General features: G+C 46.3%; 47 protein-coding genes and 1 pseudogene (1 of these 48 running past the window's edge). 23 read left to right on the top strand and 25 right to left on the bottom strand.

The window, feature by feature from the left end; translation table 11 throughout:
- Positions 1 to 131: 131 nt before the first annotated feature.
- On the bottom strand, positions 132 to 1,697 hold the full coding sequence (locus tag JGK39_RS03245) for an NAD(P)/FAD-dependent oxidoreductase (RefSeq protein ID WP_293246285.1): 1,566 nt from the start codon (positions 1,695 to 1,697) through the stop codon (positions 132 to 134).
- Positions 1,698 to 1,836: 139 nt separating this feature from the next.
- Between JGK39_RS03245 and JGK39_RS03250 the strand changes: the two genes are divergently transcribed.
- On the top strand, positions 1,837 to 2,424 hold the full coding sequence (locus JGK39_RS03250; RefSeq protein ID WP_293246270.1) for a hypothetical protein: 588 nt from the start codon (positions 1,837 to 1,839) through the stop codon (positions 2,422 to 2,424).
- Positions 2,425 to 2,466: 42 nt separating this feature from the next.
- Here the strand turns inward: JGK39_RS03250 and JGK39_RS03255 are convergent, their stop codons facing one another.
- The 3 genes from JGK39_RS03255 to treZ form a co-directional block, all read right to left on the bottom strand.
- The gene (locus JGK39_RS03255) at positions 2,467 to 2,958 is read right to left on the bottom strand and encodes a tetratricopeptide repeat protein (RefSeq protein ID WP_293246308.1); all 492 of its coding nucleotides are present in this window, start codon (positions 2,956 to 2,958) and stop codon (positions 2,467 to 2,469) included.
- A 146-nt stretch (positions 2,959 to 3,104) separates the two neighbouring features.
- Positions 3,105 to 5,897, bottom strand: coding sequence for a malto-oligosyltrehalose synthase (gene treY, locus JGK39_RS03260; protein WP_293246305.1), 2,793 nt, complete (start codon positions 5,895 to 5,897; stop codon positions 3,105 to 3,107).
- Positions 5,898 to 6,209: 312 nt separating this feature from the next.
- Positions 6,210 to 8,036: a malto-oligosyltrehalose trehalohydrolase gene (gene treZ / locus JGK39_RS03265; protein WP_293246267.1), complete on the bottom strand. Its 1,827-nt coding sequence runs from the start codon at positions 8,034 to 8,036 to the stop codon at positions 6,210 to 6,212.
- Between the two features lie 320 nt (positions 8,037 to 8,356).
- Here treZ and JGK39_RS03270 point away from each other — a divergent pair, with 320 nt between their 5' ends.
- Positions 8,357 to 10,417 carry an amylo-alpha-1,6-glucosidase gene (locus tag JGK39_RS03270; RefSeq protein ID WP_293246264.1) on the top strand — a complete coding sequence of 687 codons (2,061 nt, stop codon included), beginning with the start codon at positions 8,357 to 8,359 and terminating at the stop codon, positions 10,415 to 10,417.
- Between the two features lie 35 nt (positions 10,418 to 10,452).
- Entirely contained in the window at positions 10,453 to 11,493 is a 1,041-nt protein-coding gene (locus JGK39_RS03275) for a glucokinase (protein ID WP_293246261.1), read from the top strand.
- A 242-nt stretch (positions 11,494 to 11,735) separates the two neighbouring features.
- Here the strand turns inward: JGK39_RS03275 and JGK39_RS03280 are convergent, their stop codons facing one another.
- The 5 genes from JGK39_RS03280 to JGK39_RS03300 all read right to left on the bottom strand — a co-directional run bounded on the left by JGK39_RS03280 (position 11,736) and on the right by JGK39_RS03300 (position 19,239).
- Positions 11,736 to 12,239: an EVE domain-containing protein gene (locus JGK39_RS03280; RefSeq protein WP_293246258.1), complete on the bottom strand. Its 504-nt coding sequence runs from the start codon at positions 12,237 to 12,239 to the stop codon at positions 11,736 to 11,738.
- Between the two features lie 200 nt (positions 12,240 to 12,439).
- Positions 12,440 to 14,797 carry an FHA domain-containing protein gene (locus JGK39_RS03285; protein ID WP_293246255.1) on the bottom strand — a complete coding sequence of 786 codons (2,358 nt, stop codon included), beginning with the start codon at positions 14,795 to 14,797 and terminating at the stop codon, positions 12,440 to 12,442.
- A gap of 193 nt (positions 14,798 to 14,990) precedes the next feature.
- Entirely contained in the window at positions 14,991 to 16,892 is a 1,902-nt protein-coding gene (locus JGK39_RS03290; RefSeq protein ID WP_293246252.1) for an ABC-ATPase domain-containing protein, read from the bottom strand.
- 225 nt (positions 16,893 to 17,117) lie between these two features.
- Positions 17,118 to 18,155, bottom strand: a complete 1,038-nt coding sequence (locus JGK39_RS03295) for a M20/M25/M40 family metallo-hydrolase (RefSeq protein ID WP_293246249.1) — start codon at positions 18,153 to 18,155, stop codon at positions 17,118 to 17,120.
- Between the two features lie 505 nt (positions 18,156 to 18,660).
- Entirely contained in the window at positions 18,661 to 19,239 is a 579-nt protein-coding gene (locus JGK39_RS03300; RefSeq protein ID WP_293246246.1) for a hypothetical protein, read from the bottom strand.
- 341 nt (positions 19,240 to 19,580) lie between these two features.
- On the opposite strand from JGK39_RS03300, the gene JGK39_RS03305 reads away from it, so the two are divergent.
- Positions 19,581 to 22,922 (top strand): EAL domain-containing protein, encoded by a 3,342-nt coding sequence (locus tag JGK39_RS03305; protein WP_293295761.1) that lies wholly within the window; start codon positions 19,581 to 19,583, stop codon positions 22,920 to 22,922.
- A 293-nt stretch (positions 22,923 to 23,215) separates the two neighbouring features.
- On the opposite strand, the gene JGK39_RS03310 is transcribed toward JGK39_RS03305, so the two are convergent.
- Together JGK39_RS03310 and JGK39_RS03315 are read right to left on the bottom strand one after the other, a co-directional pair.
- Positions 23,216 to 24,301, bottom strand: coding sequence for an alpha-amylase family glycosyl hydrolase (locus JGK39_RS03310; RefSeq protein WP_366048615.1), 1,086 nt, complete (start codon positions 24,299 to 24,301; stop codon positions 23,216 to 23,218).
- 70 nt (positions 24,302 to 24,371) lie between these two features.
- A pseudogene (locus JGK39_RS03315) lies at positions 24,372 to 25,676 on the bottom strand (ISAs1 family transposase).
- A gap of 204 nt (positions 25,677 to 25,880) precedes the next feature.
- On the opposite strand from JGK39_RS03315, the gene JGK39_RS03320 reads away from it, so the two are divergent.
- A complete protein-coding gene (locus tag JGK39_RS03320) occupies positions 25,881 to 26,027 on the top strand; it encodes a hypothetical protein (RefSeq protein WP_293246240.1) in 147 nt (48 codons plus the stop codon).
- A gap of 86 nt (positions 26,028 to 26,113) precedes the next feature.
- Here JGK39_RS03320 and JGK39_RS03325 read toward each other — a convergent pair whose 3' ends face one another.
- Positions 26,114 to 26,968 carry a DUF4231 domain-containing protein gene (locus JGK39_RS03325; protein ID WP_293302183.1) on the bottom strand — a complete coding sequence of 285 codons (855 nt, stop codon included), beginning with the start codon at positions 26,966 to 26,968 and terminating at the stop codon, positions 26,114 to 26,116.
- Positions 26,969 to 27,479: 511 nt separating this feature from the next.
- Here JGK39_RS03325 and glgP point away from each other — a divergent pair.
- Positions 27,480 to 30,038 (top strand): alpha-glucan family phosphorylase, encoded by a 2,559-nt coding sequence (gene glgP / locus JGK39_RS03330; protein WP_293295789.1) that lies wholly within the window; start codon positions 27,480 to 27,482, stop codon positions 30,036 to 30,038.
- Between the two features lie 287 nt (positions 30,039 to 30,325).
- On the opposite strand, the gene JGK39_RS03335 is transcribed toward glgP, so the two are convergent.
- Together JGK39_RS03335 and JGK39_RS03340 are read right to left on the bottom strand one after the other, a co-directional pair.
- Complete coding sequence (locus JGK39_RS03335; protein ID WP_293246224.1) at positions 30,326 to 31,078, bottom strand: DUF429 domain-containing protein; 753 nt, start codon at positions 31,076 to 31,078, stop codon at positions 30,326 to 30,328.
- A 32-nt stretch (positions 31,079 to 31,110) separates the two neighbouring features.
- A complete protein-coding gene (locus tag JGK39_RS03340) occupies positions 31,111 to 31,296 on the bottom strand; it encodes a hypothetical protein (protein ID WP_293246221.1) in 186 nt (61 codons plus the stop codon).
- 194 nt (positions 31,297 to 31,490) lie between these two features.
- Between JGK39_RS03340 and JGK39_RS03345 the strand changes: the two genes are divergently transcribed.
- Both JGK39_RS03345 and JGK39_RS03350 read left to right on the top strand, forming a co-directional pair.
- Positions 31,491 to 31,703: a hypothetical protein gene (locus JGK39_RS03345; RefSeq protein ID WP_293295763.1), complete on the top strand. Its 213-nt coding sequence runs from the start codon at positions 31,491 to 31,493 to the stop codon at positions 31,701 to 31,703.
- Positions 31,704 to 31,751: 48 nt separating this feature from the next.
- On the top strand, positions 31,752 to 31,940 hold the full coding sequence (locus JGK39_RS03350; protein WP_293295765.1) for a hypothetical protein: 189 nt from the start codon (positions 31,752 to 31,754) through the stop codon (positions 31,938 to 31,940).
- Between the two features lie 208 nt (positions 31,941 to 32,148).
- On the opposite strand, the gene JGK39_RS03355 is transcribed toward JGK39_RS03350, so the two are convergent.
- Complete coding sequence (locus JGK39_RS03355) at positions 32,149 to 33,039, bottom strand: hypothetical protein (RefSeq protein ID WP_293295767.1); 891 nt, start codon at positions 33,037 to 33,039, stop codon at positions 32,149 to 32,151.
- An 83-nt stretch (positions 33,040 to 33,122) separates the two neighbouring features.
- Here JGK39_RS03355 and JGK39_RS03360 point away from each other — a divergent pair, with 83 nt between their 5' ends.
- From JGK39_RS03360 to JGK39_RS03380, 5 genes are all read left to right on the top strand, one after another.
- Positions 33,123 to 33,713 carry a hypothetical protein gene (locus JGK39_RS03360; RefSeq protein ID WP_293295769.1) on the top strand — a complete coding sequence of 197 codons (591 nt, stop codon included), beginning with the start codon at positions 33,123 to 33,125 and terminating at the stop codon, positions 33,711 to 33,713.
- 140 nt (positions 33,714 to 33,853) lie between these two features.
- Positions 33,854 to 34,354 carry a hypothetical protein gene (locus tag JGK39_RS03365; protein ID WP_293295771.1) on the top strand — a complete coding sequence of 167 codons (501 nt, stop codon included), beginning with the start codon at positions 33,854 to 33,856 and terminating at the stop codon, positions 34,352 to 34,354.
- A gap of 70 nt (positions 34,355 to 34,424) precedes the next feature.
- A complete protein-coding gene (locus JGK39_RS03370) occupies positions 34,425 to 37,286 on the top strand; it encodes a tetratricopeptide repeat protein (protein ID WP_293295773.1) in 2,862 nt (953 codons plus the stop codon).
- Positions 37,287 to 37,859: 573 nt separating this feature from the next.
- Positions 37,860 to 39,767, top strand: a complete 1,908-nt coding sequence (dnaK, locus tag JGK39_RS03375; RefSeq protein ID WP_293295776.1) for a molecular chaperone DnaK — start codon at positions 37,860 to 37,862, stop codon at positions 39,765 to 39,767.
- A 345-nt stretch (positions 39,768 to 40,112) separates the two neighbouring features.
- The gene (locus JGK39_RS03380; protein WP_293295778.1) at positions 40,113 to 40,628 is read left to right on the top strand and encodes a DUF4112 domain-containing protein; all 516 of its coding nucleotides are present in this window, start codon (positions 40,113 to 40,115) and stop codon (positions 40,626 to 40,628) included.
- 168 nt (positions 40,629 to 40,796) lie between these two features.
- Here the strand turns inward: JGK39_RS03380 and JGK39_RS03385 are convergent, their stop codons facing one another.
- From JGK39_RS03385 to JGK39_RS03410, 6 genes are all read right to left on the bottom strand, one after another.
- Positions 40,797 to 41,438 (bottom strand): hypothetical protein, encoded by a 642-nt coding sequence (locus tag JGK39_RS03385; protein WP_293295780.1) that lies wholly within the window; start codon positions 41,436 to 41,438, stop codon positions 40,797 to 40,799.
- Positions 41,439 to 41,459: 21 nt separating this feature from the next.
- Complete coding sequence (locus JGK39_RS03390) at positions 41,460 to 41,990, bottom strand: hypothetical protein (RefSeq protein ID WP_293295782.1); 531 nt, start codon at positions 41,988 to 41,990, stop codon at positions 41,460 to 41,462.
- A 57-nt stretch (positions 41,991 to 42,047) separates the two neighbouring features.
- Positions 42,048 to 43,856, bottom strand: coding sequence for a pentapeptide repeat-containing protein (locus JGK39_RS03395; protein WP_293295784.1), 1,809 nt, complete (start codon positions 43,854 to 43,856; stop codon positions 42,048 to 42,050).
- A 133-nt stretch (positions 43,857 to 43,989) separates the two neighbouring features.
- Positions 43,990 to 44,361: a DUF5615 family PIN-like protein gene (locus tag JGK39_RS03400; RefSeq protein ID WP_293295786.1), complete on the bottom strand. Its 372-nt coding sequence runs from the start codon at positions 44,359 to 44,361 to the stop codon at positions 43,990 to 43,992.
- A complete protein-coding gene (locus tag JGK39_RS03405; protein WP_293198449.1) occupies positions 44,361 to 44,654 on the bottom strand; it encodes a DUF433 domain-containing protein in 294 nt (97 codons plus the stop codon). The genes JGK39_RS03400 and JGK39_RS03405 overlap by 1 nt, the downstream gene beginning before the upstream one ends.
- Positions 44,655 to 44,663: 9 nt before the next feature.
- Positions 44,664 to 44,861, bottom strand: coding sequence for a DUF433 domain-containing protein (locus tag JGK39_RS03410; RefSeq protein WP_293295791.1), 198 nt, complete (start codon positions 44,859 to 44,861; stop codon positions 44,664 to 44,666).
- A gap of 349 nt (positions 44,862 to 45,210) precedes the next feature.
- Here JGK39_RS03410 and JGK39_RS03415 point away from each other — a divergent pair, with 349 nt between their 5' ends.
- A complete protein-coding gene (locus JGK39_RS03415; protein WP_293207686.1) occupies positions 45,211 to 46,239 on the top strand; it encodes a hypothetical protein in 1,029 nt (342 codons plus the stop codon).
- 93 nt (positions 46,240 to 46,332) lie between these two features.
- On the opposite strand, the gene JGK39_RS03420 is transcribed toward JGK39_RS03415, so the two are convergent.
- Together JGK39_RS03420 and JGK39_RS03425 are read right to left on the bottom strand one after the other, a co-directional pair.
- Complete coding sequence (locus JGK39_RS03420; RefSeq protein WP_293207684.1) at positions 46,333 to 46,581, bottom strand: transporter suffix domain-containing protein; 249 nt, start codon at positions 46,579 to 46,581, stop codon at positions 46,333 to 46,335.
- A 123-nt stretch (positions 46,582 to 46,704) separates the two neighbouring features.
- Positions 46,705 to 47,523 (bottom strand): carbohydrate ABC transporter permease, encoded by an 819-nt coding sequence (locus tag JGK39_RS03425; RefSeq protein ID WP_293246294.1) that lies wholly within the window; start codon positions 47,521 to 47,523, stop codon positions 46,705 to 46,707.
- A gap of 179 nt (positions 47,524 to 47,702) precedes the next feature.
- On the opposite strand from JGK39_RS03425, the gene JGK39_RS03430 reads away from it, so the two are divergent.
- Both JGK39_RS03430 and JGK39_RS03435 read left to right on the top strand, forming a co-directional pair.
- Positions 47,703 to 48,395 carry an aldehyde oxygenase (deformylating) gene (locus tag JGK39_RS03430; RefSeq protein ID WP_293246200.1) on the top strand — a complete coding sequence of 231 codons (693 nt, stop codon included), beginning with the start codon at positions 47,703 to 47,705 and terminating at the stop codon, positions 48,393 to 48,395.
- Between the two features lie 159 nt (positions 48,396 to 48,554).
- Positions 48,555 to 49,577: a long-chain acyl-[acyl-carrier-protein] reductase gene (locus tag JGK39_RS03435; RefSeq protein ID WP_293132515.1), complete on the top strand. Its 1,023-nt coding sequence runs from the start codon at positions 48,555 to 48,557 to the stop codon at positions 49,575 to 49,577.
- A gap of 267 nt (positions 49,578 to 49,844) precedes the next feature.
- Here the strand turns inward: JGK39_RS03435 and JGK39_RS03440 are convergent, their stop codons facing one another.
- Positions 49,845 to 50,354 (bottom strand): tellurite resistance TerB family protein, encoded by a 510-nt coding sequence (locus tag JGK39_RS03440; RefSeq protein ID WP_293246197.1) that lies wholly within the window; start codon positions 50,352 to 50,354, stop codon positions 49,845 to 49,847.
- An 84-nt stretch (positions 50,355 to 50,438) separates the two neighbouring features.
- Between JGK39_RS03440 and JGK39_RS03445 the strand changes: the two genes are divergently transcribed.
- From JGK39_RS03445 to rdgB, 6 genes are all read left to right on the top strand, one after another.
- Complete coding sequence (locus tag JGK39_RS03445; protein ID WP_293246194.1) at positions 50,439 to 50,588, top strand: hypothetical protein; 150 nt, start codon at positions 50,439 to 50,441, stop codon at positions 50,586 to 50,588.
- Positions 50,589 to 50,699: 111 nt separating this feature from the next.
- Positions 50,700 to 51,680 (top strand): acetyl-CoA carboxylase carboxyl transferase subunit alpha, encoded by a 981-nt coding sequence (gene accA, locus JGK39_RS03450; RefSeq protein ID WP_293246191.1) that lies wholly within the window; start codon positions 50,700 to 50,702, stop codon positions 51,678 to 51,680.
- A 366-nt stretch (positions 51,681 to 52,046) separates the two neighbouring features.
- A complete protein-coding gene (locus JGK39_RS03455; protein ID WP_293246188.1) occupies positions 52,047 to 52,772 on the top strand; it encodes an SDR family oxidoreductase in 726 nt (241 codons plus the stop codon).
- A gap of 152 nt (positions 52,773 to 52,924) precedes the next feature.
- Positions 52,925 to 53,659, top strand: coding sequence for a GTP cyclohydrolase I FolE (folE, locus tag JGK39_RS03460; protein WP_293246179.1), 735 nt, complete (start codon positions 52,925 to 52,927; stop codon positions 53,657 to 53,659).
- Positions 53,660 to 54,006: 347 nt separating this feature from the next.
- Positions 54,007 to 55,434: a phosphoglucomutase/phosphomannomutase family protein gene (locus JGK39_RS03465; protein WP_293246172.1), complete on the top strand. Its 1,428-nt coding sequence runs from the start codon at positions 54,007 to 54,009 to the stop codon at positions 55,432 to 55,434.
- A gap of 212 nt (positions 55,435 to 55,646) precedes the next feature.
- Positions 55,647 to 56,237 (top strand): RdgB/HAM1 family non-canonical purine NTP pyrophosphatase, encoded by a 591-nt coding sequence (gene rdgB / locus JGK39_RS03470; RefSeq protein WP_293246169.1) that lies wholly within the window; start codon positions 55,647 to 55,649, stop codon positions 56,235 to 56,237.
- A 201-nt stretch (positions 56,238 to 56,438) separates the two neighbouring features.
- Here rdgB and JGK39_RS03475 read toward each other — a convergent pair whose 3' ends face one another.
- Positions 56,439 to 56,777, bottom strand: coding sequence for a P-II family nitrogen regulator (locus JGK39_RS03475; protein ID WP_006633346.1), 339 nt, complete (start codon positions 56,775 to 56,777; stop codon positions 56,439 to 56,441).
- A 349-nt stretch (positions 56,778 to 57,126) separates the two neighbouring features.
- Here JGK39_RS03475 and JGK39_RS03480 point away from each other — a divergent pair, with 349 nt between their 5' ends.
- Positions 57,127 to 57,671: the beginning of an MFS transporter gene (locus JGK39_RS03480; RefSeq protein ID WP_293246166.1), read on the top strand. The gene runs 748 nt beyond the window's last position; 545 of the gene's 1,293 nt are visible here — the first part of the coding sequence; its start codon is at positions 57,127 to 57,129; its stop codon lies beyond the right edge, outside the window.

Below are 57,671 nucleotides of genomic sequence, written 5' to 3' on the forward strand. Positions count from 1 at the left end.
AACCTATCTGATGGGGACTAAAGTCCTCACTGCGAACCTATCTGATGGGGACTAAAGTCCTCACTGCGAACCTATCTGATGGGGACTAAAGTCCTCACTACGAACCTGTCTGATGCGGACTAAAGTCCTCACTACGAACCTATTTTTAGACCGAGATTCCGCAGCATTTCTAAATGTTTGTGCAGGGGTGCGATTGTATTGGCTGCGATCGCCCCGCTAGCAGCAACCGCCGGCAAACCAATCCCCGGAAACGTGGAATCTCCGCAGCAAAACAGCCCATTCAAAGGGGTTCTCGGCCCGGGAAACAAGCCGGTACCGGCGCGAATTCCCGGCCCGTAGGAACCCCGATTTCTCCGCAAAAACCGTTCGTGGGTTAGGGGCGTCCCGACTAAGGTGACTTCGCAGCGCCATCGAATATCGGGGATAATTCTCTCTAATGCTTGCCACATTACCTCGGCGCGCGCTTGCTTTTGCTGTTTGTATTCTTCGCTGGTGCGATCGAGCTTTTGCCACAAATCGTAGGGTTCGTTACCGGGCGTGTAGGCGTGAATGACGTGCTTCCCGTCCGGTGCGAGGTGGGGGTCGAGGAGGGAGGGAATCGACACGAGAACGACGTTCTGAGGTGCGGAAACTCCCAGTTCCCAATCTTTGACGAAGATGTAGTGACAGGCCAAGTCCGATCGCACTCCCGCAGCATCAATTCCCAGATGTAAGTGCATAAAACTATCGCATTCGGGAGTCGCCTGTCGCTGTTGGCGAAATTGTTTGGGGATAGAATTTTCCGGCAAAAGTTTCAGCGTATCCCAAACCGAGGCGTTGGAAACTAGGGCTTTGCGCGATCGAATAATTTTGCCCGATCGCAGCCGCACCCCCGCCGCCCGGTTGTTTTCCACCAAAACCTCTGCAACGTGGGAATTTAGCAACAACCGCCCCCCGCGGCGCTCTAAACCGCGTACCAGGGCATCGACGAGGGCTGCACTACCGCCGATCGGATAGTCCAAAACTGCATTGGGGCGATACCAGTCGGCAAACATGAAAGCGACTTCGGCTGCGATCGTTCCGTCGGCGGGAAGTCCAGACAGCAGGAAACACAACAGATTCAGCCAATTTTTCACAAACGGATCTTTGACATTTTTGTCCATAATCCGGCTGAAAGGGCCTGCAAGTGCGATCGCATCGCCAGCGCTTTGCAGGAAAGCCGGTGCAAATTGGCCCAGGGTAAAAACACTGCCCCAATCGAAGCGCAAAGCCAGTGAGGGTAAGGCTGTCGCAGCTTTGGCGTAGGGTTCCATCACCCCCTGGAGTTTTTGCCATTCGGCTGCTGCTTCGCTACCGCGCAGTTTGAAAAGCACTTCGCCAAATTGACTCGCGCCTACGGATGTGTCGAAATCGCCTTCAGGCAAACAGCAACCCCAAGTATCGTAGGTGATGCAGGGGAGTTTTTCGCCGATCGCATCGAGAACTTGTCGCAGCGGGTTAGCTGAGGGGCTGTAGGATAATCCTGAGTACAAAGATGGCCCGGAATCGAAGATAAATCCGTCCCGTTTGAACCCGTGGGCTGCCCCGCCCGCGATCGAATGACTCTCGCAGACAATCACGTCAAAGCCATAACTGGCAAGCATTGCACCGCAACTCAACCCGCCAATACCGCTGCCGATAATGATAATTTCTGTGTCTGTGGGGGCGATCGCAACCATGTTTTTCTCCGCTACATCCCCTAATATTATTACAAACCCCTCTCTTTCCCTCTCCCTCTGCGCCCTCTGCGGCCTCTGCGGTTCATTACCTCAAAAAAATCCAATAGAAAACGAACCTTCCTATATTATTGTTAGTTAAATGGAAAACATATCAATTCTAGAACAAGCCGCAAAATCCCATCCTAAACCATCATCCGCCGCCGTAGTCGCAGCCCTCCTAGAAGCTGAGAAAAACGCCAAAAAAAATAAAATTCGCTATTCCTTCGAGCAACTAACCGGCAATTGGCGCTTGTGCTTTATCACCGGCACAAAAAAGACTCGACAAAAAGCGGGAGTTGTGCTAGGCGCCGGACGTTACATCCCTGAATGGGTGGCGAAAATTCAAATTGCTTACTCAGTTGAACCTGTTGCTGAAGGCGAAAAGCCTAGTGAAATAGGCAGAGTGGAGAATTCGGTGCTCGTAGGGGCGATCGAACTCACTCTTTCCGGGCCGACTAAATTTTTGGTTAATCAGAATATTTTAGCATTTGATTTTACCAGAATTACGGTAAAATTGTTGGGTAAAAGCCTGTATCAAGGATTTATTCGCGGTGGTGAATCGCGGGAGGCGGAATTTTTTAATTTGAGTGTGGGGAAGCAGGCATTTTTTGCATATTTTCTAGTAGAAGATGGGATAATTGCAGCTAGGGGAAGGGGCGGCGGATTGGCTTTGTGGGGGAGAGTTTAGCGGTTCTTAATTGCCTGCAATATAGCAGGGAAATAACTTTATTCATTTCGGAGTTTGGGGGATATTTGTTCTGCTTGGCGCTTGACTTCTGTTGTTTACTGCATCAATATTACTCAAAGTAGCAGCTTCCCCCGCGCGATCGCCCACTTGTCGCAGAATTGGTAAAGCTTGGTTAAAGTATTTCAATGCTTCTTGCGGTTGGGAGATGCGATCGTAGTTAAAACCAATATTATTCAAAGTAGTAGCTTCCCCCCTGCGATCGCCCACTTGCCACAGAATTGGTAAAGCTTGGTTAAAGTATTTCAAAGCTTCTTGCGGTTGGGAGATGCGATCGTAGTTAAAACCAATGGCAGTGAGTGCTATAGCTTCACCTCCTCTCTGTTTAAATTGTCGCGCCATGGCTAGAATCTGCTGCCATGTTTCTATTGCCTGTCGCGCTTGTCCTTGCCTTTCCTGTTGCTTTGCTTGTTCTATGAGTTGCTTTAATTTTTCAACCTGTGAATTTTGACTTTGCGCCCAACTCGGTTGCACCATCAGCGGCACAGTCAGATCATACTTTTCATAATTGATTAGCGACAGCGACAGGTTTAAACCTATCGCTGTCGCTATAAAAAACCAATTCGCCTAATGACTGCTGACAACAGTCAACAGTCAACAGTCAACAGTCAACAGTCAACTGACTACTGACTAATCAGCAAAGCTGCGGGAAAGTAGCTGAGAGCATCACCAATGGCCAGCGTACCGTTACTTTCAACAGGCTGATTTGTAATCGCATCCTTCCAAACCGACGGCATTTTATCCGACAATTCCAGCTTAGTATCTTTCCAGACTTGTTTGCCGATCGGCATTTCTTCGGGTTTGACAATTCCCGCCAAAAACCGAGGAGCAATGACAATAACTGTAGTATCTTCAAAGCTGCGAGCAAAAGCAACAACATTATCTTTAAACGTGCCCGCTACTTGCAAAGGTCGATAGTCGCCCGATTGAAAGACTTCCAAGTATTTTTTTCTAGCTTCTAGCACTCTTGCCGTCAAAAACAACTTAATTCTAGCATCTTCCCGCGTCGCCATCAAATCTTCAATTAGTTGCAAAATATCCGTCTCAGCTTGCTGTTTAATGTCCCGCAAAACCTCGATTCGGCGATCGAAATCTACCGGACGGCGGTTGTCCGGATCGACGTGGCTTAAATCCCAAAATTCCGTGCCTTGATAAATGTCGGGAACCCCAGGTGCCGTAATTTTTAGCAGCGTTTGAGATAAAGAATTGAAAATTCCGTAATCAGCTACTTTTTTCCAGAAAGGTAGAAATTTCTTGAAAAACTGATTTTGTTCCGAAGGTTCGAGAACGCTATCGATAAAGGTCATAAACCCAGTTTCGTAGTCGTTGTCAGGTCTCAGCCAAGCTGTATAAACTTTAGCTTCGCGGACAGCTTTTATCGCATAATCTTTGACGCGAGTAACATAATCGGTGTTTTCAATTCCCTCAAACGGAAAACTGCCTAATAGAGTTTGGTACAAGAAGTATTCGTCATTAGTATCGGGAACCATGCGATTGACAAAGTTAACTTTTTTAGAAGAGTTTACCTCTCTCCAAGACCTGACTTGTTGTTCCCATTCCTCAGGAATTTCTGACAAAACATTAAGTCTCGCTCGCACATCTTCGCCGCGTTTGGTATCGTGGGTAGCTGTAGCATTCATTTTGTGCGGCCAAGCTGCTTGCTGCTGCTTGTTGAACTCGTGAAAATCCGCCAGAGAAACGCCAAACTGACTGGGGTTTCCTCCGACTTCGTTGAGGGATAAAAGCCGATAGTAGACGTATAACAGCGTGTCTTCAACACCTTTAGCCATCAAAGGCCCTGTCAACTGCTGGAGTTTCATCACAAAGTGCCGGCGCTGCTCTTTTTGTTCGGTTGTGAGGGTTTCTTCTTCTTCCAGCAACAGCACCGTTTCGATAAATTTCAGTTCTTTGAGGAGTCGCGGTACTAATTCTTTGGCGTGGGCGATCGCATATTTGACGTAAGTGCGATCGGACTCTCGCAAACCCTCTTGATTTATGTAAGTTCGGTACACTGGAAAAATCGTCAAAACTGCTGACAGCGCTTTTTCCAAACCCGGACGAGTAAAGTCATTTCCCTGTCGGGATTGACCGGAAATATTCTTCAAAAGCTGAGCCAGATTGTCTACATCTCCCGCCAAATTCTTCTCAACAATCAGCCCTTTTTTATCTAAAAACAACTGTTCGTAAGGAACATTTAATCGAGTAAATCTCTGATAGATTTCGCTAAATTGCTGTTCGCGATCGCACCGACAAAAAACGCCGTTTACGTAGTTCAAAAAGTCGTAGCCACTGGTTCCCTCAATCGGCCAATAGGACGGCAAATCTTCCTCGTGTTCCAGAATCTTTTCCACAGTAATGTAAGTGTCTCCAACTCTCTCGCGGAGCCGTTTCAAATATTCTGTAGGATCGTAAAGTCCGTCGATGTGGTCGATTCTCAATCCGGTAAACTTTCCCTCTTCCACCATGTCGAAGATCAGATCGTGGTTTTTGTGGAAAACTTTAATTTCTTCAACTTTTACCGAAATCAGTTCGTTGACTGTAAAAAACCTGCGGTAGTTGATTTCTTCCGCCCCCACTTTCCAGAAAGAGAGACGATAAAATTGCTCCGATAGTAAACTATCTAACAAATTAAAGCTTTCTGGATTACCTTTTTCTCCGTTAAAGAAATTGATATTTTCCTCGATAAATTCCTGGACGATGGGATTTTGATTGTAGAGTTCCCACAGCAGCCCTTTGACAAAAGCTATCTGATCGTATCTGGCTTTACCTTTAGTTTCAGAAGGTGTATTCTTAATTAGATAAAGAATCCCCAAAAACTTGATAAAATCTGGATGGCGCCTGCCTAATTCCCTGCCTAAATGCCCCAAATTATGACTGATAAAATTAGCATAAGATTCAATTCTTACAGGCAGTTTTAAGCTGTAATAATTGATAGTCAGCCCAATTTCGCTGTATTTGAGTTGAATCTCGCCATTTTCCAGACACTCGCCGTAAAAATTGCCCAGCAGCGGAGCCAGCACTCGACCCCTGAGATGTTCGTAAGCGTGATTCCATTCAATATCGAAGTAATCGAAATAGTCGGAATCCGGGCCGTGTTCCAATACGTCTAACAGCAACAAGTTTTGAGTGTCGTAAGCCATGTGGTTCGGGACAATATCTTGCAGCCATCCCATGTTCCGCTTCTTGATTTCGTAGGTGAGGGCTTCAAAGTTTTCTGAGGTTCCCAATTCAGGATTGAGCTGATTTGAGTCAACCACATCGTATCCGTGACTGCTGCCTTTTCTGGCTTTGAATATCGGTGAGGCGTAAACGTCTGTAATTCCTAATTCTTCCAGATAGCTGAGGATTTGTTTGGCGGATTCAAAGTTAAAGCCTGCATGAAATTGAATCCGATAAGTGGTTGTTGGAATTCTCATCATGTTAATTTTAGTCCTGATTGATTAGTCGATCGGGTTTTTTGCTGAAAATTAGAAATTGTCAGTGGATTTGGCGGTAGTGCCCACTGTCAACAATCACCTAAAAACATAGAAAAATGTCGCTTTTAGCATAGTCTAGATCCCCCTAAATCCCCCTTAGATTGGGGGACTTTGATACTCTTGTCCCCCCTTATTAAGGGGGGTTAGGGGGATCGGAAAGTGTTGATGATGGTAGGGTGCGTCAGCGGGCACAAGAATAGCTATCTACTCCAGAATCTTTCCCCGCTGACGCACCCTACTCGAGCCAACCAACTATTTGATTAATTGGTAGAGTGCGAAACTATGCGGTTTAACAGTCAATTCTTGCTCAGAATTGATGTTTTCAGGCAAGCTAGAACCTGAACCCATCCATTTTACATCAGCAGAGTCTAAAATTTTGTTCCACTTGCCTTGGGGAAGTGCTGCCGTAAAATCTACCTCTTGCTTGTTGAAGTTTAGAATGCAGAATATTTGGCTGTCATCTGTCCAGCGACGGAGAAATAAGATTTTTTCGGCTTCAATGCTGGAAACTTCTAGACTGTTTTTGTCGAGTTTTTTCAGGGCGGGAATTGTTCGCCGCAGTTGAATCAAATGTTGGTGCCATTCCCAGAGAATTTTGTGTTTCCCTTCTGTTTGTTTTTCCCAGTTTAACTTGCACTTTTGAAAACTCTCTGGACTTTGGGGGTCTTGAAATTCGCCTGGGTCTTCAAAAGCTTTAAATTCTTGTTGCTTGTCTTTGCGAATCGCTTCAATTAAGTCAGGATCTGAGTGGGAAACAAAGTAGAAAAACGGCGCCGTTTCTCCGTATTCTTCTCCCATAAATAAGAAGGGAATGTAGGGAGAAATAAAAACCGTACCTGCTGCAAGTTTGAGTGCTTCAAAGTCAACTATTTGCGAGAGTCGGTCTCCTAAAATGCGGTTGCCAATTTGGTCGTGGGTTTGGGAAAATACGAGGAATTTTTCGCCCGGTTCATCTTTGACAGAATTGCCGTGTTTTCGCTTTCTGTGCGGGGCATACTGGCCGGAGTAAACAAAGCTTTCTTTGAAGGATTTTTCTAGGTGTTCGCACTTGCCGAAATCTTGGTAGTAGCGGTCATTTTCTCCGGTAAGCAAGGCGTGCAGTGCGTGGTGGAAATCGTCGCACCACTGGGCGTCTAATCCGAAACCGCCGAGTTCTTTGGGACGTACTGTGCGGACATCGTTTAAGTCACTTTCTGCGATTAAGTAAAGTTTCCTTCCGATTTCTTGGGAAATCTCGGCTGTGGCATCGGAGAGTTCTTGCAAAAATGGTCGGGCACCTACTTCAAATATTGCTTGAATTGCATCTAATCTGAGGGCGTCGATGTGATAGTCTCGAAACCAGTAGAGGGCGTTTTGAATAAAGTAGTTACGCACGCCGTCGCTGTAGGCGTCGTCGAAGTTGAGGGGGTCTCCCCAAATTGAGCCGTATTTTGAGGTAAAGTAGGGGCCGAAGTCGCGGAGGTAGTTTCCTTCGGGGCCGAGGTGGTTGTAAACGACATCGAGTATTACTGAGATGCCGTGTTTGTGGCAGGCGTTGATGAGTTTTTTGAAGCCTTCGGGGCCGCCGTAGGAGTTTTGAACGGCGTAGGGATATACGCCGTCGTATCCCCAGTTTCGATCGCCGGGGAATTGGGCGATTGGCATGATTTCTATGGCGTTGATTCCCAGTTCTTTTAGTTGTTTGAGTTGGGTAATTATTGCTTCAAATGTTCCGGCTTGGGTGAATGTGCCGACGTGTAATTCGTAGATGACCATTTCTGGTAAAGGTACGCCTTGCCAATTTTTGTCTGTCCAGGTAAAGGCGCTTTCATCTATTACTTGGGAGGGGGTGTGGACGCCTTGGGGTTGATATTTTGATGCGGGGTCTGGTCTGTCGGTTTTTCCTTCGAGTTGGTAGGTGTAAAGGGTTCCGGGTGGGATGTCTGTTGCTGTGGTTTGCCAGTAACCTTCTGCGGATTGTTGCAGGGGTATGAGGCGTTTTTCTGGGGAAACTATTTGGACTGCTATTTGTTTGAGGGTGGGCGCCCAAACTGTAAACTCACATTGGTTGTTGCCGAGGTAATTTGCTCCTATCTTCACTTTGAGTTGTTCTCCTTATAAAATAGGTTGTTGTCCGATCGCCCTTGGGACGCAATCAAATGCTGTGTTCTTAAGGTGAGAGCGCCTGTGTAGATGGTAATATTACTTAAAATTACAAACAACTAACTCCAGACAGAGTAACGGTTAGAATTATCGCTGGGGCAAAAGTAGCGGTTCGTTATGTATAAATTAGACCATGAATCTGCACCCTTAGCGATCGCCATTCTTGGTCAACTGCAAGAGTTAATATTTCTGGTTTTTTATATAAGGTCTAAAATATATCTAAAGGTAGATAGCAAATCAGCGCGAGCGTGTATTCTATGGTTATTGCTTTTGGACGGGAAATCTGCTGCAATCTTGACTCGGCGGAGTCTCGCGAGTGGTTGGTGACAAACGGAATCGGGGGTTACGCTAGCGGGACGATCGCAAATCTCCTCACCCGCCGCTATCACGGGCTGCTGGTGGCAGCCCTCAAACCCCCGCTGGCACGCACTTTGATGCTGGCGAAGCTGGACGAGACGGCGGTGTATGCCGATCGCGCCTACCCGCTTTATACCAACCGCTGGGCCGATAGTACGATCGAACCCCACGGCTACAACTGCATCGAAAGCTTCCACCTGGAAGGGACAACGCCTGTGTGGAGGTATGCTCTCGCCGATGCGATCCTGGAAAAGCGGATTTGGATGCAGCAAGGGGCTAACACAACGTATATTCAATACCGCAGCCGCCGCGCCTCACAACCGATCGCGATCGCAGTCAAAGCCTTAGTCAACTACCGCGACTACCACCACATGACAAGCGCCGGCGACTGGAAAATAAATTTAGAAACCTTGAAAAATGGTGTTTGTGTTACCGCATTTCCCGGCGCCACGCCGCTTTATTTGCTGACAGATGCCACATCAGAGGCTAAATTTAGAGTTTCTACGCTCTTATACAATTGGTACTACGGATTTGACCTCGAAGCAGAAAAGCGGCGGGGATTGGAATACTGCGAGGATCACTTGCACGCGGCGACTTTTCATTTTGCGATCGCACCGGGAAGTTCTCTCACATTGATCGCGAGTACCGATAAAAATCCTGAACTCAACGGCGGTAAAGCTTTAGAAGTCCGTCGCACCTACGAGGAAGAATTGCTGCAAAACTGGTCAAAAGCGATCGCATCTCCAGACTGGATAAATCACTTAGTGCTAGCAGCCGACCAATTTATTGTCAACCGCCCGCTACCCGAGGAACCGGAGGGTAAAACGATTATCGCCGGATATCCCTGGTTTAGCGACTGGGGGCGCGATACGACGATCGCCCTGCCCGGCCTCACAATCTGTACTGGGCGGTGGGAAATTGCGCGATCGATTTTGCGGACTTTTGCGCGGTATGTCGATCGGGGAATGCTGCCGAACCGCTTCCCGGATGCGGGGGGCGCGCCGGAATACAACACCGCAGACGCGACGCTGTGGTACTTTGAGGCTGTTCGCGCTTACTGCGACTGCACGGGGGACGAGGAACTTTTGACCGAACTCTGGCCGACATTATGTGAGATTGTGGATTGGCACGTGCGGGGAACTCGGTATAACATCCGCGTCGATCCTGACGACGGTTTGCTCTACGCGGGAGAAAGCGGCGTGCAACTGACTTGGATGGATGCGAAAATCGGCGGTTGGGTGGTGACTCCTCGGATCGGTAAGCCGATCGAACTCAGCGCGCTTTGGTACAATGCCGTGCAAGCTATGGCAAGTTTTGCTCGAAGATTGGGCAAATCTCACAATCAATACCAGCAGTTGGGCGATCGCACCTGCGCCGGATTCGATCGCTTCTGGAACCACTCAACCAGCTACTGCTACGACGTTCTCGACGGCCCCGACGGCAACGACATTTCCCTGCGGCCAAACCAGATATTCGCCGTTTCCCTCCCCCTAAACTCCATTCCTCCTCGCTCCGCCAACTCCTTGTCAGCGGGGACGCGCCAGGAAACCCGCTATACACCCTTACTGACGCCCGTGCAGCGCCGCGCCGTCGTGGACGCCTGCGCCCAGGGGCTTCTCACTTCCCACGGCCTCCGCAGCCTCTCGCCGCAGCACCCGCAGTACCGCGGCACCTACGGAGGCGACCAATTGCAGCGCGACAGCGCCTACCACCAAGGCACAGTTTGGGGCTGGCCGATCGGCGCTTTCGTCTTGGCGCACTTGCACGTATACAAAGACCCAGCACAAGCTCGCGAATTCCTGGAACCGATGTCACATCATATAACTGCCGGCGGAGTTGGCAGTCTCGGCGAAATTTTTGAGGGCGACGCCCCGCACTCGCCCCGGGGCTGCACGGCTCAAGCTTGGACTGTGGCTGAGGTGCTGCGGGCTTGGTTGGCAATTAATAATGTGGGTGTTTAAATGGGGAATGTTCTGTTGGGTGGAATAAGAGGTTTATGGCATTATTATTAGCGGGCGATATTGGCGGAACTAAGACAATTTTGCGCTTGGTAGAAAGGAATCTTAAGGGTGAAATGAAAGCTCTTTACGAGTTCCGCTATCCGAGCGGGGAGTTTCCCGATTTAGTGCCGATTGTGCGGCAGTTTTTGACGGAAGCTGCTACAAAACTCGATTTGGCACCGCAGCCGGAAAAAGCTTGTTTTGCGATCGCCGGCCCGGTAGTCAACAACAGCGCCAAACTGACTAATTTGCCTTGGCTGCTGGAAGCTCATCGTTTGGAACAAGAATTAGGAATTTCCCGCGTCAGTTTAATTAATGATTTTGTAGCAGTTGGTTACGGCGTGTGTGGCTTGGAACCTACAGATTTACACACGTTGCAAGTAGGAAAACCCAGTCAGCACGATCCAATTGCTGTTATTGGTGCGGGTACTGGTTTGGGAAATTGTTTTGCAATTCCCGAAGCAAATGGGCTCAGGGTTTTTTCTTCTGAAGGGGGACACGGTGACTTTGCTCCTCGCTCGGAGTTGGAGTTTGATTTGCTGAAATATTTGTTAGCAAAACATGACATTCAAAGAATATCGATCGAGCGTGTAGTTTCGGGACAAGGTATTGTTTCAATTTACCAGTTTTTGCGCGATCGCAAGTTTGCTCCAGAATCAGCGGAGGTGGGGGAAATGATTAGAAAATGGGAGTCGGAAATTGGTAAAAGCGAGAAGACTGTCGATCCGGGTGCGATAATTGCGACTGCGGCATTGAACAAGTGCGATCGGCTTTCGGAACAAACAATGCAAATGTTTGTAGAAGCTTACGGCGCTGTAGCCGGAAATATGGCTGTGTCCCTGCTACCTTACGGCGGTTTCTACATAGCCGGCGGCATCGCTGCGAAGATTTTGCCACTGATTCTAGAAGGCAGTTTTATGCGAGCTTTTACGCACAAAGGTCGGATGGATTCGCTGTTAGAAATGATGCCGGTGCGGGTGGTTTTGAATGGCAATGTCGGGTTAATTGGAGCCGCAGTTTGTGCGGCCGGTCTTTAGGAGATTTCAAGTCGAAGTTATCTCATTGATTACTCGGCGGTTGAAACCGCTCCTTGTCAAACAAAGTCTGCCTTCGCAGACTAAGAGATAAAGGGGGTATTTAAGCCGGATTTACTATTATACTAAATCCGGTTAATTTACCTTATTTATTCTTCAGTCCGCGCACCATCCGGACTTTGTTTGTATAGCCGCGGTTTCAACCGCCGGGTATCTAAATTCGGTAAATTTAGATTATTTATTCTTCAGTCCCCCTCTGCTGCGGACTTTGTTTGTATAGCCGCGGTTTCAACCGCCGGGTATCTCATCTTCAAAATCTTCTGGGCAGCATTTTCCGACACCGGCATCACCGACAGCCGATTACCTTTCCTCACCACCAAAAGCTCATCAGCACCAAACTTTGCTTTCAGTTCATCCAAAGATATTAAATTAACAAACTCCTCAACAAACTCAACTCTCACAGTTTGCCAGCGAGGAGCATCAAACTGCGATTTAGCATCATAATACTCGCTATTCATATCAAACTGAGTCGGATCGGCAATCCCAGTCTCAACCACGCGCGCCGATCCAACAATTCCCGGAATTTTAGTATTAGAATGGTAAAAAAATACTAAATCACCCAAACTCATTTGCCGCATAAAATTGCGCGCTTGATAGTTGCGAACACCGTCCCAAATAGAAAAAATATCTAATTTCAAATCCGCAATACTATAAACATCAGGTTCCGACTTCATCAGCCAATAATTCATGTGCAATTAGGAATTGGTAATTGGTAATTGGTAATCGGTAATATCCTGTCCGGGTAATCGCTGATAATTATTGTGTAGTGGGAGCTTCAAGCTCGCACTGTACTCGTAATTGATTGACCGGACATAATATAATCGGTAATCGGTAATCAGTAATTTTACTGCTGACTAATGACTAATGACTAATGACTAATGACTAATGACTATAAAATATCTTTCCGCTTCTGCAACCACAGAGTCAACATTAAATACACGAAAATATGCACGCACAAAATCCCCCAATTTAAACTCAAGTTCTCCCAAGTTGGATCGTAAACAGGAGTGGGTTCAAACGGCTGAGGAAGTGTACTCCCATCTGGCAAAGTCGTAGGCGCGGGAACCAGGGAATTTACATTAACTAAAGAGCCGTAAGCGCCCACAGACCAACGACTTAACATCAACCAAGAAAACTTGCTCGCCACACCTTCCATCCTAAACAACACCCCAGAAAAGATAATCTGAGGTAGCAATATTAGAGGTAAAGCACTGTTAGCTTGAGAGCCATTTTTGACGATCGCCGAAACCAGCAATCCGAGACTGATGCAGCTCATCAAAGTCAAAAAAGTGGTAATAGCTGCTCCCACCGGCCAGGAAATCAAACTCGGTTCCGGGGATTTGAAAGCAATCAGAATAACTCCTACCATCAATAGAGTTTGCAATACGGCCAAGCCGGAAAGTATGACAAATTTTGAACCTAAATAAGCAAACAATCCTAAATTCACCAAACGTTCGCGCAAATAAATAGCAGATTCCTTGACAATTTCTTGCAGGGAAGTTGCCAGTCCCACCCAAATAGCCGCGCAGGTAAATACAAACAAAACTCGCATTGCTAAAGGTGCTAAAGTTGGCTCCGGTGCGCCAATTAACGGGTCTTTATCTCGGACGGCCAGCCGCAGCAAACTAATCCCGATCGGAGCAGTTAATAGAGCTAAACTTAAGTTAACTATATCGCGAGAAACGAGTTTAAAATAGCGCTGGGCGAGCAAAACAAGTTGTTTGACAAAAGATGCAGATTTTGGCTTAGAAGGCGCGGCTGATTTTTTGCCATTGGCGTTGCCGGTGCTGAAGTGGTTGACAATATAGCGCTGATAGTAGGGAGATTTATTGAACTTTTGTGCCCAGCTTTGAACGTTGGTTTCTCCTGTTTCTAATTCGTTGTAAATGTCGGCAAAATCTCCGGTTTTGACATCGAAAAAATCGAGCGCTTCCGCAGGCGGGCCGAAGTAACAAAGCCGTCCGCCGCGGCCCATAAATACAATACGATCGCACATCGTGATATTCGCCGTCGCGTGAGTCACCAGAATCACCGTGCGGCCTTGACTTGCCAACTTTCGCAGCAGTTGCATCATCTTCTTGTCCAAACCCGGATCGAGCCCAGAAGTCGGTTCGTCCAAAAAGAAAAGTTTCGGATCTGCTAACAGTTCAACTCCAATGCTAACCCGTTTGCGCTGTCCGCCGCTAAGCTGTTTTACAAAAGCAGTACGGCGGTGAGTCATTTCAATATCTTCTAAAGTTTTTGTAACTACCTGCTGAACATCTGTATCGGGAGGTAAGCGCAATTTAGCTGCATAACTCAAAACTTCTTCTACTGTCAAATCTGCGTGCACAATATCATCTTGAGGTACGTAACCAATTTGATTGCGATAAATATTGAAGTTTTCGCGCAGGTTGTCGCCGTTGAGAAACACAGCGCCTTCAGTAGTTTTCTCGATGCCTAAAAGCGTCCGCATTAAAGTAGATTTTCCCGCACCGCTACCACCGACTAAAGCCACAAACTGCCCCGGTTCGATCGCCAAAGTGATACGATCCAAACGCTTGGGAATCACCAGACTGTCAGCATCCAAGCGAATTTGATTGCCTCGGTCTTGCACCTCTAACGTATGATTGCGGTAAGTTAGAGTAAACGGGCCGATCCGAATTGCATCTCCCTCAGCCAACTGTACAGAATTTGTGATGCGCTGACCGTTGACAAAAACGCCATTAACGCTGTGATCTCGTAAAATATAATTGCCGCGACTGTCAGCATCGATTGTCGCGTGGCGCCTCGAAACCAGCGGCGCATCCAATTGCAGCGAAGCATTTGGATCGCGGCCCAACAAAACCGATCGATTGCTGAGGGGAATTGACTGTTTGTTGGGGGGAAAGATTTGACTCGCCAGGGGATTAAAATAAGTCACCAAAACTTGATTTTTAGGATCGAGACCTATTTTAATTTCTGTACCGTTTTTGAGACAATAACCGTCATTGGGAGTGATGCGAGTGCGATCGACAAATAAGCCATTAGTGCTCGGCTGCTGGCCGTCACCGTCGTAAATCCAGTAATTTTGGCCAATTTGGCGCAACAGGGCGTGAACCCCGGAAACAGCGCGCCAGGGCTCGGGAACAAGCAAATCAGCACGAGTGCGATCGCGCCCCAAGATGTGCTGCGACTGTTTTAACTCCAACTGTAAAGTGTGCCCTTGACTGATTAATACTAAATAAGGGCGATCGCTGACAGCAGTCGGTTGTCCTATATTACCCATTATATTTAAATCGCATTTTTTACAATCACATTTGTCAGCATATCAAAAGTAAGGCAACAATCTACTTATTTATTTTATAACTTATGCAAAACATCTAAACGTAGGGTGCGCATTGCGCACCTTACCCTATTTAAATGTCGGATGCGCCATGGGCGCGTTACCCCTACATTTCGCCCTAAAAGCGAGAATCATATCACCTTTTGGCAACAACCGACAAACTGCGAAGCCGATTAATAGCCGCCGCCAATTCAAAGCGGCGAAACATCGCAAAATCCCCCTCAGGAAAAGAGGATAAAATATCCATTCCCTGCGCGTCAATATCTGCCATCACCAAATCGATAATTTCCGACAAAGTGCGTTTCCCGTCCATGTACTGCTGCTTAGCATAAACCATTGCCGAGGCGATCGCCCGCAACTGTCCGCTGTCAACAATTTGCTCAACAGCGCCCAAATCAATATCCTCAATTCCGAAAGCCAATTCATCAACATCCCGCACCTTCACCCGCACATCTCGCCGTCCCCGACTCGGATCTAAACTAGCAGGAACCGGGACTCTGTGAGTAATCTCACCAAAACTTTCTCCCCCTTCAGCAGCCCGGCTAATCGAGTAATTATTTGCTATTTCTTTAGCTTTTTCCGTCACATCATATGCTGCAAAATTATCCATGGAAATCACAGTATCCGCCACATCAAAATAATCGCCGCTTCCGCCCATGACTAAAATAGTCGATACGCCACAATCCGCGTACAACTGTTTAACTTTATCGATAAACGGCGTAATCGGTTCCTTATCCTTAGCGATCAGTTCCTGCATTCTGCGATCGCGAATCATAAAATTAGTCGCCGCCCTATCCTCATCCACCAACAAAACAGGTACTAAATCCTCTTCACAATCCGCGACTAATTGTCTCTCCATCACAAAAGATCGAGATTCCCCCCTCTTCCCTCTTCCTTCTTCCCTCTTCCTTCTTCCCTCTTCCTTCGCATTTCTCCCAACTTCCAAAGCCTCAATAATATTAGCAGCTTGCGACGTACTGCCGCTCGCATTTGCAGTATAAAATTGTACAGTATCTCTACCTTGCGGCAAATGATTGATAAAAGGCGAAATATCCACACCCGCAACACTTCTGCCATCTTCCGCCCGAATTTTTACTGCCGCCGGACTTGTCACCACAAATTCCCTACCATCACCCGGAATTCGGTTATAAACTCCCAACTCGATCGCCCTGAGTAAAGTTGATTTACCGTGATAGCCACCCCCAACAATCAAAGTAATGCCAGCGGGAATTCCCATCCCGGAAATTAAACCGCGATTCGGACAATTAAACTCAACCTTTAACGACGGCGGCGACACAAAAGCCACAGCATCATTTAACAGAGGACGGTTGTCAACACCGCTGCGGCGCGGCAAAATAGCACCGTCAGCAACAAACGCAACTAATCCGTTTTCAGCTAACTGCTGCCGCAGCCAATCAGCATCTTCTACCGTTTCAACATGACGGCGACATTCCGCAGCATTTAAGTTAGAATATTTCAGAGATTGGCTGACAATGCGCGGGATATCTTCGCACAGCATTTCAGCAGCTTGTCGCCCTAAAATACTTCGTCCCCCCGCCGGAAGTCCGACGGAAAATCGGATTTCAACCCCCCCTAAGTCCCCCCCTTGGTAAGGGGGGGATATAGAGATTTTCTCCCCCCCTTGGTAAGAGGGGGTTGGGGGGGGTGGGGGGGTAATAAATGCTGAAGTTCGTTCTAAAACTTCTTGTCCGAAGCGAGTCACTGCGATCGTACCGCTTTTACCACTGCCGCGCTTGCTGCTAGTGCTGTAGGCCGCTTTGTCAAACTGGCGAGTTAGGTAATCTCCCAGGGCTATTTCTCGACTGCGAGATTGGAAAAGTTCGCGGGGAATTCGAGCAATGTTTGGCGGAACTTTGACTCTAAATTTACTGGGAGAAGCAAACGGATCTCCCTGGACGTAATCAATGATTAATGTGAATTCGGGAAAATCATAGCTGCCTTGAATGTCTTTGTAGGCTTTGTAGCTTCGATTGTCTAGTTGCAGTAAATGCTGTTTCAGGTTTTCTTTGTTAGTCATTTCTTGTAAGGAAGAAGGAAGAAGGAAGAAGGAAGAAGGAAAGAACACCTTACATAATTACCAATTACCAATTACCAATTACCAATTACCCATTACCAATTACCAATTACCAATTACCAATTACCCATTACCAATTACCAATTACCAATTACCAATTACCAATTACCCATTACCCATTACCCATTACCCATTACCCATTACCCATTACCCATTACCAATTACCCATTACCGAATTTCCAATAGTTTAGCTGCGGCATTGACAACAATTTGGGCAGAACCGGTGAAAAAAGGTCGATCGATATTTGCGAGTGTATCGGTAGACTGGTGGTAGTGGGGCGATCGCAAATTTGCAGTATCCGTCACCAAAACAGCACCAACTCCTTTATACCAGAAAGGCGCGTGGTCGCTCCGCAAAACATCGGGAGTCAGCACCCCTTTCAAGGGCACAGGTAGCGCCACTACTGGTGGTAAATCGGTGTTTCCCGACTCCGCAAAAGTTCTCAACAGCAGCGGATGTTCCGCATCCCCAATCACAGCGATAAACTCGCCTTTGTCGGGAGATGTTACCCCCGATGCTTCTAGAAAAGGTTGCGCTGTCAACCCTTCGGGATATTGCTGGCACCCAGGCGTGCGGCACGCATAACCGATCATATCCAGGACGATCGCGCCTTGCAAATTTTTTAACCGCACCTCGCTACCCGCGAATGCTAAACTGCCTAAAAGCCCGATTTCTTCCCGATCGAAAAATGCCACTTGCAATGTCCGAAGCGTAGGACGAGAGCCCAGCAATCTCGCTACTTCTAAAACTGCTGCAACTCCCGTAGCATTGTCGTCAGCCCCGGGCGATTGCGGTACAGTATCGTAGTGTGCAGCAACGAGAATTGCCCCAGCCTTTGAATCAGTACCTTTTCTCTCGGCGAAGACGTTGATTCCGCGATCGAATTCCTGCAATTTGGGCGAAAATCCGAAGGTTTTTAGTTGTTGCGAAATGTAGTCTCTCGTGAAAGTGCGATATCGTTCTTCCACCCGTTCTCCTGCTAACGTTTCGGCGTGTTTCCACAACCGGGATGCGTCAATTTTTGGTGCATTGACTGCATCCTTTTCAGCAGTCAGAGGTGAGGGAGACGGGTTTTGGGAAGTGTGGATAGTGCGATCGATCGAAACTGCCGGTACAGCCGAAAACCGCTGCCACGAGTCAGAACCCCAACCCGCAGCCGCCAACGCAACCAGAATAAATAGCGCTATCCAAATCAATTGTTTCATCAGTAAGTCTATTTGATATTTTAGACAGTTATATTTTTGATTTTACTTGACACCATAGTGAAAAATAATCCTGTTTCAAAAAATGAAACTCAAAGCTCTTAACATTAGGTTCGTCATCGGACGCTGAACTCAGAAACCCGGTTTCTTTTTATATTTCTTGTTTTTGTCCGCAAAACTCGTAGAAACCGGGTTTCTAGCCTTCGATGCGAACCTTAGCGCTGTCATTCGATTTTAGATTTTAGATTTTAGATTTGGGATTGACCCCACAGATGCAATCCGGGAAACGCAAGGATGAGCGTTGAAGATTTGGGATTGATTCCACGGATGCAAGTCCCTGGCGGGTACCACCTTTGAAATTCAAAGGTCAATACCAGTCGGTGATTTTTTGACCTAAAAACTCCGGTAAAAACCTTTAAATGTCGCCCTTGAATGTGTCTTGCTTATTCGGCAATTCAACGGCGACATTCTACCCTACTAATTTACGTGCCAAATTCACAACTCACAACTATTTCTTCTCCAACTCAATCTCCTTGTTAGCCAATATCAACCCGCTGCTGCCACCCACAGCGTAAGGAATAGTTGTTGCTGAAAATTCAACAATTTGAGTAGGTTGTTGAAACCACTCCGAATAACTGGGATTGAGCAAATCGTACAGTGCTTTTAAAGCTTGGATTTCTGCCTCAAGTTGCGCTGCTGCTTGGTTAATTCTGCGAGCTTGTGCTTGCAAGCGCTTTTCCCCGGTTTGAACGTCATTTTCTACTTTTTGCCAGTGCTGTCCCGCTAGCAATTTGTCTAGTTCACCTTGTTTGTAATTGAGTACCGCCTGTTTTTGTTCGAGTTGCTTTTCAATAATTTGAGTTTCTCGCTCAATCTCCTGGATTTGTTGCAACCACTGCTCCCCAAAAGCAGCATTTTGCTGGTGGAACTCGGCAAGGGCCTCAGGAGTATTATTCTTGGGAAAACTGACTGTCACTCGGCACTCTGAGCGCTGTACGCAAAGTTTTTCCCGCGCCTCTTGCAGAGTGGTAACTTCTGCTTCGAGCGCGCGGACTTCTGTTTGGAGTTCTGGGATCGTCTGACTCATTGGTTCAATTCCTGGATCTCTGCATCGATTTTAAGCTAATTGTTTGTTTTTATAACAAATCCCGGCCGCCTCTGTGCGGAAATTATCTAATTTTAGCGCGCTCCCAGCCCATGTCTAGGCATAATGGCGGATAGTTTGTGGCACAATGGCCGATGACAGATTTTAAATTAAGATTAAAATTATAATTAGTTACGGGGATAAATTCTTACTTTTGAGATTTTCTATTTACAAAAGCAACATAAATTCAGGTGCTTGTTTTCGGTACCGGCTACAGATATGCTCAAAGCATTCATATTTATTGATACAGGAAGGCATCTTTTTAAAATCAGGAACTCCAGCAAATGAAAATTACGTATCAATTGATTTTGGCATCTTTGACTGCTGCTATTTTTGGGGTTGAATGTTGCATTGATTCAATAAAATTGTCGGCAATTACAGGGAGTACAACCGACAATCGCGGTGTGGAAGCAATTTTGGTGGAGCCTGAGAAACTTAGCTATTTGGGAGCGTCATCTCGCCCCACTACTTCGGCAACCGCCGACTTATTTGTAGATAATTTATCCCAAAGAGAATCGGTACATCCACCGAGCAACAATTTTATACACTCTTCGGAAAATTATCAAAAGGAGCGTAGTTTTAGTCTGGAAATAATCTGTTATTATCTGGCTTTTATTTTTGTAGCAATCTCGTTATTAATCAGGACGAACACAGTAAGTATCTTATCCAAGGCGATGGGGAAATCTCCCTCTGAAACAGAGAAAGAAAAGCTACCAGAAGCCGAAAAAGTGTTGCGTCCAAAAAAAGAACAAGATATCGGAGATACTATTGCCAACATGACCCAAGATTTGCAGCAAACTGCGGAATACGCCCTCGATATTTGCGAGGAAATGAGCGTCTCGATCGTTGCTACAACTCCCGGCGGTCATATCCTGTCGTCAAACCAAGCTACCTGTCAACTTTTAGGATACTCTAAAAAAGAGTTGTTAGGCAAACAAATAGCTGGACTTTTCAAAGAAACTGAATCACCGGCTGCCGGATTAGAATCAGCAAAATTAACAGCCGAAGGTTCTGTCCGCAACGTGGAAAAAGTCTACCTTTCCAAACAGGGTAAAAGAATAATTGTACTGCTTTCTATTTCAACTATTCGCGACGGCAAAGGCGACGTGAGCGGCAAGTTGTATGTAGCACAAGATATTACCGATAGCAAGCGGGCTGAAAGAGATTTGCGGCGCAGTGAAAAAAAGTTTCGGCAACTGGTAGAAACTGTTAATGCTGCTGCATTTATCTATCAGCGCCGACAGTTGCGCTATGTCAATTCTCAGACAGAAGCTTTAACTGGATATACTCGCGAAGAATTGCTAGGATTGGATTTATACGATTTTATTCATCCAGATTTTCGATCGACAGTTAAGCAATGGGGTAAATCCCGCCAGCCGCGAGACAGTGCAGGCTCAAAATATGAAGTTAGAATTATCACGAAAACCGGAGACACACGCTGGATTGAAGCCACTGTTGATATTATCAAATTTGAGAGAAAAGCGTCAATATTAGTCACAGCTTTTGACATTAGCGATCGCAAATTAGCAGAGTTAGAACTAGAAACATCTCTTTCTTTGCTTCAAGCAACCATTGAATCTACTGCTGACGGCATTCTGGCGGTGGACGGCGGCGGAAAAGTTGTCAGCTTTAACCGCAAGTTTGCCCAAATGTGGCAGTTGCCAGATTTTCTGCTAGATTCGAGAGATAGCAACCAAATTTTGGGGTTTGGAATCAGCCAGTTAAAATACCCGGAAATCTTTCTCAACCGTGCTAAAGAATTGTCCGATATCCCCGCAGCAGAAAGTTTCGATATTATCGAGTTTAAAGATGGCAGAATTATCGAACGCTACTCGCTACCGCAGCAGACGGGAGGCAAAATTACTGGTCGAGTGTTCAGCTTTCGAGATGTGACGGAACGATGGCAATCTGAAGAAAAACTCCGCAAAAGTGAAGAACGCTTTCACCTGCTGACGCGGGCAACAAATGATGCAGTTTGGGATTTAAATTTGTCAAGAAATGAGTATTGGTTGAGCGAAGAGTTTGAAAAAGTTTTTGGATACAAACTCAACGAAACTCAGACGATAGAATTAGAATCGTGGTGGCTAAATGTTCATCCCGAAGAACGGGAAAGAGTTAAGTCTAGCTTCAACGAAACAATGAATTCAGATGCTCAATGTTGGTCGGAGGAATACAGCTTTCGCCGCGCAGATGGGGGATATGTTTTTGTGCTCGATCGCGGTTACATCATCCGCAATGCCAGCGGTGAAGCTGTGCGGGCGATTGGCACTATGATGGACATCACTCAGCGCAAGCAAGCTGAAGAAATTATTCGCTATCAAGCTGTTTACGACCAACTGACTGGTTTGCCGAACCGGATACTGTTTAACGATCGCCTGTTGGCGTCATTAATACAAGCTAAAAAAAATAAAAAAATGCTGGCTGTGATGTTTTTAGACTTAGACAGGTTCAAAAAGATTAATGATACACTAGGTCACGCTGCGGGCGATCGCCTGTTAGAAGGTTTTGCCGGACGCATCAGCGACACTTTGCGATCGACGGATACGGTAGCCCGCTGGGGAGGCGACGAATTTACCGTGCTGATTCCCGAAATCAATTGCTTGGAAGATGCAGTTAAAACAGCTCAAAGAATACTCGACAATTTAAAGCCAGCATTTAAACTAGAAGGACAGCCGTTTCACATCAGCAGCAGCATCGGCATTGCCGTTTATCCCAACGACGGCGAAGATGCCGAAACTTTAGTCAAAAATGCCGATGCTGCCTTGTACCGCGCGAAAGAAAGGGGAAGAAATAATTATCAATTATACACTGCAACAATTAATCCCGAAGGCAGCCAGTTGCTAAATATAGAAAACAGGTTGCACGAGGCTCTAGAACGCGGAGAATTTGAGATTTTTTACCAGCCAAAAGTCAACATTACTACTTGGAAAATCCAGGGGATGGAAGCCCTGCTGCGCTGGCAGCATCCAGAATTAGGTTTAGTTTCTCCGGCGACATTTGTTCCGATCGCCGAAGAGAACGGATTAATTGTCCCTATTGGCGAATGGGTGCTGCAAACTGCCTGCGCTCAAAATAAAGCTTGGCAGGATGCTTTGCAACCCGATCTGCGGGTAGCAGTCAATTTTTCGGCGCGGCAGTTCCAGCAATTTAATTTAGTGCAAATGGTGGCGAACTGTTTGGAAAAAACGGGTTTAGCACCGAAGTATTTAGAGTTAGAAATTACTGAGACTACAGCTATGCAAGATGTGGATTATACCACAAAAGTTCTGAGAGATTTGCAGAGTATGGGAGTGCAGATTGCGCTGGACGATTTCGGCACGGGTTATTGTTCTCTAAATTATCTCAAAAAGTTTCCCTTGAATATCTTAAAAATAGACAAATCTTTTGTCAGCGAACTGACGACGGATCCGTGCGAACGGGCGATCGCGAATGCTGTAGCGACGCTGGGGCGAGATTTGAACTTGAGCGTGGTGGCTGAAGGAGTAGAAACTAAAGAGCAGTTGGATTGTTTGCGATCGCTCCACTGTCACGAAATTCAGGGCCACTATTTTAGCAAGGCGCTCTCGGCTGGGGATGCGAGCAAACTGTTGGTAAATTCTCTGTTGAGGAAAGTGAAAATTGCATGATACTTATCGGTGAGGGCGATCGTGCTTTAAGATCCAAAAAGCTCTCAAAACAGTTGATTCAAAGGAGAGTGTCATGATTCAAATCAACCAGCGAAAACTTACTTTCCAGGAATACCTCAGCTATGAATATAATTACGAGCCCACAATCTAGAAGCATACTTATTGACAGCTAGATTAAGAAGTATGCTTCTACTCATGCACAACAAAAGGCGGTCGGGCGGGCAGGTTCTTGGGTGTTTAGCTTGCTAAAACCGCCTTAACAATAGTGTCTGCTATACAAAAATTGGCTCAATTCATCTAAGTCCTGTTTCATCCCGACAGAGTTGCCCTAAAACAAAAGTGAATGCAGGAAGTCGAATTTGTATGCCACCTTCCACAACATGGAATTCTCCACCAGACGTGGCAATCAGCCGATCGACTCCGCAGAACTCACCATAGCAATTCGGGATCTCTAAAGCTTTCTCAAATACTGGTTTTGATCCAAGGTTCATAGCCACAAAGAGCGGCCGATCAAAAGCCGGATCGTGAATGAGTACACACCACACACCATTATTCCTAGAGCATAATAAAGTGCGGACTCCATTCTGAATGAGTCTGTTTTGAAATCTAATTTCTGCCAACTGTCGAATCAATACAAAGGTTGGGTGGGTTTGGCTGTAGGGAGCGAAAGATTTTCGGTTAATCAAACCAAACTGCCAAACACATGCAGGGTTATCAAACATATCTTCCCCCACGTAGCAATCATGGCCAATCCACTCTCCTGTATCCTCTCGTTGATGCTTCCCTAGTGCTCCACAAAACTCCTGTTCCGTTCCTTGATAGATAGAAGGTATTTGAGGTCCTAGAATCAAGCAAGCTAGAGCAAAGTGGAGACGGACTCGAACATCGTCTTGGTGTGCTAGACGACTCAAAAACTCATGGAAGATTCTAGTTGTGTCTTGGTTATCCAAGAACATAATATTGTTCTTCCAACCAGCATGATATGCCTGTGGTGGAGCAAGAAAACCACAAAAATACTCTGCTAAACCCCCTAACCAATTGCCATCACCAAAAGAGTGCTTGACGTTATAATACGTTGGGTAGTCTATCTGATTAGAAAATTTCGCACCATTATATGCAGTTAATTCTTCGTGAGTGCTTCCAGCGTGTTCGGCTATCTGAAGAAACTGCTTTTTCCCCAGGTAGGTAGTGTACCTTGATATCTCTTCAACGCAAGGCTTCCAGAAGTCCAGACCAATGTGACGTGCCGAATCGTATCGAAAGCCATCAATGTCCGTTTCCGCAATCCAATACTTGAGATGATCGATCGGCAGATTTTGAACGTAGCTTGTCTCTGTTCGCCAATCTTCCAAGAAGCCAAATAGTCTTTGATTCACCATATCGGTGTATTCAGGACCGTGGAAAAGTGAAGTGTTCTGTACTTCTATTGGCAGGGTAAGAGCATCTCAATCAGCCTTGACAAAAGGATTTGAGAAGAAGCATCATGTATTCATCATTCATTGCAGCCCGTTTTCTTTTCTGTCGCAAGCTACGCTTGAGAGTAGTTTCTTGATTTACAGCATTCAGGGACATCCGTCTGATAACAGCCAAGTTTCGAGGGCTATTCAAGGACCGAATGCGAGAGCGATATTCATTGAAAGTGACATCTAAAACCCAATGTTCTTGATTTTCAATACTCCAACGTTGACGAATGACGCGACCATTCCGCTTTAGCATCTACGGGTAAGGAACTTAGGTAAAATTGTACTTCATGAGTGGTTTTGTTCCACAGATAACGGAAACGTTCTACTATAACAATAGTCAGAATAATATCTGTCCAGTCTTCTTGTTTGTAAATCCCCCCTAAAGCCCCCACTGGAACCGCCCAAACTTTTCTAGTTTCGATTCGATGATGTATGTGCTTTTTCCCTTCGGGAATCTTCACTCACTTCAATTCCCCCAAATTGGTTGGCTCTGGCTGTTTCAAACCAGGTTTTGACTTGTTTGTAAAGAGTTGGATGATTCTTTTTCAGAGTAACTACACAATCAGCTTTTTTTTGACGAATCAGCCGTACAATCTCGGTTTGAGTACCCATCGCATCCATCGTAATAATCGCTCCGGTGACATCGATTAATTCCAATAGGGCTGGGATAGCTGTGATTTCATTGGAATGGTTTTCAACTTTAACTTGTCCAAGTACCAACCGATTTTCACTCGCCCACGCCGTCACTAAATGTAAATTCTTTTCCCCTGTTTTTCGGTCATAAGAACCTCGGATACTTTTTCCATCAATCGGGATAACTTGTTGGACAACTGGCCCAATTAATTGTTTAACCCCTTCAGTCAACTTCTGTTCTAAAACTTTCGGGTCTACCTTTTCAAAAACTCGTCGGAAGGTATCATCGCTCGGGATACCATTTGGTAAGTCTAAAAATTTTTGCAACCATTGCTGCTTACTGATTCCATAATTTTCCATGTCTTCCCACCCATCACCTCCAGCTATTGTAGATAATATAGCAATGACGAGAATATAGCGGTTCTCAAAAAAGTGAGGTATGCGCGGCTCCGGCCTATTCCCTATTCCCAGTCATACCTCCTATGAGAGCTCGAAAGGCTATATCTTTCAGTAAGTGACGTTTGGTTCGGTTCACTCTCGGGTCGGGTATGTCATCAAAATAACTTGATAAGCTTCCTTGTAACTCTTGCATAGAGATAGGTGAGGGCTTCTTCAGTAGTTTAGACCTTGGCCGGGCGGGCAAGAATCCTTTATCCATTGAGTTTTACCGCTTGATGACTTAGTTTTTAAGGCCTTATAAAATTGCTAATACGTAAATACCACATTTTTTATATTTGTCTTTTTGTCAAGTACAATTTATACTAAATTAGATGAGCTTACCCTGCACCCTTTTACCAAACGTTCCTGCCCAAATGCTATTAACTCTGTGAGTTCAACATAAACCACAGAGCGATCGCGCTAAGTGATAGCCTCTGCATCTTTGGTAGAACGGATTGTGCAGCAATTACTTGTCTTGTCTTTCTATTATACGATCGGCTCTCCCGGATGTTTGGCGTTAAAAGTAGCTGCTGATACAAATTTTCTGGAGTGTGAAGGCCAAAAACCTTGATGCAGACAGATTATAAGCTTGCGTTACCACCACAATTAGGGGAGAGCCATAGGATCTAGCTGCGTAACAGCTTATTGTCAGATTAGTTAAGTCTGCTCTTGCTTTGACTCGGTAGATTGAGCTGGCTCTGTATTCTGCTCCCTTGCCCGTGTCTCATCTGGTTTTTGGATTTGCTTGAGATGAATCTCATTCACCTGATTGATAAAGTTTTCTATTGCCATTTTTCCCATTTGTTGATTTTGGGCTTCGTCGGCTACATCATAGCAACAATAAGCCGGAGTCACTCCTAATATAAATTTCTCTTGTTCCGCTTCTAACAATTCCACAGTCGTGTTAGCAGAAATCCAATTCTCCTGAAAAGGAAAGGAGGTAACTATACTAGCGACTATCGAGGCGACAGCGGGACAAATTACGGGCAGCCACTTGAGCAACGTTTGACCTGGTTCCAATTTGTCTACCAGTACTAAAATTGGTGTGACTCCCGATAAAATAACGGTTGCCAATTGGAAAATATAGTAAATATTTCTCGAAGTCTCTCTAGTCTTTTTATAGTCGTCAATCAACTCCTGACAATATCGTAAAGCCTTTACTCTTGCGGGAGTTATCAGATTGTTATCCGAAGAATTCTTCTGGTTCAACAGATAAGTATATAATTCAGCTTTTTTTCCGAACTCTAACTGATTAGCACGATTCCTCGATTTCTGAGCCAATTGTCTATTGGTCAGGAACAGAAAAATAAAACTAGAGAGAAAAACAGATCCCCAGATAAGGATAAGTTGATTGTCTGGAAAAACTCTGGTAAGGATGCACACACCCACAAAAGCAGCTAGGGATAAATACTCAAAAATTTTCAGGAAGGATAACATTTGTGAACTTGATGAGTCGGATAAATTTTCAACATAGGAAATCTCGTTCGGGTTTTTCTGTGCAGAAGTAGTCATTGGCTTGTAGTTAATTTGGCGATCGGATACAAGTTTAGCTTATTGGGGTTGGTACTCTAGTCCTACCTAAACAGCCAGGGTAAACGAGGAGGGAGGATAGAACCGTCTAAGCGTTATCTAGTGTCTTTGTGTAAGTCAGGCAAGTATTTTACCATGCAAGTCAAGCTCCCAATCAAACACGCGGGCGGCGGACACTGGATTTTTCGGTGTCAAGGCATTGAGAAATCTCATCGGGAAGTGCGAAAAGCGGTTTTATACCATTTTTCTTTCATATCCGATAGAGATAAAGGACGACAAGATGTTGTAATTATCTGCTTTCGCTAGGTCGCAAAAGTCTGTCATAACTTTAAAAAAATGGTATTAAGGGCGATCGCCCTGACTCAGCCGCCACAGAAGTTAAGGTAACAGCCGATCGCCCGATCGACTTAAAACTTAAAATAGTGTGCAGAATAACGGACTTGTGACAAAAGACAGAGGAAAATATCGCTACCCCAACACAAATGCTTTGTCTATGCAGCCAATTCGCACATTTAACGTTTCCCCGTCTCTGCCGGCAATTCTCGAACCCCTACGCAAGCTTGCCTACAACTTGCACTGGGACTGGAACGTCGATACCAAAGACCTCTTCCGCCGCCTCGATCGAGACCTGTGGGACTCCAGCAACCAAAACCCGGTGCTGATGCTGGGAACCATTTCTCAAGAGCGACTGCAAGAAATGGCAGAAGACGAAGGCTTCATTGCTCAAATGAACCGAGCAGCCCAGCAGTTAGACGATTATCTCAAAAATCGCGCCTGGTACCGCAAACAGCGCGGCACCGATCGCCAGGAATGCTACGCTTACTTTTCGATGGAATTCGGCTTAGTGAAAGCCCTACCCATCTATTCCGGCGGTTTGGGCGTGCTCGCGGGCGACCACCTGAAATCTGCTAGCGACTTGGGCTTGCCCTTGGCTGGCGTAGGCTTGCTGTATCAAGAAGGCTATTTTTCGCAATATCTCAACGCCGACGGCTGGCAGCAAGAACGCTATCCGCTGAACGATTTCTACAATATGCCGCTGCATCTAGAACGCAATCCCGACGGTTCGGAATTGCGGATTGAGGTGGACTATCCCGGCCGCAAGGTATACGCCCGGATTTGGCGGGTACAGGTGGGAACGGTTCCTCTGTACTTGATGGATACAAATATTGAACCTAACAGCCGCTACGACCAAGATATTACCGACCAACTCTACGGCGGTGACAAAACTCTGCGGATGCACCAAGAAATCATGCTGGGCATCGGCGGCGTGAAAATGCTCAAGGCGCTGGGCTTGACTGTTACGGCTTATCACATGAATGAAGGCCACGCGGCTTTCATGGCTTTGGAACGCATACGGATGCTGATGGAGGAACATCACCTGAGTTTCTTGGAAGCGGAACAGGTGGTGATTTCCAGCAGTATGTTTACGACTCACACGCCTGTACCTGCTGGGTTTGACTTGTTCGAGCCGGATATGGTGATGCACTATCTGGGTCAGTATCCCAAGATGTTTGGCTTGTCGCAAAATGAGTTCCTGGCATTGGGCCGGGAGGATACTAAAGATTTGTCTGCACCTCTGAATATGGCAATTTTGGCAATTAAAATGTCGAGTTTTGTCAACGGGGTGGCGGCTTTGCACGGTGTGGTGTCGCGCCCGATGTTCCAAGGGTTGTGGCCGGGTTTGCCTGAAGAAGAGGTGCCGATTACTTCGATTACGAACGGGGTTCACGCTCGCAGTTGTGTGGCGAAGTCTACTCAGGAGTTGTACGATCGCTACCTCGGCCCGGATTGGGAAATGACTCGCAAGGACGATCGACTGTGGGACAGGATGTCGTCGATTCCTGATGAGGAATTGTGGCGGAATCACGAGCGCTGTCGATCGGAGTTGGTAGTATTTGCGCGGGAATGGTTGCAAAAGACTCTGCGCGAGCGCGGTGCTGCTCAAACGGAAATCGAGCACGCGCGGGAGGCTCTCGATCCGAAGGTATTGACGATCGGGTTTGCGCGACGTTTTGCTACTTACAAGCGGGCGACATTATTCTTGCGCGATGTCGATCGCATTATGCGGATCATGCGGGACAAAAACCGCCCGGTGCAGTTTGTGATTGCTGGGAAAGCTCACCCGATGGATATTCCGGGTAAGGAATTGATTCGGGATATCGTTCACTTTATCCGCGAGCACGAAACTATCAGTTCGATGGTGTTTCTGCCGAATTACGACATTAACGTGGCTCGGATGATGGTATCCGGTTGCGATGTGTGGCTGAATACGCCGCGCCGCCCCCGCGAGGCTTCGGGTACTTCCGGGATGAAAGCTTCGATGAATGGTTTGCCAAACCTCAGTATTCTTGACGGTTGGTGGGATGAGGCGGATTATGTTCGTACCGGTTGGCCGATCGGACACGGCGAGTTTTACGAAGATACAAAGTATCAGGATGAAGTCGAGGCGAATGCTTTGTACGACTTGATGGAAAAGGAAGTTGTACCGCTGTTTTACAACCGGGATGCTGATGGAATTCCTCGCGGTTGGACGGCGAAAATGAAGGATTCTATTGCTTTGAACTGTCCTTTCTTCAATACGGCTCGGATGGTGAAGGATTACGCGCGGCGGGCTTATTTCCCGGTGAGCGATCGCTATCACACCATGACGAACGACGGATGCGCTCCGGCGAAGGAGTTGTCTCAATGGAAGAAGCACCTTCTCGGGAAGTGGCAGGATATTAAGATTGAGGCTGTTGATATTTCCCAGGATAAGGAAGTTAAGGTCAATCAGTCGATCGCTGTTAAATCTCGCATCAATCTAATGGGATTGACGCCTGCGGACGTGCAAGTCGAACTTTATCAAGGTTCGGTTGATGCTAATGGCGAAATTGTCGGCGGCGTGCCGATGGTAATGGAGTATTTGGGAGAAGATCCTCACAATGCTAGCCTGTATACGGCTGACATTACTTATACTTCTAGCGGTTTGCAAGGTTTGTCGCTGCGGGTTTTGCCGAAGCACGACAATCTCAGCAGTCCCTATGAAGTTGGTGTGATTCTTTGGGCACATTAAAGAGTTTTGAGTTGACGAGAATTATTAATTGATAATTCCGAACTCATCATTCATAACAAATCCGGGCGAATAGAATTCGCGGCTACACAAACAAAGCCCGCCTCCGCGGGCTGGAAGAGTGGAGTAATATCAAATTCCGAACAAATCCGGGCGAATGGAATTCGCGTCTACACAAACAAAGCCCGCCTCCGCGGGCTGGAAGAGTGGAGTAATATCAAATTCCGAATGATGATATCTCAGTGCTGTCCTCGTTCGCGAGCAGAGTGCAACCCTCGCGAGAGTAATGACTATCGCGAGGGTATTACTATGTACCCGGTTGTACGATCGCCCAAAACTAAATTGCGCTCGATTCCCCAGTACCACCAGTGAGCGCCGATATAAGCGCACAGCAAGGCATCTAACTGGTCTTCTAAGGCTTTGAGAGTTGCAACACTGGTGGGGATTTCGGGGAGTTTTGAACCGCCACTCACAGGAAAGATGCCTGTGCTACAAGACAGATTTAGAGATGGTTCAAGGCTCGGTAAAATATCTACAATATACTGGCAGAGTTTCATCAATTCTAGTTGACGCTCTGCCAGTTTTCCTTTTTTGTATTTGATGATTCTATCTAATTTAAATAAGTTGATTGTGGCTGGATGGGGAAAGACTTCTATTTGATATCTGCCTAATTTCTTAGCTTCAATAGTTGGTGCGTGGACAAATCCTCGGGCTTCTAAACAAAGGCCGAATTCGACTGTTTTTTGCGCGAAGGGGCGGGAAAGGTTGGCGGGATAGCAGCCTGCGTGGTAGCGGCCGAAGTGTTTGTGGGTGAGTTTGTCTGCTTCGCGCATTCCCGTTGGATTGGCGATGATTGTGGGTGCGTCTACGGCGATGATGGCTGGTTCGGTTGGGGAGATTTGCCGATCGATCCAGGTAAGGATGTCGTTGAGGGATTGTTGGCGATCGCACTCGATCAATTGTAATTGGTTATTTTCCCAATTCAAGCAGCACAAACCGCTGGCGCCTGAACTCCAACCTAAATCGATGCCGATAAATTTCATAGTTGTTTAAAGGGCGATCGCCCAAACTTCTCTCAACTTTTCTCCTGCTTTTCATCCGCTGGCGGGGGCTGTTGTTTCATTTCCTTTTGGCGTTCTCTAGCAGCTTGTTCCAAAACGAATGCTGCCAAGCTGCTGATGGAACGCCGTTCCCGATCTGCCCACTCTTCCAGGATGTCATAGATTCCATCGGCTAAATAGGTCGCTAAGCGTTTGGTCATAAGATATTCACTATTTTTTAGTTTAAACCGATCGTAATTGTGCTGTATCTAGACCATTTTGTCGAATATAGCTCATTTACAGCATTTATATATGCTATATCCATGCTATACTCTCAACAAGTCAAAAGCCAGCGCGATCCCTAGGAAAGTTCTTCGCTGGCTTCTGGCCCCTAATAAACAAGGAGGCAATCTCTATGGTACGGCCTGGAAGCGACGAGAGCGAATATACTCGCGGCTATCAACAAGCTTTGGATGACTTTGGCGTGACGCAACTGCTGTCGCGCATCCGCTGCTACTCGGATGACGATTTTGATGTCGATCGCGCGCAGTTGACTCAGCAGGAGTTGGAAAGCTTGGTGGCGGTGGTAATTGAGCGCGTGGCGGCGAATCTCAAGGGTAGTGCGTAGGCGCAAGCCGGGGCGTAGCCATCGCCCGCTATCTCAACTCTCTGAGAAATGCCAATTCTCCGATTGTTGGTGGCGATCGCAATTATTGGGCGATCGTCCGAATTTTGCCGAATGCTCAGCATTACACAATTGCTCGTTTTTTCAACCGCCAAGATGCGGAGGATCGGCGGAGGGCTTTGTGTCGGTTTATTCCGGGCGGTGTGTTTGAGGTTGTGTGCGATCGGGCTTAATCGATAAATAGAAATCCCGTAGGGTTCACTAAATCCAGATCCCCCTCGCATCCCCCTTCTTAAGGGGGACTTTATATCTCTCACTTGTTGTTGAGTTTTGATCCCCCTCGCATCCCCCTTCTTAAGGGGGACTTTGAATGTTCTTGTCCCCCCCTTCTTAAGGGGGGTTAGGGGGGATCTCGACTATTTTGGCATCCAATCAACCAGCCAGGACTTTATTTCGACAGTTTAGAAGGTGCGGGACTGACTATCAGCAATTGATCGCCGGATTGACTTTGTTGAACCGCAACTACTAAAGGGCGAGCGTTAGGGTCTTTTTGCTGTGCTTTTGTTAAAGCGGGAAACAGATAAATCCAGTTGCCTCTATCTAAAAGCAGTCGCCAAACTATAGGTTCTTTGGAGTTATTGATATGATTAAAGTCTTGCTGGCTCAAATCAGCAAATAAACCTATATCTCCGATAGCTTTAAAGCCTTTACCAACGGATCGAAGGGTTTCATCATCGGGCTTTCTACCTAAAGCAATGTTATCTTGCTTGGCGATTAAAGCGACAGCGGGTAAAGTAGAATTTTCGCCGGCATCGCGTCGGGCATCGGCAATTCCTTGGTGGGAAGCTGACGAGAACAAAACCAGCAATACCCAACTGACGATAATAAGTTCGTCAACGAGCGATCGCAGCAATTTAATCGAGTTATATTTATTGATATTAAATCGCTGCCAAGACTTCAAGAAGCGAAGCAGCAACCATAATCTTCTTGTGCGAGCATAGAAACGCCACCGTCGAGTTCTCCGATTGATTGTAGTAGCAAATTTATGGTTTATACTATTGACTAGCCACAAACTTTGGTAGATTGCAAAGGCTGTCAGCAGAATCGCGATCGCACTTCTGAATATCGTCGGGCCATCAGCTAAAAAAACCTGAAGGGGCACCATAAAAAACGATTCGACTGGTAAATCGAGAGTCGTTACCTGTATCTGAAAAAAGTAAAAATACGACCAGCGATAAATCCAGCCAGTGAAAAATAGGGCGGCACCAAGCAAGCCAACAACACTGGCAAAGTTGCCTAAAATATTCGATTCGGGAGTAGGTTGGGGAGTAGCGGACACGGAATGACCTTCAAGGGATGTGAAGTATAATTTTATAACGGTAGCGGGTTAACGCTTACCCTTGAAGGGGGTTTAGGGGGACTATGAAATACAAAACACTTTCTTTTCTAGTTGTAGCACTTTTTACAGTAACGGCGAGTATGGCTGCACGAGTTAATGCCACCAGTCAGGATGTCCAGAAACCAAATTTGCCATCTGTACAAGCACAGGCTAACGCCAGCCAGCCCATACCCGTCGCCTTGCCCATAAAGGCAAAAATTGAGATGAAAGGGGGCGGCATAAGAGACGGTAGAGTTGTACAGATTGATGAGAAAGGGCAAAAATTATGGATACAGGGAGAAACGGAAAAGCGATCGCTCCCGTTGAGTCAAATTGAGAAAATCGTGTTTACCAAAGGTGCAGTGGTTTATCGTACTAATGGGGTGCAGTTTATTCGGGGCGAGATCCCACCAGCGACTAGCACTCAAGCTAAATGGAATGGAATTCCCATCAGTGCTTTTGAGCTGAAGGATGCTGCTCAAGGTCAAGCTGTGGTGAAATTGGGGCCACCTGTGGTGAGTCGAGGGCAATTGCGGGGGATTTTGGGAGTTGCAAAAGATCGGCAATTTGTTGTTGATGAAATGCAGTTTGATGTGCAGAAAAAGACGATGACAATTGCAGCAACTCCGTATTGAGTTCGTCGCGGGGCCAGAAACCGGGTTTTTTTACGAAAATATTTCGTGCAGCGCGCAGATTCGCTAAAAAACCCGGTTTATTTGGTCGGAGTGCGTCCAGGAGTGTAGAATTAAAATCCCAACTCTCTTTACTAAAACCGATGGAAACCATCAATCTTAAAGAAGAAGTCCGCAGCATAATCGATAAACTGCCTGAAAACTTTACTTGGTCTGACCTGATATGTGCAATTTATCTCAGACAAAGGATGCAATCTCAAACAATTCACATTCAAGGCATCAAACCAGAAGTTGAACCAGAAACTTTAGATGAAGTTGCAGAATCTTCGCCTAAACGCAGCATATTTGGGAGCGATCGCGAACTAATTACAACTTCTGATGATTTTGACGAGCCGCTGGAGTTATTGCCATCGCCGCTGGTCGCTCGCTTGCTTGAAAAAACTAAAGAATTGACTAAAGTATCCGCAGAACTATCTGAAATTATTGCTAAGATTGAGAAAGAACGCCAGATTGATGAACCTCATAATTTTTGGGAAGCAATCCAAAATTTTCGTCAAAAAAACAATCTAGAAGCAGCAGGAATTGAGGCAGAAGTTTTTGAGGGACTCAGAGATTCAGCACCAGGGCGCGAGGTTGTTTTGTGAATTTGCAATTTTTATTAGATACTAAGTTTGATGCCTATTCTATTAATTTAATTTGTAAACTATGAAAAAGATGAAACGATTTATCAGCAGTGTTTTGATTTTGGGTGTGTGTTTGACTCCTCTGACTGTGCCGCTGATGGTTCAACCTAGTTGGGGGCAAAGTCAAAATTTACAGGTTGAAGAATTACAGAGACTTATACAGCAAGCAAAGCAACAGGAAGAACAAGGGCAACTGCGACAGGCAATAGAAACATGGCAGCAGGTTCTAGCTCTTGCACGACAATTTAAAATCAAAAAAATTGAAGCTGTAGCACTTAATCGCATTGGTCTATCGTACGCTGAAATTTCCCAACCGCAAGAAGCTTTGAAATACTATAACCAAGCTTTACCAATTACACAGTCACTCGGCAATCGTGCAGAGGAAGCTATTACTTTGAATAATATTGGTGGAGTGTACTTCAGAATTTCTAAACCAGAAGAAGCTTTGAAATACTTGAACCAAGCTTTAATAATTATGCGCTCAGTGGGCAATCGCTATGGGGAAGCTGGTAATTTGAATAATATTGGTGCAGTTTACGACATGATCTCCCAACCGTACGAAGCATTAAAATACTATAGCCAAGCTTTATCAATTATGCGGTCAGTGCGCGATCGCGCAGGCGTTGCTACTACTTTGAATAATATTGGTAGAGTGTACGAGAGCATTTCCCAAGCGCAACAAGCATTGGAATACTTGTACCAAGCTTTACCAATTATGCGAGAAGTGGGGGATCGTGCGGGGGAAGCTACTACTTTGAATAATATTGGTGCAGTTTACGATAGAATCTCTAAACCACAAGAAGCATTAAAATACTATAACCAAGCTTTAACAATTATGCGGGCAATTGGCTATAGGTCGGGAGAAGCTGCTACTTTGAGTAATATTGGTGGTGTATATGACAGTATCTCCCAACCGCAACAAGCATTGGAATACTTGAACCAAGCTTTACCAATTAGGCAGGAAGTAGACGATCGCTTAGGAGAAGCTGCTACTTTGAATAATATTGGTTTAGTCTACAATAGAAACTCTCAACCGCAAGAAGCATTGAAATACTATAATCGAGCTTTACCAATTATGCGGGAAGTGAGAGATCGCACGGGGGAAGCTACTACTTTAAATAACCTTGGTACAGTGTACGAAAACATTTCGCAACCGCAACAAGCATTAAAATACCACAACCAAGCTTTACCAATTAGGCGGGAAGTCGGCGATCTCGCGGGGGAATCTGCTACTTTGAATAATATTGGTTTAGTGTACCATAGTATTTCCCAACCGCAAGAAGCTTTGAAATACTATGACCAAGCTTTAGTAATTACGCGGAAAGTGGGCGATCGTGCAGGCATTGCTACTACTTTGAATAATATTGGTTTTGCCTACCGAGATATAAAGCAACCGACTCAAGCGATCGACAATTGGGAGAAATCCGTCCAAATCACCTTAGAAATGCGAAGTGGTTTACAGCGAGAAAATCGCCAAAAGTTTTTAGAAGGTGAAAGCGGAAGAGCGATCGCCCTCACATCCCTACTCATCGACGAAAACCAAGCCGATCGCGCTTTCCAATGGGTCAACATCGCCACCACAGCCGATCTCGCCGACTACACCCGCCTCATCAACGCCAAAGTAGCCAACCCCCAAGCACAAACATCCATTGACGAGTGGAATCAAAAAAATCAACAACTCCAATACCTCCGCCGCCAACTCCAAGACAAATTCTCAGAAAATCTCTCCCGACAAATGCGGGAATTAGAAACAGAAGTCAACCGCAAAGCAGAAGAAATCTCCCGTCAATTCCCAGAAGTCGCCGAGCTCTTTGAAAGCACACCCAAAGACATCGCCCAACTGAAAGCAAGTATCCCGCCCGATACCGTTGTCATTCAACCCGTCTTGCTCACAAATGTCAAAAATCTCCCCAATACGATCGCCCTATTTGTCTTGACAAAAGACAGTTTAAGTGTTAAAAAAATTCCTATTAATCCCGCAGAATTAGACAAACTCCTCACTCAATACCGCGAACAACTGCAAAATACAGGCGACACTAACTTCACCGTTACAGGTGGTAAACTCTACGAAATCCTGATTCGTCCGATCGAAGACCAAATTAAAGCTACTTCCGCCAAACAATTGAGCATCATCGCTACGGGTAAACTGCGCTACATCCCCTTTGAAACGCTGTATGACGAAAAAACTGATGAATTCCTCATTCAGAAATATCCCGTCAACTATCTCACCCGCATTTCAACTAGACCTATTCCCGATTCGACATTACAAAGCGGCATCTTAGCATTAGGAAATCCCGTCACCCGCAATCCCTATAATTTACCAAATTCGCCCGAGGAAGTTCAAAATATTACCAAATTGTTTCCCAGCAGTTTATCCTATATCGGTAATACTGCTACCCTCGACCAATTCAAAACCCAAGCACCCCGCTTTCCCTTTTTGCACCTAGCAACTCACGGATGTTTTCAACCCGAAGGCTGCTGCTTGCTTAACTCTCCAAATTGTAGGAAACCCGACAGACTGGATTTACAGCCGAATACTATCCTTTTTGCCGATCGCGAATTCAATATTGCCGATGCCGCCTTATTAGGATTGCAAAACACCAGACTCCTCACCTTAAGTGCGTGTCAAACTGCTTTGCAAGCGAATTCCAACGGCGAAGAAATATCTGGAATTGCCTATGTTTTTGAGCGTGCGGGTGCGAAAGCTGTGATGGCGAGTCTTTGGAATGTTGATGATAAAACTACTAAAGAATTGATGGTTGCATTTTATCAAAATATTAATAAAGGGATGAGTAAAGGGGAAGCATTGCGGCAAGCTAAATTGAGTCTAATCAAACGCAATTTCCTTCCTTTTTATTGGTCGCCATTTATTTTGATTGGTGATGCGAGGTAGAATATCGGGCGGTTGAACACCCGGCGGTTGAAACCGCGTCGATACAAACAAAACCCGGATGGTGCGCGGACTGAAGAGTAGAGAGTTGAAATTACATTATCTTCTTCAGTCCGCGGAGGCGAACTTCCTTTGTGTAGATGCGGTTTCAACCGCCGTCTTATCTATAAATCTTATATTTGCCATCCAAAAAATCCGATCGCACAACGAATCGCCCAAACCGGCCCAACCAAATTTATACGCGCAAGACGGCAAATACAACACAACGTATACGGTTTGCCACAATGCCCGAATCGATCGCACGCCCTACATTAGGAAGAGTAAAGAAAAGCAGTCCAAAGCTGTAGCAGTAAAAGCCTCACCGATGCAACCGTCCCCCAACAGGTTCGGTAAATACACCTTCATCGCAAGGTCTAACCGCCCGCAGTATAGAGATAAGCACCCTATCGAAGACTGTTGTATTAAAGCAGAACTGACTACCCGTAAACCGCGAAGTAGAATCGCAGTTCTGAATAACCAGACTATCACACAGATAGAAAACCAAAATTTTGTAGAGATTGGAGCCGGAACACCCCTATGGGAAAAGTAGTTGGAATTGACTTAGGTACGACAAACTCCTGCGTCGCAGTTATGGAAGGCGGCAAACCCACCGTCATAGCCAACGCCGAAGGGGGTCGCACCACACCTTCCGTAGTAGCATATGCTAAAAATGGCGATCAACTCGTCGGACAAATCGCCAAGCGTCAAGCCGTGATGAACGCCGAAAACACCTTTTACTCAGTAAAACGGTTTATCGGGCGTCGGGTTGACGAAGTAACCCACGAAACCACAGAAGTTTCCTACAAAGTCCTGAAAGTCGGCAACAGCCTCAAACTCGACTGTCCCGCCCGCGGCAAGCAATTTGCTCCCGAAGAAATTTCCGCGCAAGTGTTGCGTAAACTCGTAGAAGATGCCAGCAAATACCTCGGTGAAACTGTTACCCAAGCGGTAATTACAGTGCCCGCTTACTTCAACGATTCCCAGCGCCAAGCTACTAAAGACGCGGGAAAAATTGCCGGTATTGAAGTTCTGCGGATTATTAACGAACCTACAGCAGCCGCTTTAGCCTACGGATTAGATAAAAAGAGCAACGAAACGATCCTCGTATTTGACTTGGGTGGCGGTACTTTCGACGTATCAATTCTCGAAGTCGGCGACGGCGTATTTGAAGTGCTAGCAACTTCTGGAGACACTCACCTCGGTGGTGACGACTTCGACAAAAAAATTGTTGATTTCATCGCCGGAGAATTCCAAAGAGCCGAAGGAATTGACCTCCGCAAAGATAAACAAGCACTGCAACGCCTGACGGAAGCAGCCGAAAAAGCCAAGATTGAACTTTCGAGCGTTACCCAAGCAGAAATCAACTTGCCGTTTATTACCGCAACTCAAGACGGGCCAAAACACTTGGACACCACCTTGACTCGGGGCAAGTTTGAAGAGCTTTGTTCTGATTTGATCGATCGCTCTCGCATTCCCGTAGAAAACGCAATCCGCGACGCCAAACTCGACAAATCTGCAATTAATGAAGTTGTCTTGGTCGGCGGTTCTACGCGCATCCCAGCCGTGCAAGAACTCGTTAAAAAAATCCTCGGCAAAGACCCGAACCAAACGGTAAACCCGGATGAAGTGGTCGCAGTCGGTGCAGCAATTCAAGCCGGCGTGCTCGCAGGCGAAGTCAAAGACATCCTGTTGCTCGATGTTACCCCGCTGTCTCTCGGCGTCGAAACCTTGGGCGGCGTGATGACAAAAATCATTCCCCGCAACACCACAATTCCTACCAAGAAGTCGGAAACTTTCTCGACTGCTGTAGATGGCCAAACTAACGTGGAAATTCACGTTTTGCAAGGCGAACGGGAAATGGCTAATGACAACAAGGATTTGGGAACTTTCCGCTTAGATGGAGTTCCGCCTGCTCCCCGCGGCGTACCGCAAATTGAAGTTACTTTCGATATCGATGCTAACGGTATTTTGAATGTAGCTGCTAAGGATAAAGGTACTGGTAAGGAGCAATCTATTAGCATTACTGGTGCTTCTACTTTGCCTAGCAATGAAGTCGATCGCATGGTTCGGGAAGCCGAATCGAATGCGGCTGCTGACAAAGAACGTCGCGAACGGATCGATCGCAAAAACCAAGCAGACTCCTTAGCCTATCAAATCGAGAAGCAGTTGGCAGAATTGGGCGATAAGGTTCCCGATGCTGACAAGACGAAGGTTGAAGGCTTGATCAAAGACTTGCGCGAAGCCGTCGCCAAAGAAGACGACACAGCTATCAAGACACTGACAACCGAGTTGCAGCAAGCATTCTACGCTGTCAGCAGCAACCTGTACCAGCAAGCAGGCGGCCCCACTGACGGCCCTGGTGGCCCCGGCGGCTACGGAGACGGCGGCCCGACAGGCGGCGGCGACGACGTGATTGATGCCGACTTCACCGAAGGCAACAAATAGCAGGCTAATACCAATTTTTTATGAGGCTGCATAGAATTCGATCCCCCCTAGCCAAGCCAAGAGGGCGGGCACGGGGGCACCGCCCCTACTAAGGGGGGGACAAGATTCTTCTCAAAGTCCCCCTTCTTAAGGGGGATGAGAGGGGGATCGAGAAATGTGCAACGACCCGTTAAATCGGTATAAACTAAAAGCCCGCAGTTAGAAGTAGGAAACCCGGTTTTGAAGAGAAGCCGGGTTTCTCTGTATGATTAAAGTTAACACCTTCATGATTCGGCGATTGAAATCGCTTCTACAAAAACGAAGTCCGCCTCCGCGGACTAAGAAATACAGTCAGGAGTAATCTAAATGTCTCGTTCTCCTATACAAAATTCATCCGCAAACACTCCCAACAAATCTCAGGCTGCATCTTTGCGTCGTCTTCGCCGCATCAGTCATTTACTAGACAATGCAATTCCGATTCCCGGCACAAAATACCGCATCGGACTCGATCCAATATTAGGATTGATACCGGGCGGCGGCGATTTAGTTGGTTCAATTTTTGCAGGTTATGTTGTTTTTAAATCCGCTCAAATGGGAGTGCCACAAGAGACTTTAGTCAAGATGGCGGCTAACATCGTATTTGATACAGTTGCTGGGACTGTACCTGTGGCTGGAGACTTGTTAGATGTTGCTTGGAAAGCTAATATCAAAAATATCGAATTGCTGGATGCTCATTTAGGTAGCCCCGAACCGGCTGGAAAAAAAGCTGATTGGTTGTTTGTGGTGGCTTTGCTGTTGGGTTTGATGTTGATTGTTGGTAGTGTAATTTTCTTGAGCGTGATGTTTTTTGGGTGGGTGTTTAAAGCTTTGACTGGCGGTTGATGTTGAGTTTTGGGGTAGGGAAACAGCATTGCTGTGTCCTTTTTAGGACTTCGCACGGGGTTCAGAAACCGAGTTTTTTCCGAGCATACTCATTGCAGTCCCAGATATGGTCAAAAACCCGGTTTCTTCGTAGCAGCGCGTTAGTTATGTCTGAATTTCTGAATAATTTTAGGGTAAAAGTAAGAGACTCGCGATCGCGGGCAACAATTTACTGCAAGCTTCCACCAACGTCGCGGCACTCGGTAAACCAGCAATAGTTCCTTTCAGAATTTTCATAGCCGTTTTCCCAGCCTTTTGCATTGTGCTTTCTTGCGGATTTTCTCCTAATTTTTCCAAAATCTTTATCTGTTCTAATGCTTCAGCTCTATCATCCTCAGATAAATTAGTTTCAGCCTCTATCGCAGTTTGTAACTTAGTCAACAGTTTTTTGATGTCTGGTTTGTCAGGTTCAGAAGAATCCGATAATTGATTAATTGTATTGGCAACTGTACCGCTGTTATCTCCCAAACCTAACGCTCCGGCACCGCTGGCATTAACGGTTCCACCTGTAATTTGTATGTTACGACTTTGGTCGATTGGGTCACTCATAGCTTTACTCTCCGATATAGATTTAGCTTTATTAGTAATCTTAACATTAACTGGTCGGTTAGCCAACAATTTTAGAAGTTCATTTAGCTCCGAACTTTTCTGACGGTAAAACGCTATTTCTCTATCTTTAGCTTGCAGTTCGGATTTGTGCTTGGCTTCTAAATCTTTGATAATTTGCTCGTATGCCTGGATGATTCGAGTAAGACTTTCGTCATTGTGCATGATTTGGCTCAGAGTTCATGCTTACTTTTCCTCCTGAATAATATTAATCGATAGCGGTTGTTTAGCTAACATCAAATTGAGTTCTCTCAGTTCAGCTATTTGTTCGCGACACCAGGCGATTTCCTCCTCTTTGTATTTTAATTCGGCTTTGTATTTGTCGGCGATCGCCCTTAGTGACTCCACATCTTCCGATTCGGCGATCGACTCATCTTCTTGACTGGGATTATCAAGTTCTGTTAAACTTTCCGAAACTGCTTCGGAAATAGCTATTTCTTGACGGTACATGGCAATTTCGCAATCTTTGGCTCGTAATTCCGCTTGATATTTATCTTCAATAGCCTTTAATAGCTGTTCGTAGTTTTGCTTTAAAGCATTATAAATTATAGATTGCTTCTCATCAGTCAAAGCATTGACAAAAATTGCAATTACTCCCTTTTCGGGATTTTCTATACTCTGGATTGACAATTCTGTATTTTCATTCGCGATCGCAGCTTGCAATTGCAGCAGTAATTCTTTGAATTCCGGTTTTTCTGAACTTACTGATACGCTCATAGTTTTGATTTCCGCTGTTACCAGAGTTGGATTAAAATTATAGCATTACTCACTTTGTCAGGAAGGGCGATCCTCTTCGAGGGCTGCACTAACGGCAGAATCAGACAACTCCTCGATCGAGTTGGCTGTTGTACCGTCATTATCTCCTAAACTTAATGAGCCGGCACCGGCAGCGTTAATCGTTCCTCCTGAAATTTCAACTTTGCGACTTTGGTCGATGTTGTCGCTTCCGATTTTATTCTCTGCTGTAGCTTTAACTTCTATGGTAACAGGTTTAGCAGCCAGTTGGATAACGACTCCTTCAAGAAAAGTTATCTGCTTGTCTTTATCTTCCAATCTTGCAGCCATTAGTTCATAACTTTGTGTGAAATTTTTATGAATATGCTCCTTATTAGCATCAGGTGGTACGCTAACTTTGACAACAATGACTCCATCGCCTTTATTTTCAATACTCTGGATAGTGAGTTCCGTACCTTCATTTTCCACTTGCAATTGTTTGAATGCAGCAACAAAAGCTTTCCAGTCAATGCCGTTACGAAAAATTAGATCGATGGTGTTCAAAACCTCATCAAACAATTTGGTAAATTCTCCCGATGCAAATTCGCCACTGCTGGGACGACGTTCGCGATCGTCAGTTCCCGATTTGGGATATTCTAGAAGATAGACAAACCGACAGTCAACGCGATCGAGCTTTGTATTACCGTCAATGTTCCAAGCTTCCAAACAAGCACCTGTAAAACGAGCTGCTGTAAAATCTGTTGCCAAAGCTTGAGTTTCAGTGAGGTTTGCCCATTCCAAATTAGCTTGATGCAAAGTTGCTTCGTTGAGGTTAGCCTGCTTGAGATTAGCCTCGTTGAGATTAACGCCTGTCAGGTTTGCGCCTTGGAGATTCGCACCAACATAGGATTTTTTGTAGCCATTGCCAGTGACGAGTAATTCTCGGACGCGGGTATCAGCTAATATCGATTTACCGACTCGCGCGCGATCGAGTTTTTCTGTATTTCGGAAGCAAGTGCGAGTGAGATTAGCTGTTCTAAAATCTGTACTTTTGAGAGTTGCTTCAGTGAAATTGGCATCAGTTAAATCGGCATTACGAAAAGTAGTACCTTTCACAGTTGCATACTCAATTGCTATACTTTTTAGCCACGAAAATCTGTTATCATCAGCTAAAGCTCGCTTGCTAATATAACCTGATATAAAAGTAACAGCGTAAATGCCAACCACAGCCCCAACGACACTAATAGCTCTTGCTGTTGCAAACGCCTTAACAAAAGCTACAAGTATTAGTGCGATCAAACTTCCAAATAAAGTCGCGATCACACCTAAAGCAAAAGTATCAGATACAACTCCAGCAAAAGTTAAAGCCAAAGCCAAAGAAAACTCTACAGCAAAAACCAAAGTTAATAATAAACCCAGACTTACAGGTCCAGCTACTTCTAATGATAAGCCAAAGGAAAACGTTAAAATTACAACAAAAACAAAAGCTATAACTAGGAAAAATTCAAAAGCAGACTTGAATCCGTGGGGGATAATAATCATCAAGAAAATAACAGTAGCTATTGAAAAGATTATCCCCGGGTAACTCAGAAATTTTTGATAGTTTTCGGACAAAAAAGCTCCTACAAAAGCACCGCCTATTGCCGCGACACATCCCGCTGCTGCTGCGATAAGTAATGCGATTATTAGCAGTGGAATTTGCCATCGCTGTTGCAGTCCTGCTTTGGCACGGGTGAAGTCAGCTTCTCTGAGGATGGCATTGGTGAAGTTTGCACCTCGGATGTCTGCACCGATGAATTTTGCACCTGTGAGGTTTTGACCTTTGAAGTTGCGGCCTCGGAGATTTTTACCGGAGAAGTCTTGGGGCATGACTTTACGCAGGGAGATAGTAGTTATTTTTTCATTGCGATGCTGTGGCGATCGCCCTGACAAAAATTTTACGGAATTGGATAAAAATCTAGCACAAAGGTAGGGATAGTTACAACCACTGACTTAGATACGTTTATTCATACCTGATGTAAGTTCCTAAAAATTCCAGTTGATTCATCATTTCCTCAGCAGACTTGCTCCGAATCAAATTCAACAACCCGCGCAACTGTTCGCCTACAGAGTAACTTTGTCGCGGTGCAACAATAATTCCTGAATGACTCCCGCCTACTGCGAGCAAGTTCCCGTGCAACCGACAGAAATCTCGACTATTAAAAGTATAAATGACTCGACCTTGCTCTGTTGCCCATATCAGTTGTTCTTCATCTATACGCCCTAAATTATTGGCATCTGAGACAGTCAGTACATCAACCCCATTCTCTCGCAGGGCTTGCACGAATGCTTTTCTAAGCGTATCCTGATCCAAATACAAACGAATCTGGCTCATCAAAGATTCCCCGCCCTGTTTTCAGCTTCCAAAAGCTGATATTCAGCTAATTCCGCAGCTAAATCTGCCTCAATTTCATTACGGTTAGCATGATAGTAAGATAGGGCCGCATAAACCTGTGCTAAATCTAAATAGGGAATCTCTTCGAGTATTTCTTCTACACTCAGTCCTTCTTTATTCCAAACGGCAATTTGAGCAATAGAAATTCTGGTTCCCGCAATTCGGGGCCGCCCTCCACAAGTTTCAGGCGTACTGACAACCAGAGTGCCAATGTCGATCGCAGTTGTTGACATAGTTACCTCTTAATAAAAACTCAAACAAGCCAAAATATCCTGTTGCGTGAGATAGGGAAAATCATCTAGGATTTCTTGATAAGTCATCCCAGATGCAAGATATTCCAACACGTCATAAACCGTAATTCTCATGCCCCGAATACAGGGTTTGCCACCACGCTTCCCCGGTTCGATCGTAATGATCTTAGCGATGTCTTGTTCTGATATGGCACTTTTCCTTTACCTTATTTTCTCAATTCTAGCTTAACAAAGGGATAAAGCGCTCCTAACGTTTGGTAGTTTCCAGCATTTTATTAGTTCCTTTAGTTTCCTAATTCATTTTAACTCAATCCCCCCACAGCCAGCACTCGCATCAATTCCCATCAGGGCCGTACCCGGAGTCTTTTTGAGTATCTTTTCGCCGATCGCGCTTCCTCATGCAATAATGAGATAACTTGCACAAAAACTCTATCAGTAGTGTCAGCCTTGCCACCTTACTACTACAGGTAGCGTCTCCAATCTCAACTTGTGCGAATTCCCAATTAAACCGGCTGTCGCTCTACACAATTTTCCCCTAATGGCTGAAGTCCCCCAATCTCCCACAGAACTCGCCGAAGCCCTCAGAGGCTTGACAGATATCAATTTCCAATTACCAGACCCCGAAGACGAACAAATACCAGACTTCGATTTTGACAATCAGGTTGACAACGCCTGGAAAGTGTGCGATCGTTTCGACTTACAAACCGACATCTGGCGCGGACAAATTCTCCGCACAGTCAGAGATAGAGAAAAAAAAGGCGGCGACGGACGCGGTACAGGCTTCTTGAATTGGCTAAAAGAAAGAGAAATCAGCAAAAGTCAAGCCTATTCTTTAATCGAATTAGCTAAAAGTGCCGATACTCTCATCGAACAAGGAGATTTAGACCCAGAATCCATTAGAAACTTCAGCAAAAGAGCCTTTGTAGAAACGGCCAAAGCATCTCCCGAAGTACAGCAAATGGTAACAGATGCTGCCGGAAAGGGCGATCGTATCACCCGCCGCGAAGTCAAACAACTATCCGACGAATGGATGGCAATGAACTCAGATTTATTGCCAGAAGAAGTCAAAGAAAAAGCATCTAGCGGTTCTCTTCCTTCCCGCTATCTGGCTCCTTTAGTCAAAGAAATGGAGAAACTCTCCCCATCTCACCAAAGCGAAATTCAAAAAGAAGTAGCAGAAAATCCCGACGTAGATACAGTCAAACAGCTAACTTCCGACGCCAAGAATTTATCAAAATATCTCGACGCCGCCGCCCAAGTGCAAGCTCTCAACCAGTCTCACCTAGACATGGAAATGGCTTTAGAAGAATCTTTGCGAGTCGGCTGTTTGGGAACCACAGCAGATGTTGTCAAACAAGCCGCACAGCTAGAACAAACTGTAGTCAAACTCTACACTGTTTGGAAGCGTTTAGGCAGTTTGGCAGATAGATTGTACGTGGATACAGGAGCAAGCACACCAAATTTGCGCTTACTTTTGGGATGCTTGGACAGTCTGTCGGGAGAAAAGATTGAAGTGGATTTCGGAGACGGAGAACGCTCGATTCGCTTGCAAATTATCAGCGAATAGCTAAACCTTGACCTGGGTTCGTAGTGAGGACTTTAGTCCTTCTTAATGCGGACTAAAGTCCTCACTACGAACCAAATCTGCGTCAATCCCTGTTTATCTGCGGTGAAAATTTCTGATTTTGTTCCAAAGATAGCGGGGATTCAAATAACGCCGATATTTGGTAACTACTTCTTTCCCCAAAATTACCACGCTCAGCCAAAAACACACTTCGGCTAGCACAGCTAAAACAACATCTATTTGCGTTTTTTCGGCGATGCTGAGTGGTAGGAACTGTACAACAAACAAGATTGCCAACCAGGGCAAAAAAGATGCAATAAATAAAAACCAACCCAGCTTTTGCATACATTCAGATTGTTCGCAATGAGATGTTTGTTTGTAGTCAGGACTTCAGTCCTTTTTGACTTTCAATCCAAACAGAGGACTGAAGTCCGAACGATCAAACTTAATTTTGCCCCGAACTCCAACTCAATTCTTAATTCCCGTCGCCGCAATTCCCCGAATAAACTGCCGCTGGCCAGCCAAAAACAACAACACCACCGGCACAGTCCCAATTACCACCGCCGCCATCAACAACTGCCAACTGCTAGTAAACTGTTCCTGAAACTCCGCCAAAGCCAACTGTACAGTCCGCAACTCCGGCCGCGTCGTAAACACCAGCGGCTTAAACAAATCATTCCACTCGCCGATAAACGTAAACAAAAACAGCGTCACCAAAGCAGGGCGCGCCAAAGGCAGCATCACCTGCCATAATACCTGCCAGCGGTTAGCCCCATCCAGCATTGCCGCCTCCTCCAACTCCACCGGAATTGTCAGAAAATACTGGCGCAGCAGAAAAATCCCAAAACCGTTAACCGCCGTGGGCAAAATCAGCGCCCCGTAAGTATTCAGCAAATGGCCCCACTTCAAAACCATGAATATTGGAATCACCAAAAGCTGAAACGGAATCACCAGTGTCGCCAAAACCACCAAAACTATGGCCTGTCGCCCGCGAAACTTCAGAGAAGCCAAAGCATAACCCGCCAAAGCAGAAGTCACTACCTGAAAAGCAGTAACTGCGATCGCCACTAGAGTAGAATTAATAAATGCCAACAAAAAATTACCCCGCCGCCAAGCCTCTTGATAGTTCTCAAAAGTCAGGCCTGTGGTCTTGACACCCACACCAGATGGTGATAATGAAACCAAAAATACAGCAGCCAGCGGCAGCAGCACCAGCGCAGCCCCCGCCAGCAACAAAATAAAACTCAGCAGTTCCAGCCCTTGAGACTTGTCCCACGATTTACCCATAAACTTGTGAATTAACCTAAAATAATAAGCTTGTGAGGTTCTCAAACCCGATCGCCTTCCAGATTCCCACACAACCGTAAATTTTTAGTCGAAAATAGGTAAAGTGTAGTGCACGCGACCCCAAAATTTAAAGGGGTTTCCCAACATCCTACAAGGTTATACGAGGAGACGACATATTTATGCCCCAGCTTGAGGCCAGCCCAACAATTGACTTTCACACCGAAACGTACAAAGACGCTTACAGCCGCATCAACGCCATAGTGATTGAAGGCGAACAAGAAGCTCACGACAATTACCTGCAACTGGCCGAAATGTTGGCTGACAAAAAAAGCGAGTTAATTGGCTTGTCCAAGATGGAGAACCGCCACATGAAAGGCTTCCAAGCTTGTGGCAAGAATCTCAAAGTCACGCCAGACATGGCATTTGCCAAAGAATTCTTTTCTCAGTTGCACAGCAACTTCCAAACGGCCGCAGCCGAAGGTAAGGTTGTAACTTGCTTGCTGATTCAATCACTCATTATCGAGTGTTTTGCGATCGCAGCATACAACATCTACATCCCCGTCGCCGATGACTTTGCCCGCAAAATCACCGAAGGCGTCGTCAAAGAAGAATACAGCCACCTCAACTTTGGGGAAGTCTGGCTGCAAGCTCACTTTGAAGAATCCAAAGCCGAACTCGAAGTCGCCAACCGCCAAAACCTGCCCATCATCTGGAGACTGCTAAACGCTGTCGCAGACGATGCTCGCGTTTTGGGGATGGAAAAAGACGCTTTAATCGAAGACTTTATGATTGCCTACGGTGAAGCCCTAGGCAACATTGGCTTTAACAACCGCGACATCATGCGGATGTCAGCACAAGGCCTCGCAGCCTAGTTAATTGGGAAACAAGGAATGGGAAAAAAATTAAAAATTAAAAATGAGGTATCTCATTGTTAATTAGCAAATTTAAATTTTCCTTCTTCCTTCTTCCTTCTTCACATCGATCTTCTTCCTTCTTCCTTCTTCTTCAATCTTCCTTCATTTGACAACTTAATGTTTGGTCTAATCGGTCACTTAACCAGCTTAGAACACGCCCAATCAGTAGCTAACGAGCTGGGCTATCCAGAATATGCCGATCAAGGGCTCGATTTTTGGTGCAGCGCACCGCCCCAGATAGTCGATCATATCACTGTCACTAGCATTACCGGGCAAAAAATAGAAGGCCGCTATGTGGAGTCGTGTTTTCTACCAGAAATGCTAGCCACTCGCCGGATCAAAGCAGCCACTCGCAAAATTATTAATGCGATGGCACACGCTCAAAAAAACGGGATTAATATCACTGCTTTAGGCGGTTTTTCTTCGATCATTTTTGAAACTTTCAACTTGCAGCAAATTAAGCAAATTCGCAATCTCAAGTTGGAGTTTGAACGGTTCACCACTGGTAACACCCACACGGCTTACATCCTCTGCCGCCAAGTAGAAGAAGCAGCCCCCAAATTAGGGATTGAACTTTCAAAGGCTACTGTAGCGGTTTGCGGTGCGACTGGGGATATTGGCAGTGCTGTCTGTCGCTGGCTGAATGTTAAAACCAATGTAGCAGAATTGTTGCTCATTGCCCGCGACAAAGAACGATTGCAAGATTTGCAATCGGAATTGGGACGAGGCAAAATCATGGATTTGGAAGAAGCCCTGCCCCAAGCGGATATTGTAGTCTGGGTAGCCAGTATGCCGAAGGGAGTAGAAATTGACCCCAAGACATTGAAGCAACCCTGTTTATTGATTGACGGTGGTTATCCGAAAAATCTGGCAACTCAGGTTCAGCATCCCGAAATTTACGTACTCAACGGCGGGATTGTGGAGCATTCGCTCGATATTGAGTGGAAGATTATGAAGATTGTGAATATGGATGTGCCGGGCCGGCAGTTGTTTGCCTGTTTTGCCGAATCCATGCTGCTGGAATTTGAAAAGTTGTACACCAATTTTTCTTGGGGACGAAATCAAATTACTGTAGAAAAGATGGAGCAAATCGGCGAAATTTCCGTCAAACACGGTTTCCGACCTTTGATGTCATTTTGATGTAATTTGTTGAGGTTATTGGTTATTGAGGAAAGTTTTTCTGATAATAACCAGTAACTTTTTTTTGAGATAGTTATAGCCTTTTGAGGGAAATATGAGGTATGGCCTTTCGATATCCGATGTGAGGTACGACAGGTCAAGCCGGCCTTCCCCGGCCTAGGCCCGCGGAAGCCTAGGCCCGGTTTGCCCGGTTTGCCCGGTTTGCCCGGTTTGCCCTATTCCCGGTTTGCCCAGTCGTACCTCACCATGCTTGAGAAATGCTATAGCTTATACATCAATCTCTTCAATAAATTGACCTGTCATCAAATTGTCCCCGCAGTTTTTGATGGTCATGACTTCGATGATTTTTTTGCCCGTTTCGTCGGAGATGTCGAGAGCTTGGGAAAGTTCAACCAAGAAATCTTTTTCCTCGATGGTGAAAACTCCATCTACTAAAACCAAATCTGCGGCAATCGCAAAAGCTGTTTCTCGAAGCTGAGCATTCAATGCGTTTTTAGCTGCGGCAAATACTTCGGCCGGAGTGTACTGACTGCTCAATTTCAGAACTTTCTTAAATAGTTCTTGGAAGTGTTCGCCAGAATAAGAGCCGAACAAGCGAATGTGATTGGCGGCAAGGGTTTGTCTTTCGGCTTCGGATATTTCTCCGTCGGCGGCAACAGCTAAGACTGAAATAGCTGTCAAAGCTTCCGAGGGGGTGAGTTCGATCGCACTTGTATCGCTTTTTGCGCTTTGGAACAATTCAGCAGGGTTAGGTCTTTTGTGGCTGTGGGCGGGCATAGTGGGGTGGTTCAGTTGACAGTTGACTGTTGACAGTTGACGAAAGGAGGGCGACCTCTACCTGCAAGGAAGAGGATTGGATTAATGAATAGCCTGATGTTAATTTCTCCCGCTCAAGCTTGGGGCTTTAAACCAATTCTTTGTGGTAAAAGTCTGGGAGCAAGCAAAAATAGTGTAGCAAACAACGACACTCAAGCCCTTGGTTTTCAACTCTTGTTACGCAGCAAAACATAATTCAAAACTTAAAACTTCCCGCGAGCCCTCTTTTTGAGCAACACCTGACACGGTAGGATCGGGAAACAGTCGATCGACTTTCACCTTAAAAACCCTATAGAAATTATCAGCGTGGCAAACCCCGACCGCAAACCACTACTCCTAGATTTTGAAAAGCCGCTGGCCGAACTCGAAACCAGAATTCACCAGATTCGCCAACTCGCCGAAGAAAACGGCGTCGATGTCACCGACGAAATTCGCAAACTCGAAGCCCGCAGCGCCCAACTGCGACAAGAAATTTTCAGCAGCTTGTCCCCCATGCAGCGGCTGCAACTCGCCCGTCACCCGCGCCGCCCCAGCACCCTCGACTACATTCAGGCAATTAGCGACGAGTGGATCGAGCTCCACGGCGATCGGCGAGGGGGAGACGATCCGGCCCTCGTCGGCGGAATTGCCCGCATAGACGGGCGTCCTACGGTCATCATCGGCCATCAAAAAGGGCGCGATACCAAAGACAATATCGCCCGCAACTTTGGGATGGCTGCTCCCGGCGGCTACCGCAAAGCCTTGCGGTTGATGGAACACGCCGATCGCTTCGGTATGCCAATTTTCACCTTTATCGACACTCCGGGGGCTTGGGCGGGCTTAGAAGCCGAACAGCTAGGACAGGGAGAGGCGATCGCCTGCAACCTCCGAGAAATGTTTCGCCTCGACGTTCCGATTATTTGTACCGTCATCGGCGAAGGCGGTTCCGGCGGCGCATTGGGCATCGGCGTCGGCGAGCGGCTGTTAATGTTAGAACATTCCGTGTATACCGTAGCCACCCCCGAAGCTTGTGCGGCCATCCTCTGGAAAGACTCCGGTAAAGCCAACTTAGCCGCCGAAGCCCTCAAAATTACTTCCTGGGATTTGAAAAACCTCGGCGTTCTCGATCAGATAGTGCCCGAACCGGTTGGTGGCGCTCACTCCAATCCCCTGAAAGCTGCGGCGATGCTCAAAGGAGCTTTGTTAGAAAACTTAGCAGAACTGACACAGCTTACCGGCCAGCAGCGGCGCGATCTCCGGTATCAAAAGTTCCGCGACATCGGTGTGTTCACTGAAATGGCTGCCTGAGCCGATCGATGAAAAAGTTATTAGTTATGAATTACAATCTCTTAACTTCACACTCATAACTAATAACTCAGACCTGAGTCTTCTGCGAATCTGTCAGCAGTGTTATAATTTCTCAGGTGAGATCGGCTTAACAGTTCTTAATGTTTCTCTCATAATTAATTGTTATCGCCCGCAGCAGACAGTTGTCTGATTTGTCGAAAAAGACTGCAACGCTTGACGGGTAGTTGCCGATCGAAAATATGGGAAAAGTAGTCCCAGATGCCTTGGACAATGGACAAAAGGTTTAGTAGTTCGCGGGCGTCAAGGTAGCACTTGCCAACTAATTTCCGTGTTTTTCCGTAAAATTAGGAACTATCAGGACACTGAATGAACGATCGAACAACAAAGCAGGCTCTGATTACCGGAGCCAGCAGCGGTATTGGCAAAGCGACTGCTCTAGCGTTCGCTGCCGTTGGCATAAATCTCGCCTTAGTTAGCCGAAAGTCAGAAAACCTAGAAGCCGTTGCCGCAGCAGCCCGAGAATTCGGAGTGAAAGCAGAAGCTTATCCCTTAGACTTGGCAAAAATTGAGCAAGTGCAAAGCGGCATCAGCGCGATCGCAGCTCAATTCGGCCCCGTAGATATCCTAGTCAACAGCGCTGGCATGGGCTACACCGGCTCCTTGACCGAAACGCCCTTAGCGGATTGGCAGAACGTTCTAGACCTCAATCTTACTAGCGTTTGGCAGTGCATTCTAGGAATTTTGCCGTCCATGCGCGATCGGCGATCGGGAATCATCATCAACGTTTCGTCGATCGCAGGCAGCCAAACCTTCCCCAATTGGGGAGCCTACTGCGTCAGCAAATTCGGTCTCATGGCTTTGTCCAGGACATTAGCCGCCGAAGAACGGGCTGGTGGAATTCGCGTTACAGCCATCTGTCCGGGTTCTGTCAACACTCCCATGTGGGACACAGAAACCGTCCAAGCCGATTTCGATCGCAGTGCGATGTTAACCCCAGAAATCGTCGCCCAATCAATTCTGCACGCAGTTCAGTTACCTGCAAGTGCAGTAATTGAAGAAATCACGCTCATGTCCAACGCCGGAGTTTTGTGAACTTGAGATTGTGGAAAGCTGGATTTTTCTGTAATTTAACAATCTTTGAATCTCTAGCTATATCCCCCAATCGAAAATCGCTCTCTCGATAGGTCTATGCCCGATCGAAAATCGCTCTCTCGAAAATAGATTCATCCTCACACCAACTTCTTATGACAATTGCATCGAATAACGGTACGAACGGCTCAAACTCAATCTCAACTGACACCATGAAACAGCCCGCAACCGCCGATAACAACTTGCCCCGCATCGCCACTCGACCCGATCGCAATTCCTCCCACGGTCAAGAATCCAACGTACCAGTAGCCTCAGAAGTAGGCCAGGAAGAAATGATGGAAGCCGTTCGCACGATACTGCAGGGAGTAGGAGAAGACCCTGAACGCGAAGGATTGCTCAAAACCCCGAAGCGGGTAGCAGAAGCAATGCGGTTTCTCACCAGCGGTTACAGTCAATCCCTCGAAGAACTCCTCAACGGCGCTATCTTTGACGAAGGTCACAACGAAATGGTGCTGGTGCGAGATATCAGCGCCTTCAGTATGTGCGAACACCACATGCTGCCATTTATGGGTCGAGTTCACGTCGCTTACATTCCCAACCAAAAAGTAGTGGGACTGAGCAAACTAGCCAGAATTGTTGAAATGTACAGCCGCCGGTTGCAGGTACAAGAACGTTTGACGCGCCAAATTGCCGAAGCAGTTCAGACAATATTGGAACCGAAGGGAGTGGCTGTAGTAATGGAAGCCAGCCATATGTGCATGACGATGCGGGGCGTGCAAAAACCCGGCGCTTGGACAGTGACGAGTGCGATGTTGGGCGTGTTTCAAGACGAACAAAAAACTCGCGAAGAATTCCTGAATTTGATCCGCCACCAACCGGCATTCTTTTAGTCAGTTGACCTGTGACAGTTGACAGTTGACAGTTGACAGTTGTCGGTTGTCAGTTGTCAGTTGTCGGTTGTCGGTTGTCGGTTGTCGGTTGTCGGTTGTCGGTTGACAGTTGTCATTCGGCTGATGACTACTGACTAATGATGACTTTTAACCAGCCCCAAAACGGGTACCGTGCCACGTACACTCCATAAATGGAGCTACCAAAATTTTAGAGTCTTGTTCAAACTGCCAGATTTAAGGCTCCAAGTAAATCTAAAATCTAAAATCTAAAATCTAAAATCTAAAATCGACTGACGATCGCGAAATAAGCTCATAAAATAGACGAGTGACTTATGGCTTGTGACTAAATGAATCCTATAAAATTCGGTACAGATGGCTGGCGCGGCATCATTGCTGACGATTTTACATTCGATCGCGTAGCGTTAGTAGCTCCCCTAGCGGCACAAGTTCTGGCACAAACCGGCGGCAATAATGCCAGTAGCGGCACCGTAATTGTCGGTTACGACCGCCGATTTCTAGCTGAAGATTTTGCCAAAAACGCGGCTGTTGCCGTCCAAAACGCCGGATTTGACGTGCTGCTGAGCGAATCCTACGCCCCAACTCCGGCTTTTAGTTTAGCAGCCAAACAATTAAACGCTTTAGGTGCGATCGTCCTGACAGCCAGCCACAATCCGGGCGCATATTTAGGATTAAAAGTCAAGGGCGGATTTGGAGGTTCAGTGTCGCCCGAAGTTACGCAACAGATAGAAGCAAAACTAGAAAATCAGGCCGCAATTTCAGCAACTCCTGGAAAATTAGAGAATTTCAATCCTTGGCCGGCTTACTGCAAAACCTTGCGGGAAATGGTAGATATTGAAGCGATAAAAGAGGCGATCGCCAGCGGCAAAATTACAGTATTTGTAGATGTAATGCACGGCGCCGCAGCGGGCGGATTAACGCAAATATTAGAAGAAACAGTGCAAGAAGTCAACAGCGATCGCGATCCGCTGTTTGGCGGCGGTGCACCAGAACCCTTACCGCGCTACCTGTCACAGTTGTTCCGCGTCATGCGGACTCACCAGCGAAAAGCATCCGGTTTGTCGATCGGATTTGTATTTGACGGAGATAGCGATCGAATTGCAGCCGTTGACTCCAGCGGAAACTTTCTCAGTTCGCAAATCCTAGTTCCCATATTAATCGAACATTTAGCTTCACGGCGCGGGTTAACCGGAGAAGTCATCAAAACAGTCAGCGGTTCCGACATTATCCCCAAAATTGCCGAACTTTACGGCTTACCATTGTTTGAAACGCCGATCGGTTACAAGTATATAGCCGATCGAATGCTAACTACTCAAGTTTTAGTCGGCGGCGAAGAATCAGGAGGAATTGGGTACGGTACGCACATTCCCGAAAGAGATGCGTTGCTGTCAGCGCTGTACTTATTAGAAGCAGTCGTCAAATCCGGCGAAGACTTAAGCGAAATTTACAGCCGACTGCAAAAAGAAACCAAGTTTACCTCAGCCTACGATCGCATAGACTTGCACTTAGCAAATATGGACGAACGTTCCCGCTTGCTGGGACTGTTGGAAAATCAACCATTAACAGAAATAGCCGGCAAAGCAGTAGTAGACTGCAACAAAGTAGACGGATACAAATTCCGTTTAGCCGACGGAAGCTGGCTGTTAATTAGGTTTAGCGGAACCGAACCAGTATTGCGGCTGTATTCAGAAGCAGCCACATTAAAAGAAGTCATGCAAAACTTGAATTGGGCGAAGGATTGGGCGCAAAAAGGTTAATTTTGAACCGCAGATGAACGCAGAAAAACGCGGATGGATTGATATTAAACCTCTCCTTCTCTGTGTTCTCTGCGGCCTCTGCGGTTCAAAACAAAATTCACAAATAAAATGCCATCAATTGCGAACTCTCTTTTCTCTTCTTCTCTCTTCCTTCGCGTCCTTCGCGTCTTCGCGGTTCGTAAAAAATCCCTCCGTAATTTTTAACAGAAATAATGACCAATAATAAATTGTTAGTTGTAGCTACCGGCAATCCGGGTAAACTCAAGGAGATGCAGCTTTATCTTCAGGATTTGGGATGGGAATTGCAGCTTAAACCAGAAGAGTTGGAAATTGAGGAAACTGGGGAAACGTTTATTGCTAATGCTTGCTTGAAAGCTTCTGAAGTGGCGAAAGCAACTGGCGAATGGTCGATCGCGGATGATTCTGGTTTAATGGTAGATGCACTCGACGGTCAACCTGGGATTTACTCGGCACGCTACGGTTCAAGCGATGCTGACAGGATATCTCGGCTTCTCAAAGAATTGGGAACCGAACAAAACCGGGGTGCACAGTTTGTTTGCGCGATCGCGATCGCGCGTCCCGACGGTACAATTGCCTTGCAAGTAGAAGGAATTTGCCGAGGCGAAATCCTGCACACTCCTCGCGGTACCCGAGGTTTCGGTTACGATCCGATTTTCTACGTGCCCGCACAGCAACAGACTTTTGCTGAAATGACGCCCGATATCAAGCGATCGCACTCCCACCGCGGCAGAGCATTCGAGGAACTTATACCACAAATGGCGAATATTGTCAACCCCAACTGAGGCAAAAAGCAAAAAGAGGGGTTCGTAGTGCGGACTTCAGTCCGCTATACGCCTGCGGACTGAAGTCCGCAAAAAGAGGGGTTCGTAGTGCGGACTTCAGTCCGCTATACGCCTGCGGACTGAAGTCCGCACTACGAACCTTACTTATTATTGCGATCGATTGACCGACGATCGAGGCCCAATCCCCAAGGCCCCAGTATCTTAGATGGCCTCCAGGTTCTTTTCCCCAGTCCGAATGCGGATAATTTGTTCTACAGGAGAGATGAAAATCTTGCCGTCGCCAATCTCGCCCGTGCGGGAAGCAGCGATAATTTTATCCACCACCATATCAACCTGATCGTTTTCGACAACAATCTCGACCTTGAGCTTTTGCAAGAACTCAACGGTGTACTCAGAACCGCGATAGCGTTCAGTCATGCCCTTCTGACGGCCAAAACCTCTAACTTCAGAAACAGTCATCCCTACAATGCCAGCATTGACGAGGGCGATTTTCACTTCGTCAAGTTTAAACGGGCGAATAATAGCTTCAACCTTTTTCAAGTTTTTCACTCCTAACATTACTACTTTCGTTATATTACTTAATCGGCGTGACATCTTTTGATATCACTGCCAACAGCAACTATTTTGTCAAATATATTACCTTATGTTGCACTCGCGATGAAATAATGCAGGTCAACATTTAACAACATTCCCTGATTTTCGGGCGGCGGTGACCGTGCGGAGCCGATCGCGGTAAAGTTAAAAATACCGCAGCCCTGTGCCAGCGATCTGCTAAAACAGAAAAAGAACGCAGGAGACAGGAGTTTTCCGAGTGTCCACTTTGTTGTGTCAGATTTGCACGTATTGTTGAAAACTACAATTGCCAGAAGCGGTCAGTTAAACTATTCCTATGCACCCAGCTAGCCCTCCCCCTGACCGCAGCGGGCTTGATGCCCTACTGAGAAATCGCCCCTTCCTCACCTTGTGGACTGGCCAGTTGTTGGCCCAAGTGGCGGATAAAATCTTTTACGTATTGTTGATTATTCTGCTGAAAACAGGCGATTACCGGCCCTGGCCCGTTTCTTGGCAGTATTCGGAAAATTCTATGCTGTCAGCGGTGATGATCGCCTACACGCTACCGGCGATCTTCTTTGGTTCGGCGGCTGGTATCGTGGTAGACCGCTTTTCCAAAAAGCAAATGCTGATCGGCTGTAACGTTATTAGAGCCGTGTTGATTGGATCTTTGCCGTTTTTGCCCAAAACTTTTCTCGTGCTGTTGGTGGTCACGTTTTTGGTCTCTACGGTAACGCAATTTTTTGCTCCGGCAGAGGCAGCAGCAATCCCGCTGGCTGTGGGGCGAGAGGGACTGATGTCGGCAAATGCTCTGTTTGCCTCGTCCACAATGGGTGGGATTATTGTCGGAATGACGATCGGCGAACCGATATTTACTTCGCT

Origin of the sequence: Microcoleus sp. PH2017_12_PCY_D_A, assembly GCF_020738565.1 — a bacterium.
Classification (GTDB): domain Bacteria; phylum Cyanobacteriota; class Cyanobacteriia; order Cyanobacteriales; family Microcoleaceae; genus Microcoleus.

Excerpts from the sequence above, each read along its gene's own strand:
- JGK39_RS03425 (WP_293246294.1), bottom strand. The coding sequence starts at position 47,523 with ATGGGTAAATCGTGGGACAAGTCTCAAGGGCTGGAACTGCTGAGTTTT.
- JGK39_RS03370 (WP_293295773.1), top strand. The coding sequence starts at position 34,425 with ATGAAACGATTTATCAGCAGTGTTTTGATTTTGGGTGTGTGTTTGACT.
- JGK39_RS03325 (WP_293302183.1), bottom strand. The coding sequence starts at position 26,968 with ATGACTACTTCTGCACAGAAAAACCCGAACGAGATTTCCTATGTTGAA.
- JGK39_RS03280 (WP_293246258.1), bottom strand. The coding sequence starts at position 12,239 with ATGAATTATTGGCTGATGAAGTCGGAACCTGATGTTTATAGTATTGCG.
- JGK39_RS03335 (WP_293246224.1), bottom strand. The coding sequence starts at position 31,078 with ATGAAATTTATCGGCATCGATTTAGGTTGGAGTTCAGGCGCCAGCGGT.
- treY (WP_293246305.1), bottom strand. The coding sequence starts at position 5,897 with ATGAGAATTCCAACAACCACTTATCGGATTCAATTTCATGCAGGCTTT.
- JGK39_RS03345 (WP_293295763.1), top strand. The coding sequence starts at position 31,491 with ATGGTACGGCCTGGAAGCGACGAGAGCGAATATACTCGCGGCTATCAA.
- JGK39_RS03390 (WP_293295782.1), bottom strand. The coding sequence starts at position 41,990 with ATGAGCGTATCAGTAAGTTCAGAAAAACCGGAATTCAAAGAATTACTG.
- JGK39_RS03420 (WP_293207684.1), bottom strand. The coding sequence starts at position 46,581 with ATGCAAAAGCTGGGTTGGTTTTTATTTATTGCATCTTTTTTGCCCTGG.
- JGK39_RS03310 (WP_366048615.1), bottom strand. The coding sequence starts at position 24,301 with ATGGTGAATCAAAGACTATTTGGCTTCTTGGAAGATTGGCGAACAGAG.
- JGK39_RS03455 (WP_293246188.1), top strand. The coding sequence starts at position 52,047 with ATGAACGATCGAACAACAAAGCAGGCTCTGATTACCGGAGCCAGCAGC.
- JGK39_RS03290 (WP_293246252.1), bottom strand. The coding sequence starts at position 16,892 with ATGACTAACAAAGAAAACCTGAAACAGCATTTACTGCAACTAGACAAT.
- rdgB (WP_293246169.1), top strand. The coding sequence starts at position 55,647 with ATGACCAATAATAAATTGTTAGTTGTAGCTACCGGCAATCCGGGTAAA.
- JGK39_RS03245 (WP_293246285.1), bottom strand. The coding sequence starts at position 1,697 with ATGGTTGCGATCGCCCCCACAGACACAGAAATTATCATTATCGGCAGC.
- JGK39_RS03255 (WP_293246308.1), bottom strand. The coding sequence starts at position 2,958 with ATGGTGCAACCGAGTTGGGCGCAAAGTCAAAATTCACAGGTTGAAAAA.
- dnaK (WP_293295776.1), top strand. The coding sequence starts at position 37,860 with ATGGGAAAAGTAGTTGGAATTGACTTAGGTACGACAAACTCCTGCGTC.
- JGK39_RS03300 (WP_293246246.1), bottom strand. The coding sequence starts at position 19,239 with ATGAGTCAGACGATCCCAGAACTCCAAACAGAAGTCCGCGCGCTCGAA.
- JGK39_RS03380 (WP_293295778.1), top strand. The coding sequence starts at position 40,113 with ATGTCTCGTTCTCCTATACAAAATTCATCCGCAAACACTCCCAACAAA.
- JGK39_RS03395 (WP_293295784.1), bottom strand. The coding sequence starts at position 43,856 with ATGCCCCAAGACTTCTCCGGTAAAAATCTCCGAGGCCGCAACTTCAAA.
- JGK39_RS03385 (WP_293295780.1), bottom strand. The coding sequence starts at position 41,438 with ATGCACAATGACGAAAGTCTTACTCGAATCATCCAGGCATACGAGCAA.
- JGK39_RS03400 (WP_293295786.1), bottom strand. The coding sequence starts at position 44,361 with ATGAGCCAGATTCGTTTGTATTTGGATCAGGATACGCTTAGAAAAGCA.
- folE (WP_293246179.1), top strand. The coding sequence starts at position 52,925 with ATGACAATTGCATCGAATAACGGTACGAACGGCTCAAACTCAATCTCA.
- JGK39_RS03305 (WP_293295761.1), top strand. The coding sequence starts at position 19,581 with ATGAAAATTACGTATCAATTGATTTTGGCATCTTTGACTGCTGCTATT.
- JGK39_RS03465 (WP_293246172.1), top strand. The coding sequence starts at position 54,007 with ATGAATCCTATAAAATTCGGTACAGATGGCTGGCGCGGCATCATTGCT.
- JGK39_RS03275 (WP_293246261.1), top strand. The coding sequence starts at position 10,453 with ATGGCATTATTATTAGCGGGCGATATTGGCGGAACTAAGACAATTTTG.
- glgP (WP_293295789.1), top strand. The coding sequence starts at position 27,480 with ATGCAGCCAATTCGCACATTTAACGTTTCCCCGTCTCTGCCGGCAATT.
- JGK39_RS03440 (WP_293246197.1), bottom strand. The coding sequence starts at position 50,354 with ATGCCCGCCCACAGCCACAAAAGACCTAACCCTGCTGAATTGTTCCAA.
- JGK39_RS03445 (WP_293246194.1), top strand. The coding sequence starts at position 50,439 with ATGAATAGCCTGATGTTAATTTCTCCCGCTCAAGCTTGGGGCTTTAAA.
- JGK39_RS03270 (WP_293246264.1), top strand. The coding sequence starts at position 8,357 with ATGGTTATTGCTTTTGGACGGGAAATCTGCTGCAATCTTGACTCGGCG.
- JGK39_RS03285 (WP_293246255.1), bottom strand. The coding sequence starts at position 14,797 with ATGGGTAATATAGGACAACCGACTGCTGTCAGCGATCGCCCTTATTTA.
- JGK39_RS03365 (WP_293295771.1), top strand. The coding sequence starts at position 33,854 with ATGGAAACCATCAATCTTAAAGAAGAAGTCCGCAGCATAATCGATAAA.
- JGK39_RS03340 (WP_293246221.1), bottom strand. The coding sequence starts at position 31,296 with ATGACCAAACGCTTAGCGACCTATTTAGCCGATGGAATCTATGACATC.
- JGK39_RS03405 (WP_293198449.1), bottom strand. The coding sequence starts at position 44,654 with ATGTCAACAACTGCGATCGACATTGGCACTCTGGTTGTCAGTACGCCT.
- JGK39_RS03415 (WP_293207686.1), top strand. The coding sequence starts at position 45,211 with ATGGCTGAAGTCCCCCAATCTCCCACAGAACTCGCCGAAGCCCTCAGA.
- JGK39_RS03360 (WP_293295769.1), top strand. The coding sequence starts at position 33,123 with ATGAAATACAAAACACTTTCTTTTCTAGTTGTAGCACTTTTTACAGTA.
- JGK39_RS03250 (WP_293246270.1), top strand. The coding sequence starts at position 1,837 with ATGGAAAACATATCAATTCTAGAACAAGCCGCAAAATCCCATCCTAAA.
- JGK39_RS03435 (WP_293132515.1), top strand. The coding sequence starts at position 48,555 with ATGTTTGGTCTAATCGGTCACTTAACCAGCTTAGAACACGCCCAATCA.
- JGK39_RS03295 (WP_293246249.1), bottom strand. The coding sequence starts at position 18,155 with ATGAAACAATTGATTTGGATAGCGCTATTTATTCTGGTTGCGTTGGCG.
- JGK39_RS03430 (WP_293246200.1), top strand. The coding sequence starts at position 47,703 with ATGCCCCAGCTTGAGGCCAGCCCAACAATTGACTTTCACACCGAAACG.
- JGK39_RS03350 (WP_293295765.1), top strand. The coding sequence starts at position 31,752 with ATGCCAATTCTCCGATTGTTGGTGGCGATCGCAATTATTGGGCGATCG.